The sequence below is a fragment of the Planifilum fulgidum genome (assembly GCF_900113175.1).
Taxonomy (GTDB): domain Bacteria; phylum Bacillota; class Bacilli; order Thermoactinomycetales; family DSM-44946; genus Planifilum; species Planifilum fulgidum.
This window is the reverse complement of record NZ_FOOK01000005.1, coordinates 115344-171373: the sequence shown is the minus strand read 5'-3', so window position 1 is coordinate 171373 and position 56030 is coordinate 115344. Positions and strand designations below refer to the sequence as shown.

The window sequence follows — 56030 nt, the reverse complement described above, 5'->3', positions numbered from 1 at the left end:
CAAAATCTCCAGCCACTTTTTTAGGACATCATTCTCCAGTCGCAGCCTTTTGACTTCCCGTTCCAGGTCCTTGTACTCTTTCCGCCTCCCTCTGTGCTCCATTAGCCCAAAATTGCCCTGTTCCCGGTATTTCCGCATCCAGATCTTTAATCGCCCCACATCTTGAATCCCCAGCTCTTCAGCAATCTTTGCCTTGGGAATGCCCTGAAGCCTCATTTCCACTGCCTTCTTTTTCAGTTCAAAGCTATATGTCTTGAATTTCTGTCCTTTTCTTGCCACGAAAATCACCCCTTAAAGTAATTTTCACAGGGGTGTTTTCCTGTGTCTACTTTAAGGGGTGCACTTCATTCCGAGGGGGGGTTTTGTCCGGAGTTGATCGATCTTCCGCTGCGAACCGCCTCAGCCGAGCTTCACCACGTTCGCAGCTTGTGGTCCACGCGGACCTTCCACGATATCGAATTCCACGACTTGACCTTCGCTAAGGGTCTTAAATCCCTCTTCCTGAATGGCGGAATAGTGGACAAAGACGTCTTCGCCGCCTTCCCGTTCGATGAAACCGTATCCTTTGTCCGCGTTGAACCACTTCACTCTGCCTTGCATGTAAAACATTCCCTTCTGAAAATGATCCACATGGGGAATCCCATGCGGATCAACTATATCACTGGGAAGGTGAAAAGTCAAGATTGGAAACACTGCCATGAAAAACCGGTCAAAGCACCTTGCTCAGGAACGTCCGGGTTCGCTCTTCCTTCGGCCGGTTGAACAGCTCCTCCGGCGTCCCTTCCTCGATGATCATCCCCTGGTCCATGAAGAGGACCCGATCGCTCACTTCCCGGGCAAACCCCATTTCGTGGGTGACCACCACCATCGTCATGCCCTCGGCGGCCAGCTGCTTCATCACCGCCAGCACCTCTTTGATCATTTCGGGATCGAGGGCCGAGGTGGGCTCGTCGAACAGCATCACCTTGGGGTCCATCGCCAGGGCGCGGGCAATCGCCACGCGTTGCTGCTGCCCGCCGGACAACTGTTCCGGCCAGGCGTGCGCTTTGTCCTGGAGACCCACTTTCCCGAGGAGCTCCATCGCCTTTTGCTCCGCCTTTTCCTTGGACCATTTGCGCACGCGCATGGGCGCCATCGTGATGTTCTCGATCACCCGCTTGTGGGGGAACAGATTAAATTGTTGAAACACCATGCCCATCTCGGTCCGAACCCGGTTGATGTCCGTCTTGGGATCGGTCAGATCGTGGCCGTCCACCACCACCCGGCCCGAAGTGATCGGCTCCAGCAGGTTCAAACAGCGCAGAAACGTGCTCTTGCCGGATCCGCTCGGACCGATGATGCAGACCACTTCCTTTTCCTTGATGTGCACGTTGATATCCTTCAGCACCTCATGATCGCCAAAGCGCTTGTAGAGATGTTCGACGCGGATCAATCGGGATCACCCCTCCTTTCTGCCGGTTTCCAATCGCCGCTCCAGGTAAAAGACCACCCGGGACAAAAGATAGGTCAGCACCAGATACATGAGGGCGGCGGTGGCGTAGGGCGCCAACCGCTCCCAGGTGCTTTTCGCCGTGGTCATCGCCGCATAGGTGATATCGTTGACGGCGATCACCATGACCAGGGACGAATCCTTCATCAGGGCGATGAACTCGTTCCCCAAGGGGGGAAGCATCCGCTTGAAGGCCTGGGGAAGAATCACCAGGCGCATCGCTTGCCCGTAGGTCATCCCCAGGGAACGGGCCGCCTCCATCTGCCCTTTGTCAATGGACTGGATTCCGCCGCGGAAAATTTCGGAAATATAAGCCCCGGCGTTCAGGGAGAGGGCAATAAAGCCGGAAATCAGTGCAGAGGGGGTATCCACGCCCACCATTTCACAGACGGTGGGGATGATGCCGAAATGGATCGCCAAAATCTGCAGCATCAGGGGCGTTCCCCGGAAAAGATCCACATAGGCCTTGGCCGGAATCATCAGCACCTTGATCCGGGATATGTTCATCAATCCGAGAATCAATCCGATGAGTGTGCCGAACAAAATGCCAACGACCGTCAGCTCGATCGTCGTAAAAAATCCCCGGATAAAATTCTCCTTGTACTCGACGACGACAGACCAGTCGATACCCTGCATGAAACACACCTCTTCCTGCATGCGAAGAAAAAGCGGATCCTTTCAGATCCGCCAAAACCTGTTTGGAAGGAAACGGCGGCTTTTTCGCACCCGTTATGAATCCTGCCCGAAGTACTTCTTGTAGATCTCGTCAAAGGTGCCGTCTTCCTGGATCTTTTTCAGGCCGGAATTGATTTTGTCCAACACTTCCTTGTTTCCTTTTTTCACCATGATGCCGTAGAATTCCGGCTCGAAGGAGTTGTCTTCGACCGTTTTGAACTTCCCTTTCGGAAGCTTTTTCATGTAATCGAGGACCACGCCGTTGTCGGCCACCACCGCATCGACCCGGCCGATCACCAGATCATCGATGGCCCCGGGGGTGTCGTCATACCCACGAATTCCTTCATACGTTTTGCCGAAGGCCTTTTGCACCACGATTTCCCCCGTGGTCCCGGACTGAACCCCGATCTTTTTCCCCTTCAGATCCTTCAGCGACGATACGTCGGAATCGTTGGGCACCAGGATGAGCTGCTTCGCCTCAAAGTAGGGTTCGGAGAAATCGTATTTCTTCTTCCGTTTTTTGGTGATGGTGATCGCGGAGATTCCCGCATCCACTTTGCCGCTGTCGACCGCCTCGAACAATCCATCCCAACCGGTGTGCTCAACCTGGACCTTCAGACCCTCCGCTTCGGCGATCGCCTTGATCACATCGATGTCAAAACCGGTGATCTCTCCGCTCCCTTCCTGCTTTTCGAAGGGGGGATATGCGGCATCCGTCCCGACCCGGAGCACGTTTTTATCCGATTCGCTTCCGGTCTTTTGGCCGCCGCCGCAGGCGGAAAGGACCAGCATCAGCGCCAGAAAGACCGAAGCGATGATCCATCCTTTTCTCAAGCCCTTCGCCTCCTCTTGCCTGTGCATATTTTCCCGCCGCTCCCACGCGGAACCCCTCAAGGGGAAAACCGACGATTCTTCGCTTATTTCCCCGCATCTCCAACGATGACTTTAAGAAAACGAGCCCGCTTCCCGTTGGATTATTATAAAGGTGTGTTTATGGTCATGCAATGACTATCTTTTGGGAATCCCCTCCTTAACCAAAATTTTTATTTTTTACAAAACAACGAGTCTATGCTGAAAACACATGAAAAACATTCGTGAAACAAAGGAGATCTTCCTGCTTCATCCGTCAATTTCCATTTATTTCTCCAGCCCCGGCGGCGGTTTCAGAAAGGGGAATTCCTGCGGCGCCGGTTCCCCGTAAAGCGGCCCTGAGGCAATTTTTCCTCCGGACATCTTCGGAAAGCCCCGAAAACGCATTTGCCTTGCGAAATCCCCTTTCCGCCCCGTGAGATGCCAAATGTTTCCGCAACACCCCCCGGCGTTTGAGGCGTCCGTCACCCCGGCGGCGATGGCGTTTTTCCGGGAAATGGCCGGAGCCGCCCTCCGGCGGACAAGGATTCTTCCTCAAAATCCCTTGCCGCACAGACGTTTCCCCGCCACTTCTTTCCGGTGTTCCGCCGCCGGGAAAATCGCCCGAAGCCATACGTCCAAAACAGAGCCCCGCGGCTCGGATGGCTGGGCGGAGCACACCCCGGGCGAGCGGCTCCGTCTGCGCCCCATGGGCGGCACGGAAAAAGGCCACCCCCGGAGGGATGGCCTTGTGATTTCCCGATTCTCTTTTTCAGTTCACCGCTTCCTTCAGCTGCTTGCCGGGCTTGAAGGCAGGGACGCGGGTGGCTTCGATGTGAATCGTTTCCCCGGTCTGGGGATTCCGACCGGTGCGCGCCGACCGCTCCCGCACTTCAAAATTGCCGAAACCGACCAGAGAAACCTTCTCTCCCCGCTTGAGGGCTTCAGAGATGGTTTCCAGCACGGCGTCCACCACCATACCGGCTTCCTTTTTGGTCTTACCCGTGGCGGCAGCCACCCGTTCGATCAGTTCGGACTTGTTCATGGATTCCACTCCTTTTCTCGTAAACTCCCAACGAAATGATGGTTGCATTACTTGTGTTACCCATTGTTCAGAGGGATTATACCTCTTTTAACGATAGACATCGAAAGTTTTTGTCTATTTCGATGCTTTAAGACCACCGGATGTTCGGCGGGTGCTAGCGGGCGAAGGTGACGGACACCACGCTTTTCACCCGTTCCTCCTTCAGAATGCGGGCGCATTCCTCCAGCGTGGAGCCGGTCGTATACACATCGTCGACGATGAGGACGCGGACCCCGGCCATTTTCCCCAGAATCTTCCGATCCGCCGCCGGGGCAAAAGCCCCCCGGAGAGCCACCAATCGCTCCCGGCGGCTTTTTTGGCTCTGCGGCTCGGTGGGACGAATCCGCTTCAAAAGCGGAACCAAAGGGCGGTTCAAATGCGCCGAGACGATCCGCGCCAGCAATTCCGCCTGATTAAATCCCCGGTCCTTCAGCCGGGACGGATGAAGGGGCACAAAGGTGACCCAGTCGGGAAGCGGAACCATTTTGCAAGCCTCCTCCGCCATCATCCGTCCCAGGGGGCGGGCCAGACGCTCCCTCCCGCGATACTTGAACAGGGCGACGATCTCCCGGGCAAAATCGTTGTACCGAACGACGCTCCGGTTTTGATCCAGATGCCCGGCCCGCCCCTCGCAATCCCCGCACAGGGCCGGGCCCTGCCCGGAAAGGGATTTTCCGCACCGGCGGCACAGCGGCGGAACAATCCGGACCAGCCGGCGACGGCAGCCCGCGCACACGCGCTCCCACACCCCCGACCCGAAGCGGCCGCCCGCGGGTGAAGAACAAAACCAGCAGGTGGGAGGAGGGGGAAAAAGATGCTCCCACAACGGACACCGCTCCTCTCCTTCACCCGATGCTTGCGCGCAACTTCCCCGCATTTTTCTTTCCGGCCGTCTAGGATCATGGTACATGATCCCCCGCCGATCGTCCAGCCGAGGGGCGGCTATTTTCCCCTTCCTCCTTCAGCCATCCCCGGCGGCGGGCCATCCGGTTCATCCATCGGATCTCCCGAACCGCCTTCAACTGCCCCTCCGTCCGCTCGGCGGACAAAAACCAGACTTCCCCCAGCCGGTAATCGGCGTCGCGTCCCACGCGCCCGGCGATCTGCACCAAAGCGGATGCATCGAACACGGGATGATCGGCCCCGAAGACCAGCACGTGACAGCGGGGCAGCGTAATGCCCCTTTCCAGCACGGCGGTGGTGATGAGAAAACGGATTTTCCCGCTCCTGAGCTCCTCCAGCAGCCGTTTTCGCTCTTTTTCCCGTCCGGTCACCCCGCGGCACTGCGCCAACCGGTCGGGGTGGCGCTTCTTGATCCAGGCGAGAAGGCGGTCCACGTCGGCCACCCGGGGCACGAACAACAGTCCCTGCCCCTCCTTTTCCGCCACCCTCTCCAAAAAGGCCGTCACCGGGGGAAGGGGGCGCGCCTCCTCCAGGGAAGACCACAACCGCCACCGGCGAAACAGCCGGGGCTCGGGGAGCGGACGGCCGTGATGGCGAACCGGCAGAATCACCCCGGGAATTTGCCCCCGTTGCAGCCGTCGGCGCCAGTCCTCCGGGGGGGTGGCCGTCAGCCAAAGCATCGTCCCCCCCTCCGCCGCCGCCCGTTCCACCCCCGCCCCGAGAGGCGGATCCCCCTTCATCGGAAAGGCATCCGCTTCGTCGACCACCACCAGTTGAAAACGGCGGTAAAACCGCCATGCCTGATGGGCCGTCGCCGCCGTGAGCGGGCTGTTCGTCCGGATCCAGCCGCTCTCCCCGTGCAGAACGCTTACCGGGATATCCGGAAAAGCCCGTTCCAGCCTCGGCGCCAGCTCTTCCACCACATCCCGGCGCGGCGAAACCCACAGAACGTGCCCGCCCTGCTCCAAAACCCGATGGACGGCGGGAAGGACGGCTTCGGTTTTTCCCGATCCCGCAACCGCCCATACGAGAAACCGTTTTTCTCCCGACCGCACCGCTTCCAGGCAGCGGTCGGCCACCCATTTCTGCCCCGCGGTCAGGGCGGGAAGGCGCAAATCGACCCGAACCCGACAGGCCTCCCTTTTCTCCTCGGGGAAAAAGAAGAAAAAGGGCGTGCAGGCGCGGGAACGCCCCAGAAAAAGGCACCGGTCACAGCTGACGCATTGGCTCCCGCACCGCCCGCACCGGGAACGGAACAATCCCTCCGGCCCCGTTCCGCACCGGTTGCAACGCCAGCGGGAAACGGCCGGGGGGATTTCGACGCCGGGCAGCATGAAGGCCATGCCGGTCAGGCACATGGTCTGCAGAACCGCGCGAAGTTCCCGCTCCTCCATGGGCTCCGCCAGTTCCCCCACCAAAGCCTTCACTTCATCCCAGAGCAGGGAACGCCCCGCCAAGAGCGGCCGGAGAAAGCGGGCCGCCCTCTCCCAGCGCTCCCACGAGGAAGCCGGAGGGGGCGGAAGCCGAAGGCCCGACGCATCCTTCCCCGAACGCAGGCGCCCCGAACGCATGCGCCGGAAGGCTTGTCCCACGGAAGGATGGGTTTCCAGAACCGCGACCGCCTCACCCCGCCTGGCCCAGTAGAAGGCGTCCGCAGCCGGAGCGATGCTGATGCGGCGCGAAGGGTCCCGGGACAACGCGTAAATTGCCGTTTCCATCCCCATGCGCACCTGCAACCTTCAGGGTTTTATGTCGGGACCTCCGAAAAGAGCGGAAGCATCCCTCTCTCCGATCATCCGTGGAGATCGAGGGGGATCTCCCAGCCGTACTGCCGGTTGCGCAAATCGATCACAACCACCCGTTCCGCATCAACGCCCTCTTCCGCCATCCGGTCCTCCAGCTGGTGCTCCATCACGGATCGGATGCGGATCCAGGGATAGCGATGTTTCAGACGGTTCAGAATGAACAGGGTGTCATCGGAGGATCCTGTATCCAGGCAGACGATCTGGCACGATCGGCCGCTGAGCCAGCTCCAGAAAAAAAAGGAACGAATCACCCATTCGACAGAGCCCTGACTGTTCCGCGTCACCACGACGAGATGGGTTCCCCCCGGTTGAAACCGGAGCAGCAGGGAGCGCGCAAACGCCACGAGCAAAAGCCAAAAAGAGCCGTACAGGCCCAATCCCCACAGCACCCACTCCATTTTTCGTCCCTCCTTTGCCACAGTGTATGTGACAAAGGCACAGGAGGTTCTGGAGAACCGCCGCCCCAGAGCCGCCTTCAGCCCTTTCGCAAACTTCAGAAATTATTTTCCGAACTCCCGCCTTCTATAGCATTTCCCTTCCCCTTCTCATCCATATTTTACCCCCTCATCCAAACAGCGAAAACCCTTTCAGAAAAAACAGGCAGCCGCCCGCGCTGCCTGCGCGGGCGGCAATTTTCGCCCACCGGGCCGCCCCCCAGAGGCGGGCCGCCGGTGGGGATAACGGAATCCATCAAAGTCCTGCCTCTTTGCGCAACACTTCCGCTTTGTCCGTCCGTTCCCAGGGAAGATCGAGATCCTCCCGGCCGAAGTGTCCGTAGGCCGCAGTTTGCCGGTAGATGGGCCGGCGCAGGTCCAGGGAGCGAATGATTCCCGCGGGACGCAGGTCGAAATGGGCCCGGACCAGCTCCGTCAAGCGGCTCTCGTCCACTTTTCCCGTGCCGAAGGTGTCGACGCGGATGGAGACCGGCTGCGCCACGCCGATGGCGTAGGCCACCTGGACTTCGCACTTGTCGGCCAACCCGGCGGCCACGATGTTTTTGGCCACATAGCGTGCGGCGTAGGCCCCCGAGCGGTCCACCTTGGTCGGGTCCTTCCCGGAGAAGGCCCCTCCGCCGTGGCGGGCGTATCCCCCGTAGGTGTCGACGATGATCTTCCGGCCCGTCAGACCGGCGTCTCCCTGGGGTCCCCCGATCACAAAGCGCCCCGTGGGGTTGATGAAATATTTGGTGCCCGCATCCAGCAACGCCTCCGGAACGACCGGCCGGATCACATGCTCCAGAATGTCTTCCTTGATCCGGGCCAGGGTGACGTCTTCCGCATGCTGGGCCGACACGACCACGGTGTCGATCCGCACCGGACGGTCCCCTTCATATTCCACCGTCACCTGGGTCTTGCCGTCGGGGCGCAAATAGGGCAGGATGCCGTCTGTCCGAACCTGATGGAGACGGCGGGCCAGCCGGTGCGCCAGGGAAATCGGCAGGGGCATCAGTTCCGGTGTTTCGTTGCAGGCGAAGCCGAACATCAATCCCTGATCGCCGGCACCGATCGCTTCGATCTCCTCCTCGGTCATGCGCCCTTCCCTTTTTTCCAGCGCCGCGTCCACCCCCATCGCGATGTCGGGGGACTGCTCGTCGATGGAGGTCAGCACCGCGCAGGTATCCGCATCAAACCCGTACTTGGCGCGGGTATAACCAATTTCCCGGATGGTTTCCCTGACGATTTTCGGAATATCCACGTAGCAGGTGGTGGAAATCTCTCCGGAAACCAGCACCAACCCCGTCGTCACCGCGGTTTCACAGGCGACCCGGGCGTTGGGATCTTTGGCCAAAATGGCATCCAAAACCGCATCGGAGATTTGGTCACAGATCTTGTCCGGGTGTCCCGCGGTCACGGACTCGGACGTGAACAAGCTGCGCGAGCTCATGGTTCATTCCTCCTTTGCTTCCCCGTATGCATGCCGTGGACCCTTTGCGAAAAGCGGAGCTTATCCCCTTTGCACGGCAAACAAAAAAACCTTTCCCGAGGAAAGGCGCGTGTACCCTGATCCGTCCTCGATGATGAATCGCCGCGTATAAATATCTGGTTCTCTTGCTCCCCTCCGGATTTGTCCGATCCCCGCCTTTCGCCCCGGTCCGATCGAAGGCGGTCGATGGGAGTCGGGGCTGTTCATCAGGAATAGGATAACGTAAAAGACGGGGAATGACAAGGTGCAGGGACTGCTTCACCCGTTCCATTCGCTTCCTGAATATCCTTTAAATTCATCCTCGGAAAAGGCGCCTTGAAACGTCCTCCAAACAAAAAAGGAGGCGTCCGCCTCAAACCGCGGCCCTCCCCCGGACAAGTCCAACCAGGGACTCATAGAGAAAAAACGGGGATGGGAAACTATAACCGCGTGGCCTCTGCGAGGGCTCAAAGGCGGCATCCGCGCTCCGAAGGGGGAATTGCCATGTCCAAAGGGCTTCGCCTCATGCTCGCCGCATCCTGCATTCTCTTTTTCCTGGGCGGAATCGCAATGTGGAACGCCCACACCCGTCCGTCCGAGCCTCCAAAAACCGCCCGTCATCACCCGGTGCGGAACCGGCCGGAAGCACCGCCGGTTCCCCTCGACCGGCCGACCACCCTGTTGTTGATCGGGGTGGATCAGCGGCGCGGCGACCCCGGCCGGACCGACGCCCTGGTGCTGCTCGCCATCCATCCGAAGAAAAAGAGCGTAAAAATCCTCCATGTGCCGCGGGACACCAAAGTCCGGATCAGCCTGGGAAGAGGCCGGACGGCGCTGGACAAGATCAATCACGCCTACGCCCGCGGCGACGGCACCCTCTCCACCATCCAAACCGTGGAATCCTTTCTGGACGTCCCCGTCGACCACTACGTGAAGGTCAACATGAAGGGCTTTCGGAACATCGTCGATCTGTTCCAGGGCGTCGACGTAAACAGCCCCCGCTCCTTCTCCTATCTGGGCCACCGCTTTCACAAGGGGCCCATGCATCTGAACGGATCCCAGGCGCTCGCCTACATCCGGGACCGGACCGGAACCAACGACTTTGACCGCCACCGACGTCAACAGCAGGTGCTCCGCAGCCTCTGGCGCAAAAGCAAGCATCCCTCCACGCTGTTGAAATTGAACCGGCTGTTCAACATCCTTCGCGTCCACACGGAAACATCCCTCACCCTGAAGGACGCGGTCAGCCTGTACTACACCCTGTCCCGGGTTCCCGAAAAAAACATTGAAACCCTTCAATTTCACGGCCGTGACGAGTGGGGCAGCCGATACTACTTCATCGTTCCGGAAAAGGAGCGGCTTCGCATCCGCTCCCTGTTGCGGCGCCACCTGGAACTGGAGGCTTGACATCAGCGCGATTCATTATTTTTCTACTTGTGAAGTTAGAAATAAGATGATAGTATGAGGAGAGAATGTTATGGAAACATGAAGCGAGGAAAGGCCATGAGACGAATCAATCAGAGCCGGGTTGAACGCGTCCGAAAGAAACGGATCAAGAAATGGCTGTTTCGCGCCGTTTTTCTCTCATTGGCCGTTATTATCCTTTCGGGGAGCTATCTCTTTTACCGGACGTGGGACGCGGCGGCGGACACGCACAAGCCGATGGAGCGGGAAAAATCGAAGTTGCGTGAAAACGTGCCGACCCTCGACAAACCCTTCACCGTGCTTCTCCTCGGAACGGATGTGAGAAAAGAAACCGATAATTGGCGGGCCGACGTGATCATGGTCGCCGCAATCAATCCCAAAACCCAATCCGTCAAGCTGGTCAGCATCCCGCGGGACAGCTACGTGGAGATCGCCAACACCGGTGGCCATCGGGATAAGATCAACTCCGCGCCCTATTGGGGAAAGCAAAAAGGGGTGGACCCCGTCACCAACACCGCCGAGACGATCGAGCTTCTCCTGAACGTTCCCATCGACTACTACGCCAAGGTGAACTTTAAGGGATTCATCGATATCGTAGATGCCCTGGGCGGAGTGGACGTCAATGTGAAATTCGATTTCTGGGAGAAAAAGCTGGGCAGACAGGAGAGATATTATTTTACAAAGGGACCGATGCATCTGAACGGCGATCAGGCCCTGTCCTACGTCCGCATGCGGAAGCGGGATCCCCGGGGGGATCTCGGACGGAACGAGCGGCAGCGGGAAGTGCTGATGAACCTGATGGACAAGGCCGTCAGCTTCAAGGGTCTGACCAAAATCAACGAGATCCTGGGCATCCTGGGGGAAAACGTCTCCACCAGCTTCAAGGTGGAGGAAATGATCGCCCTGCAGAACTTGGCCCGGAAGATCTCAAAGGACAACATTGAATCGATCGAGATGAACGTCACCAACGGCACGGCCCGGATCGGATCGTTCAACGCCTCGATCGTGCAGATCAGCGAAGAGGAACGGCAACGGATCAGCAAAATCCTCCGGGAACATCTGGAACTGGATCCTCCCTCCTCGCCGGAAGGAAGCACCCCGGATTCAGGCATCCCCGACACACCACAGGGAAGCGGAGAATCCCAAAACTCATATTAGGTCGGTCCCCGCACCTTCGGAAACGGATTGTCGGCCCGGCCGACCCCGTCCCGGAACCGCGCGGAGGGAACCCACCGCTTCATTGCCCGGCGCCTCGGACCGGACTCCGTCCGGACGGCGCCGGGCGTTCCCGTGGATGAGGGCAAATCCAGAGGTTTCGGAACCCGCAGCAAGTATACCGGATGAATCCCGAAGGAAAAGAACATGACGGCTTCTCCTTTCGCCTCATCCCGATGATGCCGGGAGAGGAAATTGTCTCTTTTTATGGAATTCGCATCCATGATAGCAAAACCGGATCGCCATGGCTACCCTTTCGACAATCCTTTCCACGATGGGAGCCTCTTTTTGTTTGTGCGCCCCCTTTTCGATCCGAAACGACAAGGAGTTGACGCCACAATGGCCCAACCTTTGCGCTATCGCACAGTCAAACGGTACGGGGAAGCGGAGATCGTGATTCAAAAATCCCGCTTCATCGCCTACGCCAGCCGGGTCGAATCGGAGGAGGAAGCCGCCTCCTTCGTTCAGGAAATCTCCCGCCGTCACTGGGACGCCACCCACAACTGCTACGCATGGGTCGTCGGCCGCAGCGGCGAAATGCAGCGATCCTCCGATGACGGAGAACCGGCGGGCACCGCCGGCCGGCCGATCCTGGAGGTGATTCGCGCCCGGGAACTGGTGGATACCGCCATCGTCGTCACCCGTTATTTCGGGGGCATCAAGCTGGGCGCGAGCGGCCTGGTCCGGGCATACAGCCAAGCCGCCTCCGCCGGTTTGGACGCGGCCGGGACGGTGATCCGGCAGCTTCACCGGGCGATGGAGGTCACCCTGGATTATTCCTGGATGGGCAAAGTGGAGCACGCCCTCCGAACCTCCGGATACGACTTCGATCCCCCCCGCTTCACGGACAAGGTGAGTTGGACCGTCTGGATTCCGGCGGGCGAGGAAAAGGCTTTCCAGCAACACCTGGCCGAAATCACCGGCGGCCAGGGAACGGTGACGGAAGGGGAAACGGCGTACCGGGAACGGGAGACTTGAACCGGCCGGCTTATGACTCCGAGATTACCTCTGCATTACATTTCGTTTACAATTGACAAAAAATCCCCACTCAGGGAATTCAGTGACGTATAATAAAAATACCAAAGGAATCTCGGAGGTGCCCCCCCCCATGGACTGCCCGGTCGTCGGAAAAGCGTTCTGGCTTGGTCTGTTCAACGCCACTTTCATGAGTGTCCCGCTGTGGCTGTTGATTTACTATTTGCTGCGCGGCTTGTTTTAGCCGGTCCGAAACGACTCGGATCCTGTAAACAGGGCACCTGATCCATAACCCACCCTGTGGGACAATCGATGGCAACCGAAACGATCGACCGTCTCAGGCGGTCGATTTTTGCATTCCGAAAAGCCTCCCCGGACGGCACGCCCTTTTCCTCTCCCAGGCGGGACAAATGAGAAAAGGGGCGGAACAGCTTCCGCCCCTTGAATGAAAAGCCGGCCCTCGGAGGCCGGCTGAAACTTCCGGATCCGCTTTTTCCGGGTGCTGGCCCTCAACGGGCCCCGCTTCCCGAGAGAACCACCCAGACGGTGCGCAGGAGGATTTTCATATCCAGGGAAAGGGACTGGTTTTGAATGTAATACATATCCATTTCGAATTTCTCCCGCGGGGTCGCGTCATAACCCCCGTTCACCTGAGCCCAGCCCGTCAACCCGGGTTTGACCATCAATCGCATCTTGAAACCGGGAATCTCCCGGGCAAATTGCTCCGTGAAACACGGACGTTCCGGCCGGGGACCGATCAGGCTCATGTCTCCCCGAAGAATGTTGATCAGCTGGGGAATCTCGTCAATCCGGGTCTTCCGGATGAATCGCCCGACACGGGTGACCCGGGGATCATTTTTTTCAGCCCATTGCGGACCGTTTTTCTCGGCATCGATGCGCATCGAGCGGAGTTTCAGCACATTGAAGGTTTTTCCGTGAAGCCCCACCCGCTCCTGGCGATAGAAGATGGGTCCCTTCGACTCCAGTTTGATGGCGATCGCGGTCAGGAGAAGCACCGGAAAGGTCACAATCAAAAAGACAATGGAAAAGACGATTTCAAACACCCGTTTGATCGCGGGGTACAAGGGAGATACGCTTTCCGGCATCCTTTCGGCAAATGCGTACGCATCGCAATCGCAGACCACTCGTGAACGCATCCGCAACCACTCCTGCTTCCAAATGGTGAAGGCTCCCATCCGCCCCGGGTCGACGTGACATCCAAAATGTTACACGAAGATTACAAGACGTTTACTGTATCAAGTATACTTTAGTCGGGCGCCGTTGACAATAGTCCGCGCAAATCCTTTCACAAAGACGCCACGGCTTCGTCTTCGCCGGGAAAAGGCGGATCTGCCTCCGCCCGCTGTCCGCGCCCCCGGATTTCCTTCTATAGATATAGACGCGTTCTTTTGCGGATATGTTTCATCTTCTTTACAGCCCTTCAGGGAAGGCGACGGGCGGCTTCAAGATAGTATTCGTAGGTCATTCGAAGCCCCGTCTTGAGGTCGATGCGGGGAGTCCAATCCAGCCATTTCTCCGCCCGACGGCAGTCGAAATGACTGTGCCTGATGTCCCCCGGCCGCTCAGGGGCATATTCCACCCGAATCTCTTTCTCCGTCACCTCCCCCAAAATCCGGACAAGCTCCTCGAGGGAGGTGGGGACGCCCGTTCCCAGATTGAAAACCCTGCCGCTTCCGCGATGCAGGGCGCGGATGTTGGCCTCGGCGATATCCCCCACATAGACAAAATCCCGGGTTTGCTTTCCGTCGCCGAAGATCGTCAAGGCCTCTTTCCGGAGCACCCGGTCGAGGAAAATGGCGATCACGCCGCCCTCGCCCCGCGGATCCTGTCGAATCCCGTAAACATTGGCGTAGCGGAGAATCGTGTAATCCAACCCGTACAATTGCTTGTACACCTTCAGGTAACATTCCGGCGTGTATTTGGAGATCCCGTAGTTGGAAAGGGGATCCACCGGGTGTTCCTCGTCGATGGGAAGAAAAACCGGCTCCCCGTAAACCGCCGCCGAGGAGGCGTACACGATTTTTCGCACCCCCGACCGGCGACACGCCTCAAGCAACTGCAGGGTCCCCAAAATGTTCGTCTCCGCATCGAACAGGGGATCCTTCACCGAGGTCGGCACATCGATCTGCGCCGCCTGGTGAATCACGGCCTCCGGCCGCTCCGCCTCCAGGATCTCCCCGAGCCGTCGATCCCGAAGGTCCACTTGGTAAAAAGACGCCCCCGGGTGGATGAAGGCCTTCTTTCCCGTGCTGAGATTGTCCAGGATGATGACATCATGTCCAAGCTCGATCAAGCGGTCCACGATGTGCGAGCCGATAAAACCGGCACCGCCCGTTACCATCACTTTCATCGTACATCCTCCCCGCATCCATCCGATGCTTGCTTGAGATCGTAGGGAAGTGGTGCAAGGTGCAAATCTGCACGGATCCGGAAAAGGCCCTTCCCCAACAACCGCCTTCTCCACCGCATCAACGCCGTTCCGGGACCGACGTGTCGACAAAACGCTCCTGATCCCCCAACTGCTTCAGCAGAAGAAAATACCTGTGCGCCAGCGTTCTCCGGTTTCCTTCCCGCTGGACATAATCCATCCCCCGTTGGGCGATCCGCTCCCGCTCATCCGGCGTCAAGCTCCGGATCCGGGCGATCGCCTTTGCCAATCCCTCCGGATCCTCCGCGCCGGCAAACACCCCGACGCCGTTTCCTTCGATGATTTCCCTGAGTTCCCCGTCCACGGTTGTCACGATCGGGAGCCCCACGAACATGTAATCGTAAAGCTTGTTGGACCGGGCACCGCGGAAAATCTCGTTGTCCGCAAGACTGATGATGCTGCAGTCGGCGGCATGGATGTAATCGTACACTTCCCGCTTGGGAACCGGATCCATCAGATGGACATTGCTCAGCCCCATCTCTTCCTTCAGCCGGATCAGCTTTTCCTTCTCCGGCCCGTCCCCCATCAGGACGATGGAGATCCCCGGTTCCAGATGCGCCCCGGCCTTAACGACCACGTCCAGGGCGTTGGCCGGCCCGTGGGCGCCGGTGTAGATGGCCACGAAGCGATCCTGCGGAATTCCCCACTTGCGGCGGATTTCCTCCCGCCGGGAGGGGGAGGGTTTCCAGGAACCGACCACCACGCCGTTGGGAATCAGCGTAACCCGGTCGGAGGCGATGCCCTTGGCGATGATAAACCTCCGCTGGTATTCGGTCAGCACCACAATCCGGTCGGAACGGTGGTACAAAAAGGACTCCAGCCAGCGGAGCAGCCGGATCACCGCCGGATTGTTCAGCCTTCCCATGTGGATGAGGGAATCCGGCCAGAGGTCGCGAACTTCCAGCACGAAGGGACAACCCTTCAGCCGGGCGAGCAGCCAGCCGGCCAATCCCGTGAGCAGATGGGGGGAAGAGGCCACCAGCACATCGGGCTTTTTCCGGAACAAACCGGCGAAGAAAAACATCGCGGCAAAACTGACCATGTTGATAATGCGCCGGACGTCGTTGCGCCGGTGGGGAAACGACCACAGCCATTTCAGCTGAAGGCCCGGAATCCTCTCCACCTGCCGCATCTCGCTCTCGGTGATAAAGGACCGCCGCGGGTGAAGGAACCGGGACAACCACAGGGTCACTTCCGCATGTTCCTTCTCCACCCACTCCCTGGCCAGCTCGAAGTGACGGGTGATCCCCTCGATGTTGGGCGGCACGGCATAATGGTTGGCGAGCCAAATCCTGAAGGGTCTTTCTTCCATGGATTTCCCCCGTTCCGTGGTCAATTCCCGGTAAAGATCCAGCAGTTTGGCTTCCTCCGCCCCCCAATGGTATTTCTCCCGATGGGCCCGACGGCCGTTTTCCCCCAGGCGGCGACGCAGCCGGTCGTCCCTGAGCAGAGCGGCCACCTTCTCCGCCATCTCCGCCGGGTCGAGGGGATTGACGGTCACGCCGCATTCATTCTCCTCGAGGATCTTCCGCCACAAGGGAAAATCGGTGGCCACCACCGGAATGCCCGCGGCCATGTATTCAAACATCTTGATCGGAAGCGATTCCCGGTAATTTTCCACGGGATGAAGGCAAACAAGCCCCACCTTTCCCTTGGACAGCCAACCGGGCACCTCCCGGAAGGGGACGGCGCCGTGAAGGTGGATTCCCTTTTTCCTGAGCCGCTCGGGGTCCCGCTCCCCCTCATCAATGTGCTGGAGCGGTCCGATGAGGTGAAGCTCCGCTTTCAGCTCGGGGGGAAGGTGATCCATCATGGCGATCATCTCCCGATATCCCCGCAGATAGGAGATCCCCCCGACGTACAGGATCCGATTGGCCTTCTCCCGTTCCGTCCCATCCATCTCGGGCATCGGAAGCGGATAATTTTTGATCACCGTCACCTTCGGCGCCCCGGCAAATTGTTCGCCGATCGCCTCCGTCGCGGCGACGACGGCGGAGAGCCGGCGGGCAATTCCCTTTTCCACCCGATGAACCCACCGGGAGACGATCCCGCGCAAGGGGGAGGGAATCCACGGTTTGGTGTGGATCTGTTTGGGCAAATCCTCATGGGCATCGTACACCACGGGCCGGCGGGTCACCCATTTGATCAAGAGCCCCCAGGGGAGCAGTTCCGGATCGTGAAAGTGGTACACGTCCGCCTGGGACCGGAGCGCCCTCCGAAACAGCCGCCACCCGGCCGACAGCCGCCGCAGACGGCTCCGGTGGGCAGGGAGGCCGACGATGCAGATCCCGTTTTCCATCCGCTGATCAAAGTCGGCGACGGCATGAAGTTCCACCCGATAGCCCGCCCGGGCCAGCGAGACGGCCTGTTTGTGAAAGATCCGGGAATCATCGTGCCGGTGAACGGAACTGAAAATCATCACTTTGCGGACCATCCTTCACTCCCCTTTCAGGGGCCCCGTCCCTTCAGCGATCGGGAAGAGTCGCAGGGCCGCCATCGGTTCCATTGCGGCACGCCTTCTGATGTTCACCCACCACCACGACAGCCAGGGCGATCCCGTAAACAATCCACATCGGCGTGAAGTGAATCGCCGTGCTGGGAACCATTCCTCCGAACAGGTAGCCGATCAGGGCCAGCATGCTGGAATGGGCGCCCCACCGGACCAACGGGCTGACCTGGGGGGAGGTTTTCAGCCGCGCCAGCTTCCACAGGCGCCACAGGAGGAGGACATAAAAAACCACATACAGGGCAAAGACGATCACGCCGAAGTTGACCAGAATCTCCGCCCACCAGTTGTGGATGTTCACCTTGTTATCCAGCAGCTCACGGTAGGCCTCCATGCGGGCCTCCACATTGCCGGCTCCAACCCCCATGAAGTGGCTCTCCCTCAGAAAGCGCAGCCCGTACATCAGCAGATACCAGCGGATCACGATGCTCAAGCCCTGGGTGCCGGCGCCCGCCTCCAGCTGTCCGTTCCATTCATCCACATTCCAGGTGGTCCCCTGAATGTCCAAAAGGATGCCGAAGGAGGTGGCCAGTTTGCCTCGCGTGGCCCCGTCGAAAAGGACCATGTACATAAAGCCCACGATCAGCGCGATGGAAATGACCACCCCGGCCCCCTTCAGCCAATTGCGCCAGCTTAGTAGCTTCTCCCGGGGCACGGTGAAGGGCAGCGTCGCGAGCCAGGCGACGATCATCAAGGGCAGCGCGAAAAAGGTGTTGCCCCTGGATCCCGTCACCAGCAGGCAGTACAGGGCGAAGACGATCGCCAGGTAAACCATTCCCTTTTGCCGCAAACCGCCCCTCAGGCTGTACAGGGCGAGCCCCAGGAAGGGAAGGAGCAGGGTGATGGCGGTCGCCAGGTCGTTCTGGTTGGTGAAAACGGAGGTGACCGATGCCGCGTCCTGTCCCCAATACCTCGAGGAAGGCAGATGGATGCGGGTGACCGATTCAAAAACCCCGTAGGCGACGATGACGAACGAGGTCCAGAACACCGTCCGGAAGATCCTCCACAGAGACTCCTCCGACCGGATGAAAAAGGGAAAGGTCAGGCAGAGGGTGATCATCATGAACAGGAAGATCGTGTAACGAACGCCCAGGCCGGGATCCAAGGCCCAGGTCAGGGAAACGGCGCTGTAGGCCAGCCAAAAGGCGAAAAAGCCCACATGGGACCGGATCCGGCTCATGTGCACGATTTCCGGACGGTGCCGAAAAGCCCACTGGAACAGAAGGAGTCCCAGGAGCACAAAAAAGGTCACGCGAAACAGGGTGAGCTTGAAATTGGGCGTCACCGGAATTCCGAAAGTGGGCCCCAGCAGGGCGAAGGCCACCATGATCACGAACAGGGTTTGAAGATGCCCTTTGTCGGAATAGGGGAAAAGACGCATCGGTTTTCACCTCCCTTTCAAAAGCTCCGGCAACCGGTGAAGGGCCCCGAAGAGGGATTGGAGCCGGAAAATGCCGGTCGCAAAGACGGAGACAATCACAACCGCCAGGCCGAGGAAGTAGTAGACCCACTTATTGGACCACCCGTCCACCTGAATCCAAGTGATTCCCGCCATCACGGCCAGATAGACCAAAAGGAACAGCAGGATGGAGCCCATGCGGAAGTCGACGGGATACGTGGCCTGGGAGCGACGGTGGATGAGGATCACGATAAAAAGATATGCGAGCATCGCCATGGCCGACGCCCCCCAGTTGCGGAAGAGGGGGATGGCCACCATGTTGCCCAGCACGTAAAGGAACGCCGCGAGCACAAAAACCTTGGAGATCACCTGCGTTTTCTTGTGAATCAGCAGGCCCACCCCGACGATCAGGTGAAAGGTGTTGAGCACCGTCGCCAGGGAGAGCATCCACACGTAAGGGTAAGCCTCGGCAAACTCCGGCTGCCCGGTGGCCAGTTCCATCAACGGCTGGATGACAAAGCTGAGACCCATGATGGCCAGGGCGGCGACGACGATAAAGGCTCTCCCCACCAGACTGTAGATGCGCGGCGCATCCGCCCGGTCCTTGACCGACATGGCGAAGGGGCGCCATGCCAGCTGAAAGGCGGCGGTGATCAGGGCGATGACGCTGGCGAAGCGGAAGGCCGCCTCGAACAGCCCCGCCTCCTCCCGGGAGGCGAAATAGATGATCATCGGCCGGTTCAGCATGTTCATCATCCAAAAGGCGAGAAGGGTCGGCAGGAGCGGAGCCCCGTAGCGGAGCAGGTGCTTCAGGTGATCCCAGCGCACCCTCCGGGTGAACTCCCTCCGAAACATCCAGACCAGAATCAGGGCAACGGCGGCGCCCGCCACCACCTGGCCGACGAAGATCGCATTGACTCCCCAATCGGTGTATTTCAAAAAGACCACGTTCAACAGCGCCGAGCCGATGACATAGCTCATGCTCATCGCGTTGAAGGTCCACACTTTTCGGCTGTAGCGGGCGTATGCCAGATTCATCTGGATGACGATGGATGCCACCGTCGCCAGCATGGCCAGCGTCAGGAGATATTCATACCCCGTCGGACGGCCGTACAGCGCCCGGGCGAGGGGAGAACCGAACCCCAGGGCGACGATGAGAAAGAGCGTGCAGATCCCCGCGGAAAACAGTGTGGCCGCCGTGAAATAGGCGCGCCGTTCCTGCTTCTCTTTGGCATCGAAATAATAGAAGGCGAGGGCGGCATCCGTGCCCAGAATGGACAGGTAGGAGACGATCATCGTGATCGTGTTGGTCAAACCCCAGTCGGCATATTGGCTCGGATCCAGATAGCTCGTGTAGACCGGAATCAGCAGAAAGGCCACCAGCTTGTTTCCCATCTGGGCGATGGCGAAGGCGGCAGAATCAGAGAACAGCTGTTTCAGTTTGGCCAGCATATCCGCACCCTAAACCTTTCTATCTAATCTTGATGCTCCAGTTTCTCCCCATCCGGCACTTTGCGCAGCGGGCGCGCCGGAACGCCCACGTACACCACGCCCGGTTCCGTGTCCCGGTTGACCACCGCGCCGGCGGCGATGAAGCTCTCCTCGGCCACCGTCACTCCCGGAAGGAGAACGGCTCCTCCCCCGACACGGGCCCCCCGCTTCACCCGCGGTCCCGAGATGTGTTTGAAGCGCTCCTCGGTCCGGCCCATGAAATTGTCATTGGTGGTGATCACTCCCGGCGCGATGAACACATGATCCTCCAGAACCGTGTAGGCGGTGATGTACGCATTGGTCTGGATCTTGGTCCGATCACCGATTTCCACCTGGTTCTCCACGGCCACCCCCCGTCCGATGACGACATCGTTTCCGACGGTGCATTTTTCCCGGACGGTGGCCGCATCGCCGATCATGACATTTCGTCCGATCCGGCTGCCCCGGTAGAGAACCGCGGCGGCCCCGATCGTCACCCCATCCCCGATCCGAAGGGGCGGCAGATCGGGATCCACTTTGACGGTGCTGGTTTTGGCCGGTTTCGGCCAGCGGCCCAGCACGGCCCCGGCGCAGATGGTAACATTTGATCCGATCACCGTTCCCGCATGGATCACCACGTGGGGGCCGACGGTCACCCCGTCCCCCAGAACCGCTCCCTCTTCGATGACCGCAAAGGGGCCCAGCTTCACGTTTTCTCCCATGCGCACGGAATCGTGTATCACGTTCATGGAAAACCGCCTCACAGTTTCTCGTAATCGCCGCGGATGTCGCTGATCCCCTTCATCGCGTTGCGCGTGTCGAAGATCACCCGGGCGCAGTCGGCGATCATCCGGTAATCGAACGCGCTGTGATCCGTGGTGATCACCGTCGCGTCGGCCCAATCGAGCAGCTCCGGGGTGAGCGGTTCACAATGGTATTTTCGGTCCCCGACGCGGAAGGAAGGGATGTGCGGATCGCACACCCTCACGCTCGCCCCGTACTCCTCGAGAAGCCGGATGATCTCCAGCACCGGCGATTCCCGCATGTCATCGATGTCCCTCTTGTAGGCGACTCCGAGCAGGAGCACCCGGGAACCGTTAAGCGGCTTCTTGTGGCGGTTGAGGATTTTCACCAACCGCTCGACGACGAACTCCGGCATGTAATTGTTGATCTCCCCCGCCAGCTCGATCAGGCGGGTGTGGTATCTGTATTCCCGCGCCTTCCAGGTGAGGTAGAAGGGATCGATGGGAATGCAGTGACCCCCCAGCCCCGGTCCGGGATAAAAGGCCATGAACCCGTAGGGCTTGGTCTTGGCCGCCTCAATCACTTCCCAGATGTCGATCCCCATCTTGTGGCACAGGATGGCCATCTCGTTCGCCAGGGCGATGTTGATGTTGCGGAAGGTGTTCTCCAGAATCTTCTCCATTTCCGCCACCGCCGGGCTGGAAACCTCAAACACTTCCCCCTCCAGCACCTGACGGTACAGCATGGCCGCCACCCGGGTGCAGGCCGGCGTGACACCCCCCACCACCTTGGGCGTGTTTTTCGTGTTGTACACCTTGTTGCCGGGATCCACTCGCTCCGGTGAATAGGCGAGGTGGAAATCCCGCCCCACCTTGAGGCCGGTCTCCTCCAGGATCGGCCGGACCACCTCCTCGGTCGTTCCCGGATAGGTCGTGCTTTCGAGAACCACCAGCATCCCCGGATGGAGGTATTTGGCGATTTCGCGGGCCGACCCCTTCACATAGGAGATGTTGGGCTGCTGGTACTTGTCCAAGGGGGTGGGAACGCAAATGGCGACCGCATCCACTTCCCGGATGTGGGAATAATCGGTGGTCGCCCGCAGCCGCCCCTGCTGCACCAGCTCCTTCAGGTCCTCATCCACCACATCCCCGATGTAATTGATGCCTTGATTCACCATGTCGACCCGCTTCTTTTGGATGTCGAACCCGATGACCGGATACCCCGCCTTGGCCTTTTCCACCGCCAAGGGAAGCCCCACGTAGCCGAGGCCGACCACCCCGATCAGCGCGGTCTTCTCTTCGATTTTCCTGAGCAACTCCTCGGTGCTCATGTCGCCTCATCCCTTTGTCCACGAAATCGTCCGCCACGCTCTTTGGGCCTCTCATCCGGTCCGCTCTCCGTATAAAACGGTTCTTCCCCGAAAGCCGTTTCCGCCCGTCAGCCCCCCTCAAAGAACCGGCGCACGACTTCCGCCACACGGCGGACCGCTTCTTCCGGCATCTCCGGATAGAGGGGCAGGGCCAAGGTCCGTTTCGCCGCCGTCTCCGCCCGGGGCAGGCTTCCTTCCCCGTACCCCAAGGAGCGGTACACCTCTTGCAGGTGGAGGGGAATCGGGTAGTAGACGCCGGATGCGATGCCGTGCCGCTTCAGGTGAGCGAGCAGGGCGTCCCGCTCCTCGGTCTGGATGACATAAAGGTGGTAGATGTGGGTGCGGTCCGCCGCTTCCACGGGGGGTTCAACCGGCACGTCCCGCAGCAGTTCGCTGTAGAGGCGGGCTTTTCGCCGGCGGGCTTCGTTCCACTTTTCCAGACGGCGCAGCTTGACGCGCAGGACGGCGGCCTGCAGCTCATCGAGCCGGCTGTTGTACCCGATCCTGGTGTTCACATACTTCGACTCCGGCGTGCGGCCGTGCACCCGGAGGCTGCGCAGCTTCCGGGCCAGGGATTCGTCGTCGGTGACGACCATGCCGCCGTCGCCGTACCCGCCCAGGTTTTTGGTGGGAAAAAAGGAGAAACAGGCGGCATGCCCCAGGGAACCCACTTTCCTTCCCCGGTACTCCGCCCCGATCGCCTGGCAGGCGTCCTCGATGACCCACAGACCGTGCTCCCGGGCGATCGCCGTCACTTCGTCCATATCGGCGGGCTGACCGAAGATGTGAACCGGCAGGATCGCCTTGGTTCGGGGGGTGATCCCCTCCTTGATCTTTGAAACGTCCAGGTTGAAGGTGCCGGGATCAATGTCGACAAAAACCGGCGTGGCTCCCACCCGGGAAATCGACTCCGCCGTCGCGAAAAAGGTGAAGGGCGTCGTGATCACCTCGTCGCCGGGCCCGATCCCGAGGGCATCCAGCGTCAGGACCAGGGCGTCGGTTCCGTTGGCGACGCCCACTCCGTGGGCCGCACCGCAAAGGGCGGCCACCTCCTCCTCCAGAGCTTTCACCTCCGGACCGAGGATATACCGGCCGCCCTCCAACACCCCCTCCACGGCCTTCAGCACCTCTTCACGGATCGACCGGTATTGGGCCTTCAGATCCATCAAGGGGATATTCATCGGTGGTTGCCACCCGCCTTTTTGGGATTGGTTATCTGAGCGAATCAAGCCGCACCGGCCGGCCGAAAGCCGCCGCCCGATTGCAGGCGACCGCCAGCTCCAGGGCGCGCCGTCCGTCCTCCCCGGTGATTTTCGGCCTCCTGCCGGTCCGGACCGCTTCGGTCATGTCCTCGATGATGCACCGGTGACCGGGCACTCCGTACGGATCCTTTTCCACGCGGGCAATGGTTGCCCGGGATTCCTCCTCCGTCAAGTCGGCAAACCGCCAGGTTTTGATCCAGTTGGCCGTCGGGCCTCCGATCACCGCCGTTCCCTTCTCGCCAAAAATGGCGAGGGACTCCTCCAAGTTCCGGGGGTAGACCGTGACCGCCGCCTCGATCACCCCCAGGGCTCCGCTTTTGAAGCGAAGCACCGACACGGAAGTGTCCTCCGCCTCGATCCGGCGAATCCGGGTCGCCTGATAGGAGGCGACCTCTTCCACCTCGCCCAGGAGCCACAGGAGCAGATCCAGATTGTGAATGGCCTGGTTCATCAGGACGCCGCCGTCCATGGCCCGGGTCCCGCGCCAGGGCGCCTGGTCATAGTAGGCCTGGTTCCGGTTCCAGCGAACGGTGGCATTGGCGTGGCCGATGGTCCCGAAGGCCCCTTCCTCCATCCGGCGCTTAAGTTCCATCACCGCAGGGCGAAAGCGGTTGGGGTGAACCACCGTCATCAACACGCCGTTTTTTTCACAGGCGGCGATCATGCGGTCCGCCTCGTCCAGATTCATGGCCATCGGCTTTTCGACCACCACGTGTTTTCCGGCCTTCGCCGCCCGGACGGCCAATTCCGCGTGCAGACCGCTGGGAGTGCAGATCGACACCACGTCCACCGCGCCGTCTTTCAACATTTGTTCCAAATCGGTGTAGCCCCGGATGCCCTCTTTGACAAAGGGAGCGATCCGAGCCGGATCCGTGTCGCAGACGGCCGCCAATTCCGCCCCTTCGGTTGCGACGATGGCGTCCACATGTTTTTTGGCGATGTGGCCGCATCCCACAATCCCGTATCGTACCACCCGGACCCCTTCTTTCAGCCGTGGATGATGATCTCGTGTTACTTTTATGTTACAGAAAGATTACAAACCTCACCCTCCAATGTAACATAAATGGTCTCTTTTTTGTATCCCCTTCAACAAAATCCCACGCAAACTTATCATCGCCTTAACAATCGGCAGTACAGTTCGATGACCTGGGAGGCGTTCTGCTTCCAGGTGTAGTTGCCGGAGGCGGCATAGGCCCGCTCGCCCATGTCGCCGATCAACCCGCCCTCGTCCTTCAGCAAAATGGTCATGTACTGGGCCAGGCCCTCGGAATCCTCCGGCTTCACCAGATAGCCGGTCTTGCGGTGTTGCACGATCTCCGCTGCTCCCGCGACATCGGTCGTCACCACCGGTTTCCCGCACCCCATGGCTTCCAGCACGATTCCGCCGAATCCCTCGCTCAGGCTGGGCAGGACCACCACATCGCTGCTGTTGATCCAGAGGGGAATTTCATCGTGAGGCCGGCGGCCGGCGAAGGTCACCTTCTCCTCCAGATTGCACTCCCGCACCTGCCGCTTCAGCGCCGAGCGGAGCGGCCCGTCTCCCACCAGCACCAGGCGGGCTCTGGGCACCTGCTCCACCACCCGGCAAAACGCCTTCAGGAGCACTTGAAGCCCTTTGACGGGATTCAGATTGCCGACGAACAGCGCCACCTTCTCCTCCAGCGACAGATCGAGCTTCTTCCGCGCCGCCTTGGAATCCATGGGATAAAAACGGCTGGGATCGAAACCGTTGTATATGGTGGACACATCCACCCCGGCCACCACCTGCTGGGCCTCTTTCATCAAGAGATTGCTCACCGCGATGATGTGGTCGTTCATCCGAAGCGCCCGCTCCGTATTGCGGAAGACGCCCCGGCTCCGGCGGGGATACAGGAGGATGTCCGATCCGTGGATCGTGCTCACCACGGGAACGGAAAACTTCGCCTTCAACATTCCGCCGGCATATCCGTCCGGATAAATGGTATGACAATGAATCAGGTCGAAGGGAAACCGTTTCCGAATCGACGGCAGAACCGAAAGCAGGGACATATAATACAGCCGGCCGTACGAAGAAAAAAACATCCCTCCGGGAAACATCCATGTCGGCAGATAATGGATCGGAATCCCGTCCATCACCGTCTGGGAGGGAAACCGGCGATAAACCCGCCATTTGGGATACAGGGGAAAACGGGGAACGGGGGAAAGCACCCGACACTCCACTCCGGCCTGCCTGAGGGCTTTCACCTGATTATGCACAAATATCCCGGACATGGGATTGGCCGGATTGGGATACATGTGGGATATGACAAGCACTTTTAAACTCATCGCTGATTTTTTCACCTCGCCTCACGCCTTGGCTCTCAAGCAACCGATCAGAGCTCTGAATCGCGCATGAGGTGATCGACGATCCGTTCAGCCGCCCGGCCATCCCCGAAAACGGAAGAAATCCGGGTGAAATCCACCTCGAACCGTTCCACGGCTTCCAGAATGGCTGTCTTGTCCGCCCCCGTCAAGCGGTTGGCGCCTTGCTCCACCGTCTCGACCCATTCGGTTTCATCGCGCATGGTGATCACCGGCACCTGAAGAAAAAAAGCTTCCTTTTGGACGCCTCCGGAGTCCGTCAGAATTTTTTTGGCGTTGGCCTCCAGCCGGAGCATGTCCAGATATCCCACCGGTTCGATCACTTGAACCAGGGGATTGGACAGGGAGAGTTCCATCTGCTTCAGCCGGTTCCTCGTCCGCGGGTGCATGGGGAAGACCGCGGGAACGGACAATTCGTTGAGGGCGGCAACGATGGATCTCATCCGCCGGGGATCGTCGGTGTTTTCCGCCCGGTGCAGGGTGATCAGCAGGAATTCCCGCGGCTTGAGATCCAGCTGTTCCAGGATGCGGGACCGCTCCTCCGCCAGTTTTCGGTTGTACAAAACCGCATCCAGCATGACGTCCCCCGTCAAGTGCACGCCCTTCGAAATCCCTTCCCGCTCAAGATTTTGGACCGCCGTCCGCGTCGGGCAGAACAGCCATCGGGACACGGGCAGAACAGCCATCGGGACAGATGATCGGTCAGCACCCGGTTGATCTCCTCCGGCATCCGCCGGTTGAAGCTGCGAAGCCCCGCCTCCACGTGGGCGATCGGAATGTGCATCTTGGCCGCGGCCAGGGCCCCGGCCAACGTGGAGTTGGTATCCCCGTACACGAGTAGAAGATCGGGACGCACCTTCTCCAGCACTTCCTCCACCTTCTGGAGCATCTCCCCGGTCTGGGCGCCGTGGCTTTTGGAGCCGACGCCCAGATGGTAATCCGGTTGGGGAATGTTCAGCTCCTCGAAAAACACCTTCGACAAACGCGGGTCATAGTGCTGACCCGTATGCACGATGATTTCCTCCGCCCTTCGCCGGAGAACGCGGTGCACCGGCGCCGCCTTGATAAACTGGGGACGAGCACCGACAACGGTAACCACTTTCAAATCGGGAACCCTCCTACTTTAAACATACCTTTGCCGAAAAGACGGATAAACGAAAAAAATATCGGCGAACCACCTTCCCCGAACCGCTGCTCGACCGACATAAATTTTTCTTCTTCGAAAGGAGAAAGGTTCCCTCCAAATAAAGCCAATTTGTCCCTCCAAAGCCGGATCATCCCTGACCGACGGCAAACATCAGCTCCCCTTCCGCGACGACGCGATCGCCGACCCGGGCGACGCCCTTTCCTTTCCCCACCGATCCTTTCAGACGGAGAAGTTCCACTTCCAGACGGAGGACATCCCCCGGGCGCACCTGTCCGCGGAAACGAAATTTGTCAATACCGGCAAAAAAAGCCAGCTTCCCGCGGTTTTCCTCCATCCCCAGCACTGCCACCGCCCCCACCTGGGCCAGCGCCTCCACGATCAGCACGCCGGGCATGACCGGATATTCGGGAAAATGGCCTTGAAAAAACGGTTCATTGACGGTTACATTTTTAATGCCCACCGCGCGCTTTCCTGCTTCCCACTCGACAATCCGGTCCACGAGCAGAAAGGGATAGCGGTGCGGAATGATCTCCTGAATCCCCTTGATGTCCAGCTCCATGACGTTGCCCCTTTCTCATTCCTTTTGCTGCCCCCATTATAGCGAAAGACCCGGGAAATTTCTATTCAGGGAATTCGCGTATGATTTTCACCCATTTCCTTTAAACTAATATCAGCCCGCCCCATCGGGCGGGATTTAAGATAAAGGGTGCCGGCCTCTTGCCGGCACCCTTGTTCTCCGTCACATGGTCCGCTGATTCAGCATTTTGAACTGGAAGAGATAGATGAAGAAGGTGACGAAGGAGAGAGCGATGACGAACCACAAGAAGTTTTCGGCATTGGGATAGTCGAAAAAGAGGAGGAACAGGGCCACATAAAACAGGAACGTGGTCAGCTTGCCCAACAGATTGGCGGGAACCGTCTTTTTCCCCCGAAAGTGAAAAAAGGCCGAACCGAAAATCATTCCCAGGTCACGGGCGAAAATGGCCAAGGCCGCCCACAGGCTGATGCGCTGGGAGATCAGCAGAGAGAGAAAAACCGCCAGCATCATCAATTTGTCCGCCAACGGATCCAGCATGATCCCCAGCTGGGTCACCTGTTTGTTGCGCCGCGCCAGATATCCGTCAATCACATCGGTCAAACCGGCCAGGAGCAGTACCCCGAATGCCCAGTAAATCCTTCCCGGGATCTCCGAAAAATAGAGAAAGAGATACAGCGGAATGAAAAAAAATCGGAGCAGAGTGAGTGTGTTGGGCAGGTTCACGCGGGGTCCCTCCTCACGGATTCCCTATGTATTATACCCTAAATGCCGAACGGAAACATCAAAAAACGCGAAAGACCCCGCTCTGCCGCTCTTCCGGCATGGCGGGTTCTCCTCATCCGTACACCATCTGATAGATATGTCTCCACAGATCGGGGTCGAACACTTCCAGGGGCGATTGCCCTCCCAAGCCTGCATATCCGATCATCAGACCGATCAGGAGCGAACCAAACAGCAGCGTGGGAATCCACAACACCTTTACCGCCTTCTTCAAACGGCGCTGGGCGCTTGATGGCTCTTCGCCCGGTTCCTCTTCATCCTTGCCGAAATCGGGCAAGCGAAACACTTTCCCTTTTCCGGTTGAATTTTCCTTTTTGACCTCGTCCGTTTCCTCATCCTTGCGCCATTTGAGCACGCCGACGGGAATTTTCTTTTTCCGGGGCGATTCCGAAGATTCCTTCCCGGAATCCCCCTTTTTTCCTTCCCTCCCCGGAGATGCCGTCCGATTGTCGGGAATGGATTTCCGATCCGCCTTCCCCGCTTCCGGAAAGCCCTTGGTTTCCAACCGGGATTCCCCGTCCGCCCGGGGCTTTCCGCCGGAATCCGGGGCCCGTTCCTCCGCTTGACTCCATTTCATCTTTCCGACGGGCAAACGAGGGGGAGGCTCCGAGGTTTCCTTTTTCGTTTTCAGAGGCGGTGAGGAATGGTTCCGATCCCCCGCCTTATCATCCCCTTGTTGCGCCGCAACCGATTTGTTTAAGGAGGGGGCGGGTTGATCCTCCCCCCCAGAATCTCTTAAACCATCCATGGATGTATTTTTTTTCCACATCACCGTCGTGGTGCCGCCGTCCTCGCTCACTTTGCCGCCTGCGGTGTGAGAACTTTCCTGAACCACGGCGTCGGATGGAATGCGATGATCACGATCCACCATGTTATCCTCTCCATCAAAGGGTTCGTGCCGGCGGTCCCTGCCGGACAGCCCGTCCACCCAATAAACGGGGCGGATCGGCGCCGGGTGTCAGTTTCCACCTGCGACACCGTATCTATAGAGAATATAACGCAATTGGTTTCCCAAGTCCACTCCTGTTGAAAGGGGGTGGAAAGGGGGTTGGCGGCAATTTCCACAAAGCGGCTTCACGAATCGTCTGCCCCGACGTTTCAAGCCCTTGGATTCCGTGATTCCTTTTCGGATATGTATTTCCTTGATTGCCGAAGGAATTGATGAATCCCGTGACCTTTTCCCTTCCCTCAGATCGTGGTGGTGGTTTCCCGTTTCTTCTCTTCCGCTTTCGGACGCTGTCGCTTGTATTTGATGCGGGTTGCCTCACCGCCTCTGAGATGGCGAATCGATTTATGATATTCCAATATCTCCTTCACTTTATTGGCAAGTTCGGGATTGATTTCCGGCAGGCGTTCCGTCAGATCCTTGTGGACCGTGCTTTTGGAAACGCCGAATTCCTTGGCGATGGCGCGGACCGTGTGCTGTGTCTCGACGAAATAGCGACCGATCTTAATCGTCCGCTCCCTGATGTAATCATGCACTCCCCCTCGCCTCCCTCCTCGGAACGTTTGGTACATTATATGAGCCGTCTCGGCGGTTATTCGCATGTTACAAGCAGTGACAAGCCAAAAACGGCGGATTTTTGGAGTCAGCCCCCGGATCTTTTCCGCGGGCTTCCCGGCGAAGAAGACCGCCCCGGGCCGGGGCGGTCTTCCGAAATCGTCAATTCAGATACTGTTCAGGGTTGAGCGGCTGCCCATCCTTGCGAACTTCGAAGTGAAGATGCACGCCGGCATCCTTCTCGAAACTGTTCTCACCGGCCCGGGCGATCAAAGCGCCCTGGGAAACGGTTTCTCCCTCTTTCACTTTCACGTCGGACAAGCTCTGGTAAACGGTGACCAAGCCGTTGTCATGCTGAATCTCCACCAGATGGCCGACGATGGGATTCTCTTCGACCCGGATCACTTTTCCGTCCAGAGCCGCGACCACATCGAAGCTCTTGCCGTCCTCCCTGGCAAAGTCCACTCCGGAATGGGGCCAGTAGGTGTTCTCGTATTTCACCAGGGAAGTCTCCTTGGACTGATCGGATCCGGCATCGTTGTAGAATCCCATTTTCGCTTTTGCCTGAGCATTCTCAGCAAAGGGGAGAATCATCTCCTGTGGCGCGTTGACGTTTTCCACCGGCTCCTGCTTCAGAACTTCCTCCAACCCGGTTGTCGGTTTTTGACCGGGTTCCTGGCTGGTTGAGTACCACCATACCAGGCTTAGGATGAGTGCAGCCGCTGCGAGATAGATTGCCGGGAAAGCCCATTTTTTCGAAAACAGGCGCTTCCATCGGAGTCGCCACTTCATCTTGTGAATCGGTTTCACGTTGTTGTTCGGTTGCTCGGGTTTCATTTGGCTATCACCTCAGGAAACATTTTGGACAGGGCAAAACCTTTTTATACCTGAGGTGACAAATTTTTAGTATTTTTGAGCGCCTTCCCCCATCGGCCGCCGACATCCCCGTCAGTTTCGGACAATGTGGAAGAATGAAAGGGCGGCCGCCTTCAGCCAACGCGCTCCCGTTGATGTTGCAGACGGACGGACATAGAAGGGCCGGATATGCCTTCATCCGGCGCAACAGGCCGCAACACCGGGATCGAGACGAAACTTCACAACAAAAAAAATGGGGACATCATCCCCTTCCAATGAATCTATGTTTTCTCTCTGTTTCCTTCCCCGCCCTCATCCGCCGCCTTCCGTCCCGGGCGAAGGGCTGTCGGCAAAGCGTGCAGTCCCTGAAGCTACTTGTCCCGGAAATCATTTCCCATTGGTAGGATTGATCCATCTGCCGGACAAATAGTAAATGGAATGGAGAACGATTGAAAGGATAAAAGCGACAGGAAAGCTCCACCACAGCTTATCCAAACCATATTGACCTCCCCAGTAATAGGCGAAGGGGATTTGAATTCCCACAACGTGAAGACAGTGATCAGCAATGGAACGGCAACGGATCCTGCGGCACGCACCGTTCCGGTAAGGACAAACGTTCCGCTCAACAGGATATACGATCAAAAGGTTGTGGAAACGATGTGTTCGGCGATTTCAAGGGAACGATGGGCATCCGGAAGAAAAAGAGACAAAATCTCCGTCTGGAAAAACATGCATAACGTGACTAAAACGCCTGTAAATAACAAGTTGAACCCGAACCCGACGGCCGCAGAGCGATGAACGCGCTGCCAATTTCCGGCCCCTATATTTTGTGCCGCGATGGATGTCGCGCGCCGCAATGCCGGGCATTTGAATGTAAGATATGATTTGATTCACTGCGCCAAACGCAGCAGCCGTTTCCGAACCGAACGCGTTGATCAGGCTGATCAAAACGAGAACGCTGGCGGTGGAAAAAATCATCTGCAGCCCCATGGGAATTCCTCTGGTTATGAGTTCCCTCTTCCCGGGATTTTCCCCGCCGATCAGAGACGGCTTCCTCCCGAAATGGGTATGTTGCCGCCGGTGGTTGTTCGGTTTTCCCCGTACCGGAAAATTTGCGTAACCAGAAACCGACTGCGAACATGTTCCGGAAACCGCTCGGGACACGGGCACCTTTGGCGGTTTTCGCTCTGGCAAAAAAAAAAAGGGGCCAATCACTGGCCCCCTCCTCCCGGTTTCCGGTTGTTCTTCGAAGCTTGACTCAACACGGCGTCCAAAGATCCGATGTCCACCCCCCGGTAATAGTGCCGCACGATTTCCTCGGCGCTTCTTCCCTGATGGGCGAGCAAATTGGCCCCCCATTGGCTCATGCCGACGCCGTGCCCGTATCCCTTGGTTTGAAACCGGATCCGCCCGCGATCAATCGTCCAGGTGAAATCGGTGGAGGAAAGGCCGAGGGCTTCCCGCACCTGCCGCCCCGTAAAGGTTTGGTCCCCGATCCGAAGGGTCTTGATCCGCCGTCCGGAGGTGCGCTCCAGGACACGGATCCAGTTTTCCCCGGAGGAAGCCGCGACGGCGATCCGTTTCCCCGTCTTCTTCTCCATTTTTTGGATGAATTCGTCCAGGGTCAGCGTCTTTTCGTTGAGAAACCGGGGGGAGTCCTTGTCCCAGGGAGAGGGAACGCTTCGGAGATAGGGAAACGATTTGGAAAAGACATCCTCCGAATTCTCCGTGTGTCCGTTGCTGGTGGAAAAAAAGGCCGCGTAAATCGGTTCCCCTTCGTACAAAAGGATCTTTCCGCGGGTGTCGAGCACCGCCCGGTTGATCCGGGAGGAATAGGCGGCGTAGCGTTCTCCCCAGGTTTTTTTCAGCTGTTCATCGGTGCGATACGCCTGGTGCAGGACGGAATCGGACACGTGGGCTCCCCGGGCCTTTTCTCCGAAGGTTTCCATGTCGGAAAAGTCGCCGCTCCTCAACCGGTCCACGATGTAGGTCCGCGCGGCGAGGGCCTGGGCCTTAAGCGCTTCCAGGTGAAAATCGGCGGGCATCTCGGCGGCCACAACCCCCCGCACGTATCGTTCCAGGGGAACGGAAATCACCCGCTTTTCCCCGGTCAAAAACACCCGGACGACCGGTTCATCTTTCTCCCGCGGAATTTCCCGGAGCGACGGGAGATTCCGCGGGGAGGCCGAAGGATAACTGACCAACAGCGCCGGAAGGGCAAGCATCACCAGGAGGAAAAAGAAAACCGGAACGAACAGCCACAATCCTTTGCGCAAGGAAAACGCCCTCCAGTCCTTTGATGATCCGCAAAGCCGCCTTCAACCATCCGCCCCGTCCCTTCGGCGTCATCGAACTGGGACAACCTTCCCTTTCAGTGTATGAGAGGACATGCTCCTTTAGAACGGCAAGGCCGGGAAGATCCGCAAAAAAAAACGGAGGCCGCAACCCGAACGAGTTGCGGCTCCGCCAAAAAGATTACGCGTATGAGGGCTCCGTCATGGATTTTTCGGTATCCACCGGCAGGCGCTCGATATCGGCCCCCAAGGCCTTCAATTTTTCCACCAACTGGACATAACCCCGATCAATGTGATGCAGCTCGGTGACTTCCGTCTCCCCTTCGGCGGCCAGCCCCGCCAGGACGAGGGCGGCCCCCGAACGCAGGTCGGTCGCTTTCACCTGGGCTCCGGACAAGGGATGGCCTCCATCGATGATGGCGGTCCGGGCGTCGATTTTGATCTGGGCCCCCATCCGCTTCAATTCTTCCACATGCATGAACCGGTTTTCAAAAACGGTTTCGGTGACGACGCTGGTTCCCTTGACGGTGGTGAGCAAAGCCATGAATTGGGCCTGCATGTCCGTGGGAAAACCGGGGTACGGAAGGGTTTTGACATCCACCGGGCGGAGATCGCCTTCCGCCCGCACGTGAACGCCGTTTTCCCCTTCCAGCACGTGGATGCCCATCTCGCGCATCTTGGCGATCACCGGCCCCAGATGATCGCTGATGGCTCCCTCGACAAAGACCTCGCCGCGGGTGATCGCAGCGGCCACCATGTAGGTTCCCGCTTCGATCCGGTCGGGAATCACCGTGTATGTGGTGCCCCGGAGAAAGTCGACGCCCTCGATCCGGATGGTTCCGGTCCCGGCCCCGCGCACCTTGGCTCCCATCGCGTTGAGGAAATTGGCCAAATCGACGATCTCGGGTTCGCGGGCCGCGTTTTCAATCACCGTTCTTCCCTTCGCCAGGGTGGCGGCCATCATGATGTTTTCCGTCGCTCCGACGCTGGCCACATCCAGATAGATGCGGGCGCCCCTTAACCGGTCGGGAACCCGTCCTTCAATGATCCCTTTGTCCACCTCAAAGACGGCGCCCATCGCCTCCAACCCCTTGAGGTGCTGATCGATGGGCCGGCTCCCGATGGCGCATCCCCCGGGCAGGGGAATGCGGGCGTGTTTCTTTCGGGCCAAAAGCGGCCCCATCACGAGGAAGGAGGCGCGCATTTTCCGGACCAGTTCGTAGGGGGCTTCGGTGTGGGCCACCTTTTCCGCGCAGATTCGGACACTGTCCTCTCTCAGCTCCGCGGACACCCCCAGGCTTCTCAGCAACTCGGTGATCGTCTTTACGTCTTCCAGCAGCGGGATCTCTTCAATCAGATGCTCCCCGCGCGAGGCCAGGATGGATGCAGCGATGATCGGCAGGACGGCGTTTTTCGCGCCGTGCACCTTCACCCTGCCTTTCAATCGCTTGCCACCGCGAACAACGATTTTTTCCAAATGCCTTCCCTCCGCGTTGTCTAATATTCAATGGTGATAATGGGTGTGCCCAGGGTCAGGATCATTCGCTTGCCACTGCGGTCCATCCGGGCGGCGACCTGTACGTTCATCGTACCACCTTTTGTCTCCAACCCGCCTCGCAAGGCCGGTGAGAAAGCCGAAATGCTGGTGGTTCGGTCCGTCCGCATCCCTTCGATTTCCCGCGCATTCAACCGCTTGAGCACCCGGCGAACCGCCTCCTCCGGATTGGACCCCGCCATTGGCCCGCTCCCTTGGATGGAAAATTGAATTTGCGGACTGATGCCGTTTGCGGCGAGAACTTTCTCGAGCCGGTTTCGGAGATGGGACCATTTTCTGTCCGGATGCCCGCGGCCGGTCAACGAAACGGATATATAAGGACGATTTTTCCGCAAATCGGCCCTATCGTTGATAACGTTCAATCGAACCGTGAGGTTTCGCCCCCATTTGCCCGTTGCGGTCCAGCGATGACCGTGCCGGCTCTCGGTCCGACGGGCCGGCTTAAGGCCCAGTTCCCGGCTCAGCCGACGGGCCAGATCGCCAACTTCCTCCCGCGGCAAAGGGTTCCGGGTCCGGTTTCCGTGGTGCAGCACGGCGGTTTCCGACCGTCCTCCCGCCCGGCGGAAGGCATCGATCAGCTGCTCCATGTCATCCGGCGGGGAACTCGATCCGACGGACAAAAAAAGAATGAAGAAAAAAAGAGTTCCGCTGACAAGCCGCTTCCAATCCATCGACGGTTCATCCCTTCCCCGTGTTTTCATCATCCATTTTCGGCAACGGGAAAGGACGGTATACGCGAACACAGGATCGATCTCCGAAGCGGATCAGAACAGCTGGCTGATGAGGCGGGACCAGCCCAGATAGTCGGACACAAAGGTGGCCAAACCGTGTCCCAGCACGATGGACAGCACGATCATCAACGCCTTCGCTTGGGGCCCCTTCGGCTGCTTCATGAACACGTCGAGCCTCACATTCATCAGGATCCACCAGCTGAACCCGATGCCTGCAAGGGTCATCACGATGTTGATCAATCCCACAAGCCCCAGGCTCACCGCACCATCCATGATATGCACCCCTTTGGCGACGCGTTCCACTCCATCGTACCCGATCGCGGTGAAAAACGCAAAACATTTTGTCCTCACCGGGCCGTAAGAAAAACCCCGCCAAGGGGCAGGGTTTTTCTTCACTGGGGCGGTCCCGTCTGGACAAAGGCGCCGTCCCACTGGATTCCGCCCAGGAACTGAAGGACGCTTTGCGGGAAAATCCCCAGACCGATCGTGCCCACGACGGCCACCAGGATAACCGCCGCCGTCAAACCGGGGATCGCCAATTTCTCCCCGCGGGGCGAAGGACGGAAATACATTTGCCGGATAAACTCGAAGTAGTAGAAATAGGAGACGACGGTGGTGGCAATCATGATCAGCGCGATCCACAGTTTCTCGCTGGCGAGGGCGTTGATCAGGATGTAGAATTTGCCGAAGAATCCCGCCGTCACCGGAATCCCCGCCAGGGAGACAAGGATGACGGTCATCGCCACCGCAAGCAGGGGGGACCGTTGGTAAAGCCCGGCAAAGGCGGCAATCTCCCCGCTCTTTTCATTCTTCTCGACGATCATCAACACGGCGAAGGCGCCAATCGTCATGAGCAGGTACGCCAAAAGGTAGTACAGGGTGCTTTCCAGGAAGGAAAATCCCCACGCGGCCAGCGGCACGAGCAAATACCCCGCATGGGCGATGCTCGAATAGGCCAGCAGCCGCTTGGCGTTGGTCTGCCGGAGAGCCACCGCGTTGCCGACAATCATCGAGGCCCCGGCCAGGATCAACAGGAGGGGACCGGCGATCTTAAGCCACATTCCCATCTGGAAGGGCTGCAGATAGGCGACGATCAGGATGCGGAAAACAAAGGCGAAGGCCGCCGTTTTGGAGACGATCGCCAAAAAGCCGGTCACCGGCGTCGGCGCCCCCTGGTACACATCCGGCGCCCACGTGTGGAAGGGGGCCGAGGCGACCTTGAAGCCGAATCCGACGATCATCAAAAGGAGCGAGAGATAGATGAAGGATTCGTAACCCTGGGCATAAGCCTCACCCAGCCGCTGTTGGACGACGAACAGGTTCGTGCTTCCCGCCAAGCCGTATAGAAAGGACATCCCGTACAGGATGAAGGCGGAGGAAACGCCTCCCAGGATCACGTATTTCCAGGCCGCCTCTCCCGAATCGGTCCGTTTTTTGCGCACACCCACCAGGATGTACGAAGAAATGCTCAAGAGCTCCAACCCGACAAACAGCGTGATCAGGTCGGCGGAGGAGGCCATGATCATCCCGCCGAGGGCCGCGGAAAGGAGCAGATAGTAATATTCCCCCTGATCCCGGACCTCCTCCCGGTCGAGGTGGGAGAAGGAGAGGAGCAGGACCAGCGCGGTCCCCCCCAGGATGAGTGCCTTGAACGTCAAGGCGAAATCGTCCACCCGGTAGGTGTTTCCCAGGATTTCGTAGGGTTTGCCGCCGAAGCCCGCCACGACGAAGGCACCGGCGGCCAGCACCGCCGCCAGTCCCAATGCTCCCAGCCAGCGCCGATCCCAGCGGTCCCTCATGACCAGGTCGATCAGCGTCATCAGCGCGGCGGCGGCGACGAGGATCAGTTCGGGGGCCATAACGGTCCAGTCGTAATGGATGATCGATTTTTCCATCTCCCCCTACCCTCCCATCCTTGCAACGATCGCATGCAGTGTCGTCTGCATCGGTTCTCCCAACACGGCGGGATAGACGCCGATGAGGATGATCAAGCCCAGCAGCACCAGCATCGGGGCGGACTCGGCCGGACGGACATCCGTCAGCTTTTCCCAGTGCCCGCTCAGGGGGCCGAAGGTGGTCCGCAGGACGGCCCGCAGCGTGTAGGCCGCGGCGAGAATCAGGCCCAGCGCCCCCACCGCCGCCAGGGCGGGCTCGCTCTTAAACAGCCCGAGGAACGCCAGGAATTCGCTGATGAAGCCGGACATGCCCGGCAGCCCGAGCAGGGCCAACCCCGCGGCGAGAAGGAGGCCGGAAAGCACCGGCATCGCCTTGGCCATGCCGCCCAGTTCGTCGATCCGGGTGGTTCCGGTTCTCTCCGTCAGGCTGAAAATGAGGAAGAACAACAGGGCGGCGATAAACCCGTGGGAAACCGTCTGGAACAGGGCGCCCGTCAGCCCCGCAATGTTAAGGGAGGCGATGCCCAGGAGCACGATCCCCATGTGGCTGATGCTGGAGTAGGCCAGCACCCGCTTCAAATCCCGCTGGACGAAGGCGAGAACCGCTCCGTACAGGATGTTGACCAGGCCGAGAACCGCCAGAAGCACCGCCGCTTCCCTCACCTGGGCGGGAAACAGTCCCGCTCCGAATCGGATCAGGCCGTACGCCCCCATCTTGAGGAGGACGCCGGCGTGAATCATGACCACCGACGGAGCCGCTTCGGTGTGAACCCGAACCATCCAGGAATGGAAGGGAAAGAGGGGCAATTTGATGCCGAAGGCGATGACGATTCCCGCGAAAATCATCCACTGGATCCGGCCGACAGCGCCATCCTGCACGGGCAGCATCGCCGACAGTTCCTGCATCTTGGAAAATTCGGGGGTCCGAAACAGGATCAGCAGGCCGATGAAGGCCAGGAGCATCACCGCCGACCCCAGTCCGTTATACAAAAGGAACCAGTTGGCGGCCCGCTCCCGGTGCACGTATCCCCAGAAGCCGACCAGGATGAAGGTGGTCACCAGGGTGATTTCGAAAAACAGGAAGAAAAGCAGAAGGTTTTGCGCCAGGAACACGCCCAGCATTCCCATCTCCAGCAGGAGGAAAAGGATGAAATACATTTTCACCCTCTTCCGGATATACATCGAAGCCACGGCGGCCAGAGAGGCGATCACCGCCGTCATCACCGCCAGGGGCATCGACAAACCGTCGGCCCCCATGCTGTAGAAGAACTCCAGGGATTCCATCCCGGCCGGGATCGAAAACCAGGGAACCGACTGGGCGAATTGCACCCCCTTGGCCCCCGGATCAAACCGGGCGTACATCAGGAGCGCCAAAAGCAGCGGGGGCAACGTGGCCAACATGCCCGCCGCCCGAACCCACCGGAGTTGTTTCCCCGGCACGGCCAAGAGCACGACCACTCCCAGCAGGGGGGAGAAGGTGAGAAGGGTGGGCAACTGGTTCATCAACAGATTCATGATCCGATCCACCTCCCCGCCGTCAGGCCGATCAACAGAAGCACCAAACCGATCAGGCTGATCAGGGCGTAGGTTTGCACCTGACCGTTCTGCATTCGGGCCCCGATCCGGCCGAGAAGCTGCGCAATCCGGGCAGTCAACCCGGCCAGGCCGTCCACCACCCAGCGGTCAAAGCCGCCGAGGAAACGGCCGAGGCCCCTGAGGGATCCGACAAAGACCCACTCGTACGCTTCGTCCACGTAATATTTTCGGTACAACGTCCTGTAAAGCCAGGGGACCGGTCGGGAAAAGGCTTCGGCCGACAGCGACCCTTTGCCGTAGATCAACCAGGCCAAGCCGATCCCGGCCAGGGAAACGACCGTCGCAAGCACCGGAACCCAAACCGGCGAACCTCCCCCGTCGGCAGGCAGCCCCGCCCCTTCCGCCAGCCAATCTCCCAGGGCGTGGGAAGGGAATTGAACGAAGCCCGCCAGAACCGACAGGGCCGCGAGGACCGCCATGGGCCAAACCATCACGCCGGGGACGGAGCCGACCTCGCCCTCTCCCCGGTATGTCCCGAAAAACACCTTGAAAAAGAGGCGGAACATGTAGAAGGCGGTGAAAAAGGCGGTCAGCACTCCCAGCAGAAAGACCCCGAACCGGCCGTCCGAGTAGGCGGCGAGCAGAATCTCATCCTTGGAGAAGAAGCCGGAAAGGGGAGGAACTCCGGCGATGGCCAGACAGCCGATCAGAAAGAGCCAGCCGACGGCGGGGTGCCGCTTCCACAAACCGCCCATGCGCCGGATGTCCTGCTCGTGATGCAGAGCAATGATCACCGCCCCAGCGGCAAGGAAGAGCAGGGCCTTGAAAAAGGCGTGGGTAAACAGGTGGAACACCCCGGCCACGTATCCCGCCGAACCGAGAGCCAGCATCATGTAACCCAGCTGGCTCACCGTGGAGTAGGCCAGCACCCGTTTGATGTCGTTCTGCACCAGGGCGATCGTGGCGGCAAAGAGGGCGGTAAAGGCCCCGACATAAGCCACCGCATCCAGTGCCGCCTCCGATGCGGCAAACAGGGGGAAAGAGCGGGCCACCAGGTATACCCCGGCCGCCACCATCGTCGCCGCGTGGATCAGGGCGCTGACCGGAGTCGGCCCCTCCATCGCGTCGGGAAGCCAGGTGTGCAGCGGAAACTGCCCCGATTTACCCACGGCTCCGACAAAGATGAGCAGGGCGACCAGCGTCACCATCGCCGGGGCCACCTTCCCCGCCTCCACGGCGGCGAAGATCTCCCGGAAGTCGAAGCTGCCCACCTGCCAGAAGATCAGGGCGATGGCGATAAACAGACCGATGTCCCCGATCCGGGTGACGATGAAGGCCTTTTTGGCGGCCGCCTTCGCTTCCGGCTTCCAGTACCAGAATCCGATCAGCAGGAAGGAGCACATCCCGACCAGCTCCCAGAAAATATAGAGCTGGAGCAGGTTGGGGGCGATCACCAGTCCCAACATGGAGAAGGTGAACAGGGACAGATAGGCGTAAAAGACGCCGAACCTCGAATCACCGCGCATGTACCCGGCGGAATAGACCTGGACCAGGAAGCTGACCAGGCTGACGATGAACAGCATCAGCGCGTTCAGCCGGGTGATTTCCATCCCCATGGAGATCGTCGTGTCCCCGAGCGCAAGCCAGGGAAACACCGCGAGCCGCTCCGCTCCTCCTCCCCATTGATCCGCCAGCACCCAGAGGGACAGAACCAGGGAAAGAAACGCGGCAAGCGACCCGGTGAAGACCGACACCGATTCCTTCCACCTGCGTCCGAAGGCGATCAGCAACACAAAGGCAATCAAGGGAAAGAGGAGAATCATCCAGACGATTGAATTCATGGATCATCCGTCCTTCAACTGTGAGGTTGCCAGTGTGGTCAGAAAAATGCTTCCCATCGATACTGTCCGCATCGGCATGTGATCGAAAAAAGGCATCCCGATTGCACGGCCCTTCACAAATGCTGCCCCGAGGGAACGGGCCCTCAACCCCTCATCGTGTCGAACCGGTCCACATCCACCGTTTGGCGCCGGCGGTAGAGGGCGATCAGGATGGCGATTCCCACCGCCGCTTCCGCCGCGGCCACCGTGATGGAAAAGAGGGAGAATATCTGACCCGAAATATCCGCATGCAGGCCGAACTTGGAGAAGGCCACCAGATTCAGGTTGGCCGCATTCAGCATCAGCTCGATGGAAAAGAGGACGATCACCGCATTTCGCTTGGTGAGGACTCCATACAGGCCGATGCAAAAGAGAATGGCCGCCAGTGCCAGATACGAGGTGGCAGGCATCAGGACTGACCCTCCCTTTTCGCCAGGATGACCGCTCCCACCAGGGCCACCAGGAGAAGAACCGACGTCAGCTCAAAGGGGATGACGTAATGGCGGAACACGATCTCCCCCAGGCGTTGAACGGTGTAGGAGGCGGGATCCGCTTCGCTTTCCGGAAACGGCAGCCGCCAGATGGTCAAAAGCAGTATCAATCCGAAGGCCGTCACGCCGACAAAGCTCAGCAAGCGGTGCCAGCGGCGCCCGTCTTCGCGCTCCTCATCCCGGTGGCGCGTCAGCATGATCCCGAACAACATCAGGATGGTAACCGCACCGGTATAGATCAGCACCTGCACGACGGCCACAAATTCCGCGTTCAGCAGAACGTACATCCCGGCCAGGCTCAGAAAGGTGAACGCCATCGCCAGAGCCATGTGCACCACCCGGGTGAAACTGATCATGAACACCGCCCCGCCGATGGCCATCAGCGAAAAGATCAGAAAGGCGAAAAACTCACCGCTCAAATTCATGGGTGGTTCTCCTTCCGGACATTCGTGTTGTTGTTCTTCAGCCATTCCATGTCCTTGAACAGTTCGTCCCGGCTGTAGGTGGCCAATTCATAGTTTCGGGTCATGACCACCGCTTCCGTCGGACAAACTTCGGTGCACAAATCGCAGAGAATGCAGATCTCAAAGTTGATGTCGTAGGTTTCGATGACTTTACCCTTTTTTTCGGGATCCGGATTCTTCTTCCCGGTCAAGCTGATGCATTCCGTCGGGCAAATCCGGGCGCACTGATAGCAAACGATGCACTTTTCCGGATCGAAGTGCTGTATCCCGCGGAATCGGTCGGGCATTTCCAGGGGTTCATCCGGATAGCGATAGGTCACTCGCTTTTTTGTGAGATTTTTGAGCGTGATGCCCAAACCCTTAACCAGTCCGAGCATGGTGATCCCTCCGTTTTTCGGCGTGTGGACGCCATCCTGCCGGGGATGCGGGACCGTGGACCGCTTTCCCGCTCCTTGCCGTTAAAACCAATTTCCGATGACGGGCACTTCCTTCAGCAGCGCGGAAAGGAAAATGTTCACCAGCGCCAGCGGCAACAGCACCTTCCAACCCAGCTGCATCAGCTGATCCGACCGGATCCGGGGAAAGGTCGCCCGAAGCCAGAAAATGAAAAACACCATCGCCAACATCTTCAGCACGAACCAGACCAGGGGAGGAATGAAATCAAGCCCGAACAGCGGAAGCCAGCCGCCGAGAAACAGGACGGTTGTCAGGGCGGACATGGCGAAGACATACACATATTCCGCCAGCATGAAGAAGGCGAACCGGAATCCGCTGTACTCCACGTGATAACCGGCCACCAGCTCCGACTCCGCTTCCGGAAGGTCGAAGGGGGTCCGGTTCAGTTCGGCGATGGCAGCGATCAAAAAAACGATGAAACCGAGAAACTGCGGGATGATGAACCAGACGTCCTCCTGGGCCGCGACGATTTTCCGCAGGTTGAGGGAGCCGGCGCTCATGATCACGCCGACCACCGCCATCACCAGGGGGATCTCGTAACTGATCATCTGGGCGGCGGAGCGCATCCCCCCCATCAGGGCGTATTTGTTGTTGGAAGCCCAGCTTCCGACGAGAATCCCGATGATGGTGATGCTGGAGATGGCGACATAATACAGGAGGCCGACGGCGATGTCCGCAAAGAACAGGCTGTCGGTGAAGGGGAGGACGGCAACGACGGCAAAGGACGGCACAAAGGCGATGACGGGGGCGATCTTGAACAGCGTCTTGTCCGCCTTGTCCGGAATCACGTCCTCCTTGATGAGCAATTTCAGCACATCAGCCACCGTCTGCAGAAGTCCCCACGGCCCCGTGCGCACGGGACCCGGACGGTTCTGCATCCATCCGAGCACTTTCCGTTCAAACAAAATGGCATAGGTGACAAACCCGAGGATAATCAACAACATGATCACGGGTCCGATGATCTTCAACGGGTCCATTTTCGGCGTCCACCTCGCGAGACGGTTCTGTTCGATTCCCCCGGGAATCGAATCATCTGTAACCAGATTTTACACAGCCGGGCCCTTGCATACCCTACGACGGCGGAAAGCCCCATCCAGTGGAACACCCTCTCCTCAGACATTTCCGATTACTCCTGTCCGGTCATGTCTGCGGAGGGGTGCCAATATGCGGAAAACCATCGAAGGCCAAGGACCCTCAGGCGGCTTTCCAACATCAGATGTCCGGATCGGCGGGCTCGTAATCCTTCCTTAACGGGTGACCCACCCAGTTTTCCGGCATGAGGATCCGTTTCAGGTTGGGATGCCCCGGGAATTGAATCCCCAACAGGTCATAGATTTCCCGTTCGTCCCAGTTGGCTCCGCTCCAGATGTCGGTGACGGACGGAACGGAGGGGTTTTCCCGGTCCGTCTTCACCCGAACGCACAGGCGATGCTTGTGACCGAGGGATTCGAAATGATAGACCACCTCCATGTGGTCCTCGTAGTCCACCCCGGTCACATTCACGAGATAATCGAAGGCCAGGGTTTCATCCTCCCGGAGCAACCGGGCCACATCGCGCCATTTTTCGTTCCTGACGACGATCGTCGGCAGGTGCCCGTTGGGGCGGTTGATGTAGGATTCCTCCACGGCCTCCTTTCCCGCCTGCTCCGTGATCCGTTTCACAAAGGCATCCAGAAGCGGCTGCTTCGGTGACGGCTCCTGGGGCTCCTCCGCCTTCTTCCTGCGCGCGGCTGCCCGCGCCCCCCTCGCCGCCGGCCGGGCCGGAGGCTTCTTCCCTTCGCCCTTCGGGCGGGCTTCCACCGGCTTTGCGGCCTTTTCCTTCGACGCTTCCCTTTTTTCGGAGGCTTCCCCCTTGGGGGCCGCTTCCTTTTCCGCCCCTTTCTCCGGTGCGGCTTCCGCCTGTTCCGCGCCTTGCTTCCTTTCGCTCGGCTGCTCGGATGCGCCGCCGCTTTCCTTGCGATCCTTCGAATCCGTCACGAACCGGTCACCCTCTTTCCCGTTTTCGCCTCATAACGGATCTTCTCCTGCAGCTTGTTGATTCCGTAGATCAAGGCGGCCGGGTTGGGCGGACATCCGGGGATGTACACGTCCACCGGAACGATCTGATCCACGCCTTTGATCACGGAGTACGACTTCACATAGGGTCCCCCCGCCGTCGCGCAGGAACCCATCGCCACCACCCATTTGGGCTCCGGCATCTGGTCGTACAGACGGCGAAGAATCGGCCCCATCTTCTTGGTCACGGTACCGGCCACGATCATCACGTCGGCTTGCCGGGGGGAAGCGCGGAAGATCACGCCGAAGCGGTCAAAGTCGTAATGGGAACCCCCCGTGCCCATCATCTCGATGGCGCAGCAGGCCAGACCGAATTGCAGCGGCCACAAGGAACTGCTCCGGGCCCACGCCTTGATCTCCTCCAGCGTGGTCAAAAAGACGTTCCGCTTCAGCTGCTCCTGCTCCTCAAAGGTGAGTTCTTCCAAATTCACTTCCATTCTAACACCTTCTTCTTCCACGCGTAAATCAGACCGATCACCAGCACCACCACGAAGATCAACATCTCCACCAACACAAAAAGGCCGATCTGATTGCGAAGGGTGTCGTAAGCCACGGCCCAGGGATACAAGAAAACGGTTTCGACGTCAAACAGGACAAACAACAGGGCGAACAGATAATACCGGATGTTGTACTGCACCCAGCCGCCGCCCACCGGATCGATCCCGCTCTCATAGGTGATCGTTTTGGCGGGAGTCGGGTTGTGCGGCCTGAGCAGCCGTCCGATGGACAAGGCGACCGCGGGCAGGGCCAGCCCCACGATGAAAAACAAAGCGGCCATCAGATAGCTTTCGGAATACGACATCGGCTGTCCCTCCGACTTCCATTGTGCACGGGGGTGGTGCGCGGGACGGGAAACCGGATGAAGACCCTTTTCTTTGCAAAGAAAAACGCTCCGTCCGATCAGAGCCCCATCCCTCATCTTCAATTCGAGTCAATTATAACAAATCCTCCACAAAAGTGCTAACAGGCCGGACGGATCGCGCCAGCAAATGAAACCGAAATTGGTTAATTACGGAAAACGAGCGGCTTCCCCAAGGGGAAACCGCTCGATATCTCACTGATCGCCGAAATTTGCCACCTCCAACCGGTTCAACGCCCGGCGGAGAGCCAATTCCGCCCGTTTGAAATCGATGTCGTCCCGATGGGCCTGGGCCAGGCGCTCTTCGGCCCGCTTCTTGGCGGCCAATGCCCGCTCCACATCGATTTCGTCGGACATCTCCGCCGCTTCGGCGAGAATCGTCACCGTATCGGGACGCACTTCCATGAATCCGCCGCTGACGGCGGCGCGCATCTCCTCGCCGTCCTTTTTGATCCGAACGGCGGTGATCCCCAGGGGGCTGACAAAGGGGGCGTGACGAGGCAAGATCCCGATCTCCCCTTCCGCCGCCCGGGTGATCACCATCTCCACATCGTCGGAGAAAACCTTCCGTTCCGGCGTCACGATGTCCAAGCGTATCGTACTCAAGGGACGTCCTCTCCTTTAGGCCTTGGCCAGTTCCTTCGCCCTCTCCACGGCCTCGTCGATGGTGCCGACCATGTAGAAAGCGTCCTCCGGAAGGTCGTCGTGTTTTCCTTCCAGGATTTCCTTGAAGCCGCGGACGGTTTCCTTGACGGGAACGTAGCGGCCGGGCTTGCCGGTGAAGGCTTCCGCGACGTGGAAGGGCTGAGACAGGAAGCGCTCGATCCGCCGCGCCCGATGGACGACCAGCTTGTCTTCGTCGGACAGTTCGTCCATCCCCAGGATGGCGATGATGTCCTGCAGTTCCTTGTAGCGCTGCAGAATCTGCTGGACGCCCCGGGCCGTCTCATAATGCTCCCGGCCCACCACCGACGGGTTCAGGATGCGGGACGTGGAAGCCAACGGGTCCACCGCCGGATAGATCCCCTTGTCGGCGATCCGCCGCTCCAGGTTGGTGGTGGCGTCCAGGTGGGCAAAGGTGGTCGCCGGAGCCGGGTCGGTGTAGTCGTCCGCCGGAACGTAAATCGCCTGGATCGAGGTGACCGATCCCTTCTTGGTGGAGGTGATCCGCTCCTGCAGCTGCCCCATCTCCGTGGCCAGGGTCGGCTGATAACCCACGGCGGAGGGCATCCGGCCCAACAGCGCCGACACTTCGGATCCCGCCTGGGTGAAGCGGAAGATGTTGTCGATGAAGAGAAGCACGTCCTGGCCGTGTTCATCCCGGAAATACTCGGCCATCGTCAGTCCGGTCAGACCGACGCGGAGACGGGCCCCCGGCGGTTCGTTCATCTGACCGAAAACCATCGCCGTTTTGGAAATCACTCCGGATTCCTTCATCTCGTGGTACAGGTCGTTTCCTTCCCGGGTCCGTTCACCCACGCCGGCAAAGACGGAGATTCCCCCGTGCTCCTGGGCGATGTTGTGGATCAGTTCCTGGATCAGCACGGTCTTTCCGACGCCCGCACCGCCGAAGAGACCGATCTTCCCGCCCTTGACGTAGGGAGCCAGAAGGTCCACAACCTTGATTCCCGTCTCGAGAATTTGCTCTTCCGTCGCCTGATTCTCAAAGCTGGGAGCCGGCCGGTGGATCGGATACCGTTGTTCCGCCTTCACTTCCCCGGCTTCGTCGATCGGCTCACCCAGCACGTTGAACACGCGGCCCAGGGTGGCTTCGCCCACCGGAACGGAAATCGGCGCACCCGTGTCCACCGCTTCCATTCCGCGGACCAGACCGTCGGTGGAAGCCATGGCCACGCAGCGGACGATGTTGTCTCCCAGGTGCAGTGCCGCTTCCACCACCAAGTCGATGTCCCGTTCACCCGGATTCTGGGCCTTGTGGGTAATGCGAATCGCGTTGTAGATTTCAGGCAGATGGCCTCGCTCGAACTGGATGTCCACCACGGGGCCCATCACCTGAACGACGCGTCCAGTGCTCATCAATTTCCCTCCCTATTCAAACCTCACCCGATAGTAGCCGGACTTGGCCATGGACGAAATGCGATGATTCCGCTTCAAACAGGGGCCTCCTTCGCTCGTTCCGCTCTCCGGGATGCCCCGTTCATCAGCTCAGCGCGTTGGCGCCGGCGACGATCTCGTTGATTTCCTGGGTGATTGACGCTTGCCGGACCCGGTTGTACTGCAGGGTGAACTGTTGGATCAGCTCCGTCGCATTGTCCGTGGCATTTCCCATCGCCGCCATCCGCGCGCCGAACTCTCCCGCCTTCGCCTCCAAAAGGGCGCTGTAGATCAGGGTTTCCGCATAGCGGGGCAGCAGTTCCCCCAGCACCTCTTCCGCGGACGGTTCGTATTCGTACAAGGTTTTGGCTCCTTCCTCCGCGTCGAAGGAGGCCAGCGGGAGCAGCTGTTTCTCCACCGGCCGCTGGGTCACGGGGTTGATGAATTCGTTGTACACCAGAAACAGCTGGTCCACCTTTTCCTCGGCGTAAAAACGGACGGCCCGCGAGGCGATCGGCTTGATGTCGAGAAACTGCGGGGAATCGGCCAGACCGGTGATCTCATCGATCACCGGATACCCTCGCTTCTTCAGGAAATCCCGGCCTTTCCGGCCGACGGCGAAAATCACGTACTCATCGCTGTTTTGGTGCCGCTCCCTGAGGGTTTTGGTCAACGTCCGCAACAGGTTGGAGTTGTAGCTGCCGGCCAGCCCCCGGTCGGCGGTAATCACCAGGTAACCGGTTTTCCGAACCGGCCGGGTCTCCAGCATCGGATGGCGAATCCCCCGGGTGCTGGCGGCGATGGACACGATCACTTCCCGCATCTTTTCGGCGTAGGGGCGGGCGGCCTCGGCCCGTTCCTGGGCCCGGCGCAGTTTGGCCGCCGCCACCATCTCCATCGCCTTGGTGATCTGCCTCGTATTCTGAAAGGAACGGATGCGCCGCTTGATGTCCCGCAGATTTTGGCCCACGCTCATTCACCGCCTTTCCTTCCGCCGCAGACGGGCTCTTCCCCGGATGCGGCAGGATGAAACACCTTCACTTGCTTTCCGACACGGCAAAGCCCTTTTTGAAGGATTCGATCGCCTGTTTCAGCCGGTTCTCAATCTCGTCGGTCAGATCTTTCTTTTCCTTGATCTCCTTCAGGATGTCGGCGTGCTCGGCCTCCATGAAGGAGAGGAACTCCCGCTCAAACCGGCGCACGTCCTCCACCGGAATGTCGTCCAGATATCCCTTGGTTCCGGTATAGAGAGAGACCACCTGTTTTTCCACGGGCATCGGCTGGTTCTCATCCTGCTTCAAGAGTTCCGTCACCCGTTCACCGCGCGCCAGGCGGGCCTGGGTCGCCTTATCCAGATCGGATCCGAACTGGGCGAAAGCGGCCAGCTCCCGGTACTGGGCCAGGTCGAGGCGCAGACCCCCGGCCACTTTTTTCATCGCTTTGATCTGGGCGGCTCCCCCGACCCGGGAAACCGAGAGACCGACGTTGACCGCCGGGCGAACCCCGGAATAGAAGAGATCGGATTCCAGGAAGATTTGCCCGTCAGTGATGGAGATCACGTTGGTCGGAATGTAGGCCGACACGTCCCCGGCCTGGGTCTCGATGAAGGGAAGCGCCGTCAGCGATCCGCCGCCCTTTTCGTCGTTCAGCTTGGCGGCCCGTTCCAACAGGCGGGAGTGCAGGTAGAAAACATCCCCCGGATACGCTTCCCGGCCCGGCGGACGGCGGAGGAGCAGCGAAAGCTCCCGGTAGGCGGCCGCCTGCTTGGAGAGATCGTCATAGACGACCAGCACGTGCCGGCCCTTGTACATGAAGTATTCACCCATCGCGCAGCCGGCGTAGGGGGCCAGGAACAGCAGCGGAGCCGGATCGGAGGCGCTGGCGCTCACCACGATGGTGTAATCCATGGCGCCGAAGCGGCGCAGTTTCTCCACCACGCCGGCCACCGTCGACTGCTTCTGCCCGATGGCCACGTAAATGCAGATGACGTCCTCGTCCTTCTGGTTGATGATCGTGTCGATGGCGATGGTCGTCTTCCCGGTCTGCCGGTCGCCGATGATCAGCTCCCGCTGTCCCCGGCCGATCGGGATCATCGAATCGATCGCCTTGATCCCGGTCTGAAGGGGCTCATGCACCGACTTCCGGTCGATCACCCCGGGCGCGGGCGATTCCACCGGCCGGAACTGGTCCGTTTCGACGGGGCCCTTGCCGTCCAGGGGCTGTCCCAGCGGGTTGACCACCCGGCCCAGGAGCGCTTCTCCCACGGGAACTTCCATGATCCGGCCCGTCCGCTTCACCTGGTCCCCTTCGCGGATCCCCGTATACGGTCCCAGGATCACCACACCGACATTGTCTTCCTCCAGGTTGAGGGCCATGCCCATCACGCCGTTTTCAAACTCCAGCAGCTCGCCGGCCATCACCTTGGTCAGGCCGAACACCCGGGCGATCCCGTCCCCGACCTGGATCACGGTGCCGACGTCGGAAACTTCCATCTCGGCCTGATACTGCTCGATCTGCTGTTTGATCAGCGAGCTGATCTCTTCCGGCTTGATGCTCATTCCGTTTTCACCCCTGTCTATACCCAAAAATCCCGATCTACCCCACTTGTGTTCCGGTCAGTTTCTGCCGGAATCGAATCAGTTTGGTCCTCAGGCTGCCGTCGTAAAGGCGGTCGCCGACCCGGACGATCAATCCCCCGAGAAGGTCGGAATCGACGACGTTGGTGACGCGCAGCTTTTTCCCGAGACGGGCCTCAAAGACGGCGGCCAGCTCTTCCTTCTCCTTCTCCGTCAGCGGCAACGCCGAGGTGACCACCGCTTCCGCCACGCCCCGGGCTTCATCCGCCAGATGTTTGTACTCCTCGGCGATCCGGGAAATCAACCCCTGTCTTCCCCGGTCGAGCAGGAGAAACAGGAGGTTTTTCGTCCACGCGGAAAGCCCTTGAAACCGCTCGGCGATCAGGGCTTTCTTCCGTTCCACGTCGACGGCGGGCGCCGTCAGCCACTCCTTCAGTTCGGGAACCCGCTGTAGCGTCTCCACAACCTGGTCCAGTTCCTGCTCCACCCTGTCCAGTTCGCCCTTTTCCCGTGCCAGCTCGAACAGGGCGATGGCATAGCGTCGGGCGATCACAGTCCGGCTCATTGCAGCTCGCCTACCTGTTCAAGATAACGGCCGACCAGCTTGGACTGCTCTTCGGCGTCCAGCTCCTTCTCCAACACCTTGGCCGCGAGAAGCACGGACAGCCGGCCCACTTCGTCACGCAGTTCGGCCAAGGCCTTCTCCTTCTCCCGGGCAATCTGCGCCGTCGCTTCGTTGATCATCCGTTCCGCCCGCTCCTGGGCCTGGCGGATGATCTCCTCCGCTTCCCGCTCCTTCTGGGCCTTGGCCCGTTCGAGAAGCTCCTTCGCCTCCTGGCGGGCCTGTTTCAAGGCTTCCTGCTGCTGTTTGGCCAGCTCTTCCGCTTCCTTGCGGTTCTTCTCGGCCGCGGTGATCTGTTGGTCAATGTAATCCTGCCGCTCCTTCATCATCGCGAGCAAGGGCCGCACGACGAACCGGGCCATCAGAGCAATCAGAATGATCAGCACCACGACCTGGAACAGCATGGTTCCCAAGTGGAATTCCAACGCGACTCACTCCCTTCACGGACGGATGAGGCAAAGTGAACAGATGGCGGGGACAGCGCGCTCCCCGCCAATCCGAACCGGGTCATTATCAGAAGAAACCGAAGAACACCAGGATCCCCAACCCCACCGCAATAATGGGAAGGGCTTCGATCAAACCGAAGAGGATCATCACTTGACCGAAGAGAGTGCCGCGAACCTCCGGTTGCCGGGCAACCCCTTCAACGTATTTGCTGAACAGCATGCTGTTCCCGATGGCCGCGGCGAAAGCGGCCAGACCCACCATAATTGCAGCAGAGAGAAAATTGAGTTCCATTTCTTCGTCCTCCTTAAAAGTTGATCGTCAATGAGCAGTGATTTTCTGAGAGATGTAGACGTTGGCCAACACCGTAAAGATGTATGCCTGAATCACGCCGACGAACAGGGAGAACCCCATCCATACCAGAAGCGGTGCGCCGGTGATCCAGGGGGACCCCATGGTCAGCATGACGGTGATGAGAATCTCCCCGGCGAAAATGTTCGCCCAAAGACGCATGGCGTGAGTGAGGGGCTTGGAAAACTCCTCGATGAGATGAATGGGAAGCAGCGGGCTCATGTAGTGTCCCACATAATTTCTCAGGCTGTTCCGGATGCCCGCATAGTGCCCGTACAGGGCGACCGCCACCGCCATCGCCAGGGTCACGTTCAGGTCGGCGGTCGGGGACCGGAACCAGGATACGGCGTGCGCCTCCTTCAAGGTCTCTTCGGTCAGACCCAGCCAGGGAATCGGATGATGCACATCCGCGACGACCATCAACATCACGCCCAGTTCATTGGCGACAAAAATGAAAAGGAACAGGGTGATGGTCATGGCCAGGTACCGTTCCGCCGTCTTGTCGTCAAAGGCCATCCGGGTGATCCCCCTGCAAAAATCGACCAACATCTCCATGGCGTTTTGCCATGCATGGGGACGCATCTGAAGTTTTCGAGTGGCCCAGAGCGAGACGAGAAACACAACCAAGGCGGAAAACAGGGTCCCGATCATGACGGTGACATCGAAGGTCAAACCCAGAAACTGCACCTTGGGCGTCAGTTCCAATCGGCTTTCCCCCCTTTCCTATCAGCCCTGAGCTGGAAAATCTCCACCGCGATCGCAACCGCGTATCCGATGGGAAGTCCCAAAAAGATGGACCAGGGATGGATCCACTCGGGATGACGCAAGGCGATGAGCAGAGGAACCATCAATGAGAGGATGCGGTATACCATCCCCGTCCCGCGGGGGGTGGCTCCGGCCAAAACCATTTCCCCCGCCCTTTTGAGCCGGTGGGCGATATGAATCACGTGGTGAAGGCTCACCAGTCCTCCGGCGAAGATCCCGGCAATCAAGGGTTTGTAAGGAAGCAGGAGCCAAAGGATCAGGAGGGTGAACAACAAAAAACCCACCCACAAGGTGATCGTGCGAATGCGCTTCCGCAACTGGGCATCGATATACTGGTTCAGCGGAACACCCTCCTCACGGCGGACGAGTGGGAAACCAGGGAGGTTGACAAGGCGGGGATCCAAATCAGAGCTTTTTCATCAACTGTCGGATCGTGAAAGCCGCGCTGACGATCCCGCCGGCCAACCCGCCGAAAATGCCGACGGCAAGAAATAACGGTTCCGTGTGAAAGTGTTCGTCCAGCTTCCGCCCCACGTAGGCTCCGGCAATGATCAAGAAGAACAGTTCCAAGCCGATCGAACCGATGAGGCCGATATATTTCCAGGGGCTTTCGGGATGGTTTCTTTTCATGCGGACCTCCACCGAGGGGGCCATGCATCGCGGCTTACCGGCTTTGATACCTGCTTATCATACTACAAAAGCGCCCTTGAGAATGTCAACTTTGTTACAAGTTTATTCTTGAACATTTTGTAGCATTTGATCCGTACCTGTTGAAAATGGGACAATTTTTGTTCAACGGGTTCCGAACAACCGGTCGCCGGCGTCCCCCAATCCCGGCACGATGTAACTTTTTTCATTGAGTCCCTCATCCACGGCGGCCGCATAGATGTCCACATCATCGTGCTCCCCGTGAACTCTTCGGATCCCTTCGGGGGCGGCGATGAGACACATCAGCTTGATGCTCCGGCCCCCCATCTCCTTGATCATCTGGATGGCAGCCGCGGCGGATCCTCCCGTGGCCAACATCGGATCGATGACGATCAAATCCCGCTCCTCGATGTCCGAGGGCATCTTGGCGTAGTACTTGACGGGCTCCAGCGTCTCCGGATCCCGGTACAGGCCGATGTGGCCCACCTTGGCCGCCGGGATCAGCCGGAGAATGCCGTCCACCATCCCCAACCCCGCCCGCAGGATGGGAACCAGCCCCAGCTTCTTCCCCGCCAGCACTTTGCACCGGGCGGGAGCCACCGGGGTCTCCACCGTCACTTCCCGCAGGGGCATGTCCCTGGTGATCTCGTAAGCCATCAGGGCGGCCACTTCCTCCACCAATTCCCGGAACTCTTTGGTGCCGGTCCGCTTGTCGCGAATATGGGTCAGCTTGTGCTGGATCAGGGGATGGTCAAAAACGTACACGTTCCCCATGGCATGTCCTCCCTTCCTGTTCCGAAGAACATTGTACTGTTCCTGAGCCCGGATGTCTATGCGATTCCAGAAAAGGGAAGCCCGCCGGATCCGCCGCTCCCGCTTTTAGCATATGAGACGGGTTGCAGAAGCATGCCTGGCGGGCGGAAGGAAGAGAAAACCCCGCCGCAACGGCGGCGGGACGTCGCATTCTCACTCCGGTTCCGACCCCTTCGCGACGGCCGGGTGCGCGGCCGGGCGGCTTATGCGCCGCTTCCCCCGGAACGGGCCTTCGGCGGCATGCGCCTTCACCCTCCCTTGCGGCCGGGCTCCTCACGCATCCAGGGTCATATCCGCATACAGAGGATATCGCTCGGTCAACGCGGCGACGCGGCGGCGGGCTTCCTCCCGCACGCCGTCGTCCCCCGGGTTTTTCAGCGTGAGGGCCATGATGTCGGCGATCTCCTCCATCGCCTCGGGGCCCATGCCCCGGGTGGTGACCGCCGGGGTGCCGATCCGGATGCCGCTGGTGATGAAGGGACTTTCCGGGTCGAAGGGGATGGCGTTCTTGTTGACGGTGATCCCCACCTCGTCCAGAAGGCGCTCCGCCTCCTTGCCGGTCAGATTCAGGTTGCGGACATCGATCAGAATCAGATGGTTGTCCGTGCCGCCGGAAATCAGGTTAAACCCTCTCTCCGACAGGGCTTCGGCCAGGCGGGCGGCATTTTCCACCACCCGGCGCGAATACTCCTTGAAATCCTCCGTCAGGGCCTCCGCCAGGGCCACCGCCTTGGCCGCGATGACGTGCATCAGGGGCCCTCCCTGGATGCCGGGGAAGATCGCCTTGTCGATTTTCTTGGCATATTTCTCCTTGCACAGGATCATGCCGCCCCGGGGGCCGCGCAGGGTCTTGTGGGTGGTGGTGGTCACAAAGTCCGCATAGGGCACCGGATTGGGGTGATATCCGGCGGCCACCAGCCCGGCGATGTGGGCCATATCCACCATCAACAGGCAGCCCGCCTCGTCGGCGATCTCCCTCAACCGGGCGAAATCGATCACCCGCGGATAAGCGCTGGCACCGGCCACCAACAGCTTGGGGCGATGTTCCAGGGCCAGGCGGCGAACCTCGTCGTAATCGATGCGGTGGGTCTTTTCATCCACCCCGTACGAGACGAATTTGTAAAGGGTTCCGGAAAAGTTGACCGGGCTTCCATGGGTCAGGTGTCCGCCATGGGCCAGATTCATGCCCAATACGGTGTCCCCCGGCTCCAGCACGGCAAAATAAACTCCCATGTTGGCCTGGGCGCCGGAATGGGGCTGGACGTTGGCGTGTTCCGCCCCGAACAGCTTTTTGGCGCGCTCCCTGGCCAACTCCTCCACCCGATCGACATACTCGCAGCCGCCGTAGTATCTCCTGCCGGGATAACCCTCCGCGTACTTGTTGGTCAGGACGGTTCCCAGGGCTTCCAACACCGCCCGGCTCACGAAGTTTTCCGAGGCGATCAACTCGATTTTCCGCTTCTGCCGGTTCAATTCGTCCGCAATGGCCCGAGCCGTTTCGGGATCCGTTTTACGCAAGTGTTCCAACCGCTTCGCCTCCTTTGCGCTGGATCAAATGGGCACGCCGTCCGGACGGGGCAGTCATCCGCCCGGCCATCACCTGCAGGCTTCCGCGTCCTCGGGGGTGTAAACCGCCCGGGCACCGCCGATCAGTTTGGGGCGCGTCTTGGCCATCGTCACGTGGGCCTGTCCGATTTGGCGGATTGAAGGGCGAACGGGGACGGCCACCGGCCGAAGGTGCATTCCGATCAGGGTGTCGCCGATATCGATCCCCGCGTCGGCGACCACCCGCTCCACCAGGACCGGATCGTCCATCCGCCGATAGGCGTGGGCGGCCATCGCCCCTCCGGCCTTCGGAATCGGAATCGCCGACACTTCCTCCAGGCCGAACCGCTCGAGGGCAGCGCGGGACACCACCAGGGCGCGGTTCAAGTGTTCGCAACATTGAAAGGCGAGGTGAAACCCCCGTTTTTCCCGCGCGCGGGCAAGCCCGTCGTAGATGGCCTCGGCCACTTCATCGCTGCCCGACGTACCGATCCGCTTCCCGATCACCTCGCTGGTGCTCACGCCGACCACCAGCAGATGACGGTCGGAAAGCGGCATCTCCGCCAGGAGATCCTCGACCACCCGGATTACGTCCCTCCGGAGGGCGTCAAGATCCACGGTCATTCCCGATCCCCGTCCTCAATCGCCCCGATTTTGGCCACCCGCCGACCGTGGCGGCCGCCGGCGAAATCCGTCGTCAGCCAGACCCGGACGATCTCCCGGGCCAGTCCCGGCCCGACGACGCGCTCACCCAGGGCCAACACATTGGCATCGTTGTGTTCCCGGCTCATCCGCGCCGAAAACTCGTCGCTCACCACGGCGCAGCGAATCCCCTTCACCTTGTTGGCGGCTATGGACATCCCGATGCCGGTCCCGCAGACGAGGATGCCCCGGTCAAACTCTCCCTTCGCCACCCGCTCCGCGACGGGAAGGGCATAATCGGGATAATCCACCGACTCGGGGCAGTCACAGCCCACATCCTCGTAGGCGATGCCCATTTCCTCCAACAGGTTCCGGATTTCCTGCTTCAGATGAAACCCGCCGTGGTCCGATCCGATGATGACGCGCATCCCTCAGCCCCCCTGAAACCGATCCAAAATAACGGAGCCCCCTCTCCGGGGGAAACTTCCGCAAAGACGGCAAGCGCCGCCGAAGCGGCGGCGGGCATCCCCTGCACGCGCAGCGGCGCGGCCGCTCCGTGTTCGCACCTAGGATACCCCAGCCGGGGAGGGATGTCAAACGACGGGATCACAGGCCGCAAAAACCTTCAATGCCCATCCTTCCGCGTTTCCTCTTCCCGCCGCCAACGCTCG

The 56030-nt window shown here is 59.5% G+C and carries 59 protein-coding genes and 1 pseudogene (1 of these 60 only partly in view); 3 read left to right on the top strand and 57 right to left on the bottom strand.

Annotated features, from left to right (window positions below; all coding sequences use genetic code 11):
* From BM063_RS04730 to metK, 10 genes are all read right to left on the bottom strand, one after another.
* Positions 1 to 279, bottom strand: a 279-nt coding sequence (locus tag BM063_RS04730) for a transposase (RefSeq protein WP_092036389.1), incomplete at its 3' end; no start/stop codon positions are given.
* A gap of 120 nt (positions 280 to 399) precedes the next feature.
* On the bottom strand, positions 400 to 600 hold the full coding sequence (locus BM063_RS04725; RefSeq protein ID WP_092036387.1) for a cold shock domain-containing protein: 201 nt from the start codon (positions 598 to 600) through the stop codon (positions 400 to 402).
* Between the two features lie 109 nt (positions 601 to 709).
* Positions 710 to 1432: an amino acid ABC transporter ATP-binding protein gene (locus BM063_RS04720; protein WP_092036333.1), complete on the bottom strand. Its 723-nt coding sequence runs from the start codon at positions 1430 to 1432 to the stop codon at positions 710 to 712.
* 6 nt (positions 1433 to 1438) lie between these two features.
* Positions 1439 to 2125 (bottom strand): amino acid ABC transporter permease, encoded by a 687-nt coding sequence (locus tag BM063_RS04715; protein WP_177198985.1) that lies wholly within the window; start codon positions 2123 to 2125, stop codon positions 1439 to 1441.
* 93 nt (positions 2126 to 2218) lie between these two features.
* On the bottom strand, positions 2219 to 2956 hold the full coding sequence (locus BM063_RS04710) for a basic amino acid ABC transporter substrate-binding protein (protein WP_245752064.1): 738 nt from the start codon (positions 2954 to 2956) through the stop codon (positions 2219 to 2221).
* 829 nt (positions 2957 to 3785) lie between these two features.
* A complete protein-coding gene (locus BM063_RS04705; protein WP_092036332.1) occupies positions 3786 to 4058 on the bottom strand; it encodes an HU family DNA-binding protein in 273 nt (90 codons plus the stop codon).
* A 154-nt stretch (positions 4059 to 4212) separates the two neighbouring features.
* Positions 4213 to 4974, bottom strand: a complete 762-nt coding sequence (locus BM063_RS04700) for a ComF family protein (RefSeq protein WP_245752042.1) — start codon at positions 4972 to 4974, stop codon at positions 4213 to 4215.
* A gap of 22 nt (positions 4975 to 4996) precedes the next feature.
* Positions 4997 to 6718, bottom strand: a complete 1722-nt coding sequence (locus tag BM063_RS04695; protein WP_177198983.1) for a helicase-related protein — start codon at positions 6716 to 6718, stop codon at positions 4997 to 4999.
* Positions 6719 to 6792: 74 nt separating this feature from the next.
* The gene (locus tag BM063_RS04690; protein WP_092036325.1) at positions 6793 to 7203 is read right to left on the bottom strand and encodes a hypothetical protein; all 411 of its coding nucleotides are present in this window, start codon (positions 7201 to 7203) and stop codon (positions 6793 to 6795) included.
* Between the two features lie 292 nt (positions 7204 to 7495).
* A complete protein-coding gene (gene metK, locus BM063_RS04685) occupies positions 7496 to 8689 on the bottom strand; it encodes a methionine adenosyltransferase (protein WP_092036323.1) in 1194 nt (397 codons plus the stop codon).
* A gap of 522 nt (positions 8690 to 9211) precedes the next feature.
* Between metK and BM063_RS04680 the strand changes: the two genes are divergently transcribed.
* The 3 genes from BM063_RS04680 to BM063_RS04665 all read left to right on the top strand — a co-directional run bounded on the left by BM063_RS04680 (position 9212) and on the right by BM063_RS04665 (position 12325).
* A complete protein-coding gene (locus BM063_RS04680; RefSeq protein WP_177198982.1) occupies positions 9212 to 10114 on the top strand; it encodes an LCP family protein in 903 nt (300 codons plus the stop codon).
* A 96-nt stretch (positions 10115 to 10210) separates the two neighbouring features.
* Positions 10211 to 11290, top strand: coding sequence for an LCP family protein (locus BM063_RS04675; RefSeq protein ID WP_177198981.1), 1080 nt, complete (start codon positions 10211 to 10213; stop codon positions 11288 to 11290).
* A gap of 396 nt (positions 11291 to 11686) precedes the next feature.
* Positions 11687 to 12325, top strand: coding sequence for a YigZ family protein (locus tag BM063_RS04665; protein WP_092036314.1), 639 nt, complete (start codon positions 11687 to 11689; stop codon positions 12323 to 12325).
* A 506-nt stretch (positions 12326 to 12831) separates the two neighbouring features.
* Here the strand turns inward: BM063_RS04665 and BM063_RS04660 are convergent.
* The 47 genes and pseudogenes from BM063_RS04660 to BM063_RS04435 form a co-directional block, all read right to left on the bottom strand.
* Positions 12832 to 13428, bottom strand: coding sequence for a sugar transferase (locus tag BM063_RS04660; RefSeq protein WP_245752060.1), 597 nt, complete (start codon positions 13426 to 13428; stop codon positions 12832 to 12834).
* 335 nt (positions 13429 to 13763) lie between these two features.
* Positions 13764 to 14693 carry an SDR family oxidoreductase gene (locus tag BM063_RS04655; protein WP_092036312.1) on the bottom strand — a complete coding sequence of 310 codons (930 nt, stop codon included), beginning with the start codon at positions 14691 to 14693 and terminating at the stop codon, positions 13764 to 13766.
* Between the two features lie 118 nt (positions 14694 to 14811).
* Complete coding sequence (locus BM063_RS04650) at positions 14812 to 17205, bottom strand: glycosyltransferase (protein WP_092036310.1); 2394 nt, start codon at positions 17203 to 17205, stop codon at positions 14812 to 14814.
* A gap of 31 nt (positions 17206 to 17236) precedes the next feature.
* Positions 17237 to 18658: an O-antigen ligase family protein gene (locus BM063_RS04645; protein ID WP_092036308.1), complete on the bottom strand. Its 1422-nt coding sequence runs from the start codon at positions 18656 to 18658 to the stop codon at positions 17237 to 17239.
* A 6-nt stretch (positions 18659 to 18664) separates the two neighbouring features.
* The gene (locus BM063_RS04640) at positions 18665 to 20128 is read right to left on the bottom strand and encodes a lipopolysaccharide biosynthesis protein (RefSeq protein ID WP_092036306.1); all 1464 of its coding nucleotides are present in this window, start codon (positions 20126 to 20128) and stop codon (positions 18665 to 18667) included.
* A gap of 23 nt (positions 20129 to 20151) precedes the next feature.
* Positions 20152 to 20895, bottom strand: a complete 744-nt coding sequence (locus BM063_RS04635) for an acyltransferase (RefSeq protein ID WP_092036379.1) — start codon at positions 20893 to 20895, stop codon at positions 20152 to 20154.
* Positions 20896 to 20906: 11 nt separating this feature from the next.
* The gene (locus BM063_RS04630; RefSeq protein WP_092036304.1) at positions 20907 to 22220 is read right to left on the bottom strand and encodes a nucleotide sugar dehydrogenase; all 1314 of its coding nucleotides are present in this window, start codon (positions 22218 to 22220) and stop codon (positions 20907 to 20909) included.
* A 107-nt stretch (positions 22221 to 22327) separates the two neighbouring features.
* Positions 22328 to 23440, bottom strand: a complete 1113-nt coding sequence (locus BM063_RS04625; RefSeq protein WP_092036302.1) for a DegT/DnrJ/EryC1/StrS family aminotransferase — start codon at positions 23438 to 23440, stop codon at positions 22328 to 22330.
* Positions 23441 to 23471: 31 nt separating this feature from the next.
* Positions 23472 to 24494 (bottom strand): Gfo/Idh/MocA family protein, encoded by a 1023-nt coding sequence (locus BM063_RS04620; protein ID WP_092036300.1) that lies wholly within the window; start codon positions 24492 to 24494, stop codon positions 23472 to 23474.
* Between the two features lie 137 nt (positions 24495 to 24631).
* A complete protein-coding gene (locus BM063_RS04615) occupies positions 24632 to 25840 on the bottom strand; it encodes a glycosyltransferase family 4 protein (protein WP_143085232.1) in 1209 nt (402 codons plus the stop codon).
* A 32-nt stretch (positions 25841 to 25872) separates the two neighbouring features.
* A pseudogene (gene wecB / locus BM063_RS04610) lies at positions 25873 to 26966 on the bottom strand (non-hydrolyzing UDP-N-acetylglucosamine 2-epimerase).
* On the bottom strand, positions 26963 to 27115 hold the full coding sequence (locus BM063_RS17570) for a hypothetical protein (protein WP_177198980.1): 153 nt from the start codon (positions 27113 to 27115) through the stop codon (positions 26963 to 26965). The pseudogene wecB and the gene BM063_RS17570 overlap by 4 nt, the downstream one beginning before the upstream one ends.
* 20 nt (positions 27116 to 27135) lie before the next feature.
* Entirely contained in the window at positions 27136 to 27567 is a 432-nt protein-coding gene (gene fabZ, locus BM063_RS04605; RefSeq protein WP_092036296.1) for a 3-hydroxyacyl-ACP dehydratase FabZ, read from the bottom strand.
* A gap of 180 nt (positions 27568 to 27747) precedes the next feature.
* Positions 27748 to 28269: a CDP-alcohol phosphatidyltransferase family protein gene (locus BM063_RS04600; RefSeq protein WP_092036294.1), complete on the bottom strand. Its 522-nt coding sequence runs from the start codon at positions 28267 to 28269 to the stop codon at positions 27748 to 27750.
* A gap of 112 nt (positions 28270 to 28381) precedes the next feature.
* Positions 28382 to 28903, bottom strand: coding sequence for a DNA-directed RNA polymerase subunit beta (locus BM063_RS17565; protein WP_177198979.1), 522 nt, complete (start codon positions 28901 to 28903; stop codon positions 28382 to 28384).
* A 611-nt stretch (positions 28904 to 29514) separates the two neighbouring features.
* A complete protein-coding gene (gene spoIIID / locus BM063_RS04590) occupies positions 29515 to 29808 on the bottom strand; it encodes a sporulation transcriptional regulator SpoIIID (RefSeq protein ID WP_092036290.1) in 294 nt (97 codons plus the stop codon).
* 181 nt (positions 29809 to 29989) lie between these two features.
* Complete coding sequence (locus BM063_RS04585) at positions 29990 to 30664, bottom strand: M23 family metallopeptidase (protein ID WP_245752040.1); 675 nt, start codon at positions 30662 to 30664, stop codon at positions 29990 to 29992.
* A 656-nt stretch (positions 30665 to 31320) separates the two neighbouring features.
* The gene (locus tag BM063_RS18265) at positions 31321 to 31539 is read right to left on the bottom strand and encodes an MATE family efflux transporter (RefSeq protein WP_177198978.1); all 219 of its coding nucleotides are present in this window, start codon (positions 31537 to 31539) and stop codon (positions 31321 to 31323) included.
* Positions 31540 to 31893: 354 nt separating this feature from the next.
* Positions 31894 to 32958, bottom strand: a complete 1065-nt coding sequence (gene spoIID / locus BM063_RS04575) for a stage II sporulation protein D (protein ID WP_245752028.1) — start codon at positions 32956 to 32958, stop codon at positions 31894 to 31896.
* Between the two features lie 199 nt (positions 32959 to 33157).
* The gene (gene murA / locus BM063_RS04570) at positions 33158 to 34453 is read right to left on the bottom strand and encodes a UDP-N-acetylglucosamine 1-carboxyvinyltransferase (protein ID WP_092036286.1); all 1296 of its coding nucleotides are present in this window, start codon (positions 34451 to 34453) and stop codon (positions 33158 to 33160) included.
* A gap of 20 nt (positions 34454 to 34473) precedes the next feature.
* Entirely contained in the window at positions 34474 to 35202 is a 729-nt protein-coding gene (locus BM063_RS04565) for a YwmB family TATA-box binding protein (RefSeq protein ID WP_177198977.1), read from the bottom strand.
* A gap of 93 nt (positions 35203 to 35295) precedes the next feature.
* Positions 35296 to 35535, bottom strand: a complete 240-nt coding sequence (locus BM063_RS04560; RefSeq protein WP_177198976.1) for a DUF1146 family protein — start codon at positions 35533 to 35535, stop codon at positions 35296 to 35298.
* 119 nt (positions 35536 to 35654) lie between these two features.
* Positions 35655 to 37157, bottom strand: a complete 1503-nt coding sequence (locus BM063_RS04555) for an NADH-quinone oxidoreductase subunit N (protein ID WP_092036282.1) — start codon at positions 37155 to 37157, stop codon at positions 35655 to 35657.
* Positions 37158 to 37163: 6 nt separating this feature from the next.
* Positions 37164 to 38672 carry a complex I subunit 4 family protein gene (locus BM063_RS04550; protein WP_245752024.1) on the bottom strand — a complete coding sequence of 503 codons (1509 nt, stop codon included), beginning with the start codon at positions 38670 to 38672 and terminating at the stop codon, positions 37164 to 37166.
* Complete coding sequence (gene nuoL, locus BM063_RS04545; RefSeq protein WP_092036280.1) at positions 38669 to 40534, bottom strand: NADH-quinone oxidoreductase subunit L; 1866 nt, start codon at positions 40532 to 40534, stop codon at positions 38669 to 38671. The genes BM063_RS04550 and nuoL overlap by 4 nt, the downstream gene beginning before the upstream one ends.
* A gap of 143 nt (positions 40535 to 40677) precedes the next feature.
* Entirely contained in the window at positions 40678 to 40983 is a 306-nt protein-coding gene (gene nuoK, locus BM063_RS04540; RefSeq protein ID WP_092036278.1) for an NADH-quinone oxidoreductase subunit NuoK, read from the bottom strand.
* Positions 40983 to 41483: an NADH-quinone oxidoreductase subunit J gene (locus BM063_RS04535; protein WP_092036366.1), complete on the bottom strand. Its 501-nt coding sequence runs from the start codon at positions 41481 to 41483 to the stop codon at positions 40983 to 40985. Before BM063_RS04535 ends, nuoK begins: the two co-directional genes overlap by 1 nt.
* 2 nt (positions 41484 to 41485) lie before the next feature.
* Positions 41486 to 41905, bottom strand: coding sequence for an NADH-quinone oxidoreductase subunit NuoI (nuoI, locus tag BM063_RS04530; RefSeq protein ID WP_092036276.1), 420 nt, complete (start codon positions 41903 to 41905; stop codon positions 41486 to 41488).
* Positions 41906 to 41986: 81 nt separating this feature from the next.
* Positions 41987 to 42961 carry an NADH-quinone oxidoreductase subunit NuoH gene (gene nuoH / locus BM063_RS04525; RefSeq protein WP_092036273.1) on the bottom strand — a complete coding sequence of 325 codons (975 nt, stop codon included), beginning with the start codon at positions 42959 to 42961 and terminating at the stop codon, positions 41987 to 41989.
* A gap of 235 nt (positions 42962 to 43196) precedes the next feature.
* Positions 43197 to 43961: an NADH-quinone oxidoreductase subunit C gene (locus BM063_RS18140; RefSeq protein ID WP_092036271.1), complete on the bottom strand. Its 765-nt coding sequence runs from the start codon at positions 43959 to 43961 to the stop codon at positions 43197 to 43199.
* Positions 43958 to 44476, bottom strand: a complete 519-nt coding sequence (locus BM063_RS04515) for a NuoB/complex I 20 kDa subunit family protein (protein WP_092036269.1) — start codon at positions 44474 to 44476, stop codon at positions 43958 to 43960. The genes BM063_RS18140 and BM063_RS04515 overlap by 4 nt, the downstream gene beginning before the upstream one ends.
* Positions 44467 to 44841 carry an NADH-quinone oxidoreductase subunit A gene (locus BM063_RS04510; RefSeq protein ID WP_092036363.1) on the bottom strand — a complete coding sequence of 125 codons (375 nt, stop codon included), beginning with the start codon at positions 44839 to 44841 and terminating at the stop codon, positions 44467 to 44469. The genes BM063_RS04515 and BM063_RS04510 overlap by 10 nt, the downstream gene beginning before the upstream one ends.
* A gap of 252 nt (positions 44842 to 45093) precedes the next feature.
* Positions 45094 to 45504: a F0F1 ATP synthase subunit epsilon gene (locus BM063_RS04505; protein ID WP_092036267.1), complete on the bottom strand. Its 411-nt coding sequence runs from the start codon at positions 45502 to 45504 to the stop codon at positions 45094 to 45096.
* A 15-nt stretch (positions 45505 to 45519) separates the two neighbouring features.
* On the bottom strand, positions 45520 to 46935 hold the full coding sequence (gene atpD / locus BM063_RS04500; RefSeq protein ID WP_092036265.1) for a F0F1 ATP synthase subunit beta: 1416 nt from the start codon (positions 46933 to 46935) through the stop codon (positions 45520 to 45522).
* A gap of 124 nt (positions 46936 to 47059) precedes the next feature.
* Positions 47060 to 47923 carry an ATP synthase F1 subunit gamma gene (atpG, locus tag BM063_RS04495; RefSeq protein ID WP_092036361.1) on the bottom strand — a complete coding sequence of 288 codons (864 nt, stop codon included), beginning with the start codon at positions 47921 to 47923 and terminating at the stop codon, positions 47060 to 47062.
* Positions 47924 to 47990: 67 nt separating this feature from the next.
* On the bottom strand, positions 47991 to 49511 hold the full coding sequence (gene atpA, locus BM063_RS04490; protein WP_092036262.1) for a F0F1 ATP synthase subunit alpha: 1521 nt from the start codon (positions 49509 to 49511) through the stop codon (positions 47991 to 47993).
* 37 nt (positions 49512 to 49548) lie between these two features.
* On the bottom strand, positions 49549 to 50094 hold the full coding sequence (locus BM063_RS04485) for a F0F1 ATP synthase subunit delta (protein ID WP_092036260.1): 546 nt from the start codon (positions 50092 to 50094) through the stop codon (positions 49549 to 49551).
* Entirely contained in the window at positions 50091 to 50576 is a 486-nt protein-coding gene (gene atpF / locus BM063_RS04480) for a F0F1 ATP synthase subunit B (RefSeq protein WP_245752022.1), read from the bottom strand. The genes BM063_RS04485 and atpF overlap by 4 nt, the downstream gene beginning before the upstream one ends.
* An 88-nt stretch (positions 50577 to 50664) precedes the next feature.
* Positions 50665 to 50889: a F0F1 ATP synthase subunit C gene (gene atpE / locus BM063_RS04475; protein ID WP_092036258.1), complete on the bottom strand. Its 225-nt coding sequence runs from the start codon at positions 50887 to 50889 to the stop codon at positions 50665 to 50667.
* Between the two features lie 27 nt (positions 50890 to 50916).
* Positions 50917 to 51651 (bottom strand): F0F1 ATP synthase subunit A, encoded by a 735-nt coding sequence (gene atpB, locus BM063_RS04470; protein ID WP_092036256.1) that lies wholly within the window; start codon positions 51649 to 51651, stop codon positions 50917 to 50919.
* Positions 51642 to 52115 carry an ATP synthase subunit I gene (locus BM063_RS04465; RefSeq protein WP_092036254.1) on the bottom strand — a complete coding sequence of 158 codons (474 nt, stop codon included), beginning with the start codon at positions 52113 to 52115 and terminating at the stop codon, positions 51642 to 51644. The genes atpB and BM063_RS04465 overlap by 10 nt, the downstream gene beginning before the upstream one ends.
* A gap of 1 nt (position 52116) precedes the next feature.
* Positions 52117 to 52341: an AtpZ/AtpI family protein gene (locus tag BM063_RS04460; protein ID WP_092036251.1), complete on the bottom strand. Its 225-nt coding sequence runs from the start codon at positions 52339 to 52341 to the stop codon at positions 52117 to 52119.
* A gap of 162 nt (positions 52342 to 52503) precedes the next feature.
* Complete coding sequence (gene upp / locus BM063_RS04455) at positions 52504 to 53133, bottom strand: uracil phosphoribosyltransferase (protein ID WP_092036248.1); 630 nt, start codon at positions 53131 to 53133, stop codon at positions 52504 to 52506.
* Positions 53134 to 53445: 312 nt separating this feature from the next.
* A complete protein-coding gene (locus BM063_RS04450) occupies positions 53446 to 54699 on the bottom strand; it encodes a serine hydroxymethyltransferase (RefSeq protein ID WP_092036246.1) in 1254 nt (417 codons plus the stop codon).
* Positions 54700 to 54768: 69 nt separating this feature from the next.
* Positions 54769 to 55341, bottom strand: a complete 573-nt coding sequence (locus tag BM063_RS04445; RefSeq protein WP_092036243.1) for a TIGR01440 family protein — start codon at positions 55339 to 55341, stop codon at positions 54769 to 54771.
* The gene (rpiB, locus tag BM063_RS04440) at positions 55338 to 55787 is read right to left on the bottom strand and encodes a ribose 5-phosphate isomerase B (protein WP_092036241.1); all 450 of its coding nucleotides are present in this window, start codon (positions 55785 to 55787) and stop codon (positions 55338 to 55340) included. The genes BM063_RS04445 and rpiB overlap by 4 nt, the downstream gene beginning before the upstream one ends.
* A gap of 197 nt (positions 55788 to 55984) precedes the next feature.
* Positions 55985 to 56030, bottom strand: the final stretch of a protein-coding gene (locus tag BM063_RS04435) for a low molecular weight protein arginine phosphatase (protein WP_177198974.1). It continues 605 nt past the right edge of the window; only the last 46 of its 651 coding nucleotides appear in the window; the start codon falls outside the window, past its right edge — the gene reads right to left on this strand; it ends in the stop codon at positions 55985 to 55987.

Coding starts and splice junctions, on each gene's coding strand:
- BM063_RS04725 (WP_092036387.1), bottom strand. CDS start 600: ATGCAAGGCAGAGTGAAGTGGTTCAACGCGGACAAAGGATACGGTTTC.
- BM063_RS04715 (WP_177198985.1), bottom strand. CDS start 2,125: ATGCAGGGTATCGACTGGTCTGTCGTCGTCGAGTACAAGGAGAATTTT.
- BM063_RS04710 (WP_245752064.1), bottom strand. CDS start 2,956: ATGCTGGTCCTTTCCGCCTGCGGCGGCGGCCAAAAGACCGGAAGCGAA.
- BM063_RS04705 (WP_092036332.1), bottom strand. CDS start 4,058: ATGAACAAGTCCGAACTGATCGAACGGGTGGCTGCCGCCACGGGTAAG.
- BM063_RS04700 (WP_245752042.1), bottom strand. CDS start 4,974: ATGCGGGGAAGTTGCGCGCAAGCATCGGGTGAAGGAGAGGAGCGGTGT.
- BM063_RS04695 (WP_177198983.1), bottom strand. CDS start 6,718: ATGGAAACGGCAATTTACGCGTTGTCCCGGGACCCTTCGCGCCGCATC.
- BM063_RS04690 (WP_092036325.1), bottom strand. CDS start 7,203: ATGGAGTGGGTGCTGTGGGGATTGGGCCTGTACGGCTCTTTTTGGCTT.
- metK (WP_092036323.1), bottom strand. CDS start 8,689: ATGAGCTCGCGCAGCTTGTTCACGTCCGAGTCCGTGACCGCGGGACAC.
- BM063_RS04680 (WP_177198982.1), top strand. CDS start 9,212: ATGTCCAAAGGGCTTCGCCTCATGCTCGCCGCATCCTGCATTCTCTTT.
- BM063_RS04675 (WP_177198981.1), top strand. CDS start 10,211: ATGAGACGAATCAATCAGAGCCGGGTTGAACGCGTCCGAAAGAAACGG.
- BM063_RS04665 (WP_092036314.1), top strand. CDS start 11,687: ATGGCCCAACCTTTGCGCTATCGCACAGTCAAACGGTACGGGGAAGCG.
- BM063_RS04660 (WP_245752060.1), bottom strand. CDS start 13,428: ATGCCGGAAAGCGTATCTCCCTTGTACCCCGCGATCAAACGGGTGTTT.
- BM063_RS04655 (WP_092036312.1), bottom strand. CDS start 14,693: ATGAAAGTGATGGTAACGGGCGGTGCCGGTTTTATCGGCTCGCACATC.
- BM063_RS04650 (WP_092036310.1), bottom strand. CDS start 17,205: ATGGTCCGCAAAGTGATGATTTTCAGTTCCGTTCACCGGCACGATGAT.
- BM063_RS04645 (WP_092036308.1), bottom strand. CDS start 18,658: ATGCGTCTTTTCCCCTATTCCGACAAAGGGCATCTTCAAACCCTGTTC.
- BM063_RS04640 (WP_092036306.1), bottom strand. CDS start 20,128: ATGCTGGCCAAACTGAAACAGCTGTTCTCTGATTCTGCCGCCTTCGCC.
- BM063_RS04635 (WP_092036379.1), bottom strand. CDS start 20,895: ATGAACGTGATACACGATTCCGTGCGCATGGGAGAAAACGTGAAGCTG.
- BM063_RS04630 (WP_092036304.1), bottom strand. CDS start 22,220: ATGAGCACCGAGGAGTTGCTCAGGAAAATCGAAGAGAAGACCGCGCTG.
- BM063_RS04625 (WP_092036302.1), bottom strand. CDS start 23,440: ATGAATATCCCCTTGATGGATCTGAAGGCCCAATACCGGTCGATCCGT.
- fabZ (WP_092036296.1), bottom strand. CDS start 27,567: ATGGAGCTGGACATCAAGGGGATTCAGGAGATCATTCCGCACCGCTAT.
- BM063_RS17565 (WP_177198979.1), bottom strand. CDS start 28,903: ATGAAATGGAGTCAAGCGGAGGAACGGGCCCCGGATTCCGGCGGAAAG.
- BM063_RS04585 (WP_245752040.1), bottom strand. CDS start 30,664: ATGAAACCCGAGCAACCGAACAACAACGTGAAACCGATTCACAAGATG.
- BM063_RS04565 (WP_177198977.1), bottom strand. CDS start 35,202: ATGGATTGGAAGCGGCTTGTCAGCGGAACTCTTTTTTTCTTCATTCTT.
- BM063_RS04560 (WP_177198976.1), bottom strand. CDS start 35,535: ATGGATGGTGCGGTGAGCCTGGGGCTTGTGGGATTGATCAACATCGTG.
- BM063_RS04555 (WP_092036282.1), bottom strand. CDS start 37,157: ATGGAAAAATCGATCATCCATTACGACTGGACCGTTATGGCCCCCGAA.
- BM063_RS04550 (WP_245752024.1), bottom strand. CDS start 38,672: ATGAATCTGTTGATGAACCAGTTGCCCACCCTTCTCACCTTCTCCCCC.
- nuoL (WP_092036280.1), bottom strand. CDS start 40,534: ATGAATTCAATCGTCTGGATGATTCTCCTCTTTCCCTTGATTGCCTTT.
- nuoK (WP_092036278.1), bottom strand. CDS start 40,983: ATGCCTGCCACCTCGTATCTGGCACTGGCGGCCATTCTCTTTTGCATC.
- nuoI (WP_092036276.1), bottom strand. CDS start 41,905: ATGCTCGGACTGGTTAAGGGTTTGGGCATCACGCTCAAAAATCTCACA.
- nuoH (WP_092036273.1), bottom strand. CDS start 42,961: ATGGACCCGTTGAAGATCATCGGACCCGTGATCATGTTGTTGATTATC.
- BM063_RS04515 (WP_092036269.1), bottom strand. CDS start 44,476: ATGGAAGTGAATTTGGAAGAACTCACCTTTGAGGAGCAGGAGCAGCTG.
- BM063_RS04510 (WP_092036363.1), bottom strand. CDS start 44,841: ATGTCGTATTCCGAAAGCTATCTGATGGCCGCTTTGTTTTTCATCGTG.
- atpD (WP_092036265.1), bottom strand. CDS start 46,935: ATGAGCACTGGACGCGTCGTTCAGGTGATGGGCCCCGTGGTGGACATC.
- atpA (WP_092036262.1), bottom strand. CDS start 49,511: ATGAGCATCAAGCCGGAAGAGATCAGCTCGCTGATCAAACAGCAGATC.
- BM063_RS04485 (WP_092036260.1), bottom strand. CDS start 50,094: ATGAGCCGGACTGTGATCGCCCGACGCTATGCCATCGCCCTGTTCGAG.
- atpE (WP_092036258.1), bottom strand. CDS start 50,889: ATGGAACTCAATTTTCTCTCTGCTGCAATTATGGTGGGTCTGGCCGCT.
- BM063_RS04460 (WP_092036251.1), bottom strand. CDS start 52,341: ATGAAAAGAAACCATCCCGAAAGCCCCTGGAAATATATCGGCCTCATC.
- upp (WP_092036248.1), bottom strand. CDS start 53,133: ATGGGGAACGTGTACGTTTTTGACCATCCCCTGATCCAGCACAAGCTG.
- BM063_RS04445 (WP_092036243.1), bottom strand. CDS start 55,341: ATGACCGTGGATCTTGACGCCCTCCGGAGGGACGTAATCCGGGTGGTC.
- rpiB (WP_092036241.1), bottom strand. CDS start 55,787: ATGCGCGTCATCATCGGATCGGACCACGGCGGGTTTCATCTGAAGCAG.